The following is a 57,671-nucleotide window of genomic DNA, read 5'->3' as shown; positions in this document are numbered from 1 at the left end:
CTCTACGCGCACAGCAAGGGCGACGCGGACTTCGTGTTCGACGATGAGATCGTCGGCCTCAATGAGACACCGGCGGGCGTCGACGTCGTCTTCGCCCATCGTCGGCCCGAGCGATTCGACATCGTCATCGGCGCCGACGGCGTGCATTCGGCCGTGCGCCGGCTGGCGTTCGGGCCCGAGGGGCGCTTCGTCGAATCGCTCGGCTACCACTACGCGGTGGCGGACTGCTCCGTTCCGCTCGACGGACTGCCGACCGTGCTGCCGAGCGGCCGCGTCGTCGCCTATGGCTTCAACACGCCGGACCGGCTGGTCCTCCTCGGCGGGCAGAAGGCTCCCACCCTGTTCGTCGTGCGCAGCGCGAACGCCGACTACGACCGTCACGACGTCGACTCTCAGCGAGCGTTCCTGGAGTCGGCGTTCGCCGGCAACGGCTGGCGGACCGCCGCGGCGCTCGACGCCGCACGGACCGCACCGGACTTCTATCTCGACGCACTCACCCGCACGACGACCACCTCCTACACGCGCGGTCGCACCGCGCTGGTCGGCGATGCAGGCTACGCGAACACGCTCGGCGGATTCGGCACCGGTCTCGCACTGCTCGGCGCCTACGTCCTCGCCGGTGAACTCGTCGCGGCACGAGGTGATCACACCGAGGCGTTCGCCGCCTACGACCGCCGCATGCAGAAGCCGACGAGGATCGCCCGCAAAGGCAACGCCGGCCCCTTCCTCGCTCCGCCGTCGGCGTTCCGCATCCGGATGCGCGACTGGACGTTCACGAACGGCCTGATGCGCCGATCGATGCTCTGGGTCACGGATGCCTTCGCCACCGACGACAGCATTCCGGAGTACGAGCTGCTCTGAACTGGCACAGCGAGGAGCCCGAACCGGCCGTCGAACGCAAACGAGCCGCAACATCTTTCGATGTCGCGGCTCGTTCTCGCTGTGGGCGAAGGGGGACTTGAACCCCCACGTCCCGAAGGACACTGGCACCTGAAGCCAGCGCGTCTGCCATTCCGCCACTCGCCCGTGGCCGGCCGTTTGCACGACCGTCGTCCGTGTGGACTTGAAAAAGATAGCACGCATGTCGGGGCAAATAAAAAACGATTACACGGGAGGGGCGCTGACCTGCGCAGACGCCGCGCGTACTACCGCCGACCACTGATGTTACTGCTGTGACGAGCGGTACAGGAGTCATTCGGAGATCACCGCGACGGCGGTACGGCCGGTAACATGTTGAGACAAGGTATGCACGCCGACACGCCAACCGACAGAAGGGCACGAGATCCCGTGGGTTTCTTTGACCGGATCGAGCGGAAGCTCGAATCCGCCGTAGACGGCGGTTTCGCCCGTGTCTTCGGCGGCAAGGTCGCACCGCAGGAGATCGAGCACGCTCTGCAGCGGGAGGCCGAGACGTCGGTGGAGGACCTGGGCGACGGCGCAACACTGGTAGCCAACAGCTATGTGTTGACCTTGAGTGCGTCCGATCTCGACGAGGTCTCCACCGAGTACGAACTCAACCGGAAGATCTTCTCCCGCCATTTGGAGGACTTCATCCGGGACAATGGGTGGCAGACTTATGGGTCAGTCGTCGTAGAGTTCGAACCAGCGCCGTCATTGCACACCGGACAGTTCCGCGCTCGTGGCGTCGTCGACCCAGACGTCGCGCCACGGCCCGTGGCACCGCGCCGAGCGCCGGCGGACCAGCAGCAGACCTACAGACCTGACAGTCTCGACCGAGGAGCCCGAGCCATGACCAATCCCCCCGGAAACGATCAGGGCGGCCAGAACTACGGCTACGCCCCGCAGGGTGACCCCAATCACCCGCAGTACGACTACAACCAGCAGGGCGGATACCCGCAGCAGGGACAGGAGCCGCAGGCCTACAGCCAGCAGCCCTACGACCAGCAGCAGCCTCAGTACGACCAGCAGGGCTACGGTCAGCAGCCGCAGTACGGTCAGCCTCCGGCGGACCAGGGCTACGGTCAGCAGCAGTACGACTACAACCAGCAGGGCTATGACCAGCAGGGTTACGGTCAGCAGCCCCAGTACGACCAGGGTCAGCAGGGCTACGCGCAGCCGCAGTACGACCAGGGCGGCTACGACCAGCAGTACGCGCAGCAGCCCCAGTACGACCAGCAGGGCTATGCCCAGCAGCCGTACGACCAGGGCCAGCAGCAGTACGCTCCGCAGGGCTACGACCAGCGGTACGGTCAGCAGCCCCAGTACGACCAGCAGGGCTACGCCGCGCCGGCCTACGGTCAGCCCGCGGGCTACGCGCCGTCGGCCATCACTCTGGTCCTCGAGGACGGCAGCAACCGCACCTTCTCGCTCCGCCAGGGTTCGAACGTGATCGGACGCGGTCAGGACGCACAGTTCCGCCTCCCGGACACCGGCGTCTCGCGTCGCCATGTCGAGATCCGTTGGGACGGCCAGACCGCGATGCTCACCGACCTGAACTCGACCAACGGCACGACCGTCAACGATCTGCAGGTCAGCAGCTGGGAGCTCGCCGACGGCGACCGCATCCGACTCGGCCACTCCGACATCACCGTCCGGTTCCAGTAAACGATTCCGCATAAGATGCTCATCGGGTGACCTCCGGTCACCCGACCGCTGAATGCACTCCGGGGGCACGTCGAACCGGATGCCCGTCTTTGAGGGAGGTGATGGGAGTAGATGCAGGGCATCCTGCTGCAGGTGATCCGATTCGGATTCCTCATCCTGCTCTGGCTTTTCGTGTACGCCATCATCCGTGCGATGCGCTCCGACCTCGCCGCCGCGGGCGGCGGCGCCCGGATGCCGCGCACCTCCGGCCGAGCCGAGCGGAAACAGCGTGCCGCACGATCCCGCGGCACGGCCCGATATCTGGTCGTGACGGCCGGCGCGCTCGCCAACACCCGGATCACGCTCGGCACGCAGCCGGTGCTGATCGGACGGGCTGACGACTCAACCCTCGTCCTCACCGACGACTACGCCTCCGAACGGCACGCGCGCCTCTCGCCCCGGGGCGACGACTGGTACGTCGAAGACCTCGGGTCGACGAACGGGACCTATCTCGACCGTTCCAAGGTGACCACCGCCGTCCGAGCCCCGATCAACACCCCGATCCGGATCGGCAAGACCGTGATTGAGCTACGCCCGTGACCCTTGTGCTGCGCTACATCGCGCGGAGCGACCGCGGACTGGTCCGCTCGAACAACGAAGACTCGGTCTACGCCGGCGCTCGACTGCTGGCGCTGGCCGACGGCATGGGCGGACACGCCGCGGGCGAAGTGGCCAGCCAACTGGTGATCCAGGCGCTGCGTCCCCTCGACAACGACGAGCCCGGCGGCGACCTCCTCGCCGCTCTCGAGCGCGCGACCGCCGACGGCAATCACGCCATCGCCGAGCAGGTAGCCCGACAGCCCGAACTCGACGGGATGGGCACCACCCTGACCGCCATTCTGTTCGCGGGCAGCCGCATCGGCCTGTGCCACGTCGGCGATTCGCGCGGCTATCTGTACCGCGACGGCCGGCTCACTCAGATCACCCGCGACGACACCTTCGTCCAGAGCCTGGTCGACGAGGGCCGCATCACCCCCGAGCAGGCCCACAGCCACCCGCAGCGGTCGCTGATCATGCGTGCGCTCACCGGGCAGGAGGTGGAGCCGACCCTGATCATGCGCGAAGCCCGCGCCGGCGACCGCTACCTGCTCTGCAGCGACGGGTTGTCGGACGTGGTGAGCGAGGAGACGCTCGCCGACACGCTCGGGTCCATCGAGGACCACAAAGCCTGTGCGGACCGCCTGATCGAACTCGCCCTGCGCAGCGGCGGACCCGACAATGTGACGGTCGTGGTGGCCGACGTCGTCGACGACGAGTACGGCGACTCCACGCCCATCGTCGGCGGTGCGGCAGGCGACGACGACGCGGCCGGCTACGTTCCGAATCCGGCGACCGCGGCCGGTCGTGCCGCGGCGCTACGTCCCCCGGCCGCCGCTCCGGCCCGACCCACGATCCATGCGGTCGAGCCCGAACCCGCCAAGAAGTCCAGCTGGCGGTGGCCGGTGCTCATCATCGTGTTGCTGGCGATCATCGGGCTCGCGGTGACCGGTGTCTTCGTCGTGCGGTCGAAGGTCATGGCCAGCACGTTCGTCACGGCCGTCGACGGCAACGTCGAGATCTACTCCGGCAGCCCGGACCCCCTGCTGTTCTTCAACCTGGAGGAGCCGAAGGAGCGGGTCTGCGTCGACGACCTCAGCGTCGACTCCCCGACCGTCAGCTTCCAGGGCGTCGACTCCACCGCGTCGTGCACACCGATGAAGGTCGACGACCTGACCGGCATCGGCCGCAGCGCCGTGACCTCGAACAGCATCAAGAACAATTCGCTCGAGAGCACTCGCGACCGGGTGCGCGGGCTGGAGTTCCTGCCGAAGTGCCCGAAGCCGGAGGCCACCGAACCCACGCCGAAGCCCGGTGAGACCAAGGGCGAGACCGCCCGGCCGGGCGAACCCAGGCCCGAGACGCCCAAGCCCACCGAGGCGCCCCAGCCGGGTACCTCGGCCAAGTCGACCCCGGCTCCGGCTCCGGTCCCGACCGTCGGCGCCGACGGTCATCCCACATGTCGGAGCGACGGATGACGTCGGCCCCTCCCGTTCACGCGCCAGCGGCGCCGGCACCGAAGAGCGCGGGGCGCACCACTGAGCTGTGGCTGCTCTCATTCGCGGTCTTCGTCGTCTTCGCCGCACTGCTCACCGTGCAGGCCGCCCAAGATCAGACGCTCAGCTGGGATCTGGTGAAGTACCTGGCCGCATACGTCGTGCTCTTCGGCGTCGCGCACCTGTCGATCCGCCGGTTCGCCCCGTACGCGGATCCGCTCCTGCTGCCGTGCGTCGCACTGCTGAACGGTCTCGGGCTGGTGATGATCCACCGGCTCGACCTCGGGTCGTCTCGCCACGACGAGGTGGTCAAAGCCGACGAGGTGACGCACAACGCCGATCAACAGCTGCTGTGGCTGGTCCTCGGCATCATCGCGTTCAGTCTGACCCTGATGCTCGTGCGCGACCACCGCACGCTCTCGCGCTACGCGTACACCCTCGGCGTCAGCGGTCTGATCTTCCTGGCGATTCCGGCGATCCTGCCCGCCTCGATGGCCGAGGTCAACGGGTCCCGGAACTGGATCATCCTCCCCGGGTTCAGCATCCAGCCGGGCGAGTTCTCGAAGATCCTCATCATCATCTTCAGCGCGGCCTTCCTGGTGTCGCGGCGAGACCTGTTCACCACGGCGGGCAAGCAGTTCGCCGGAATCGACTTCCCGCGGCTCCGCGATCTCGGTCCACTGCTCGCCGCCTGGCTGATCGCGATCGGTGTCCTGGCGCTGGAGAACGACCTCGGCACCCCCCTGCTGATCTTCGCGACGGTCCTGACGATGCTGTACATCGCGACATCCCGCGTGAGCTGGCTGATGCTCGGCGTCACGCTGTTCGCGCTGGGCGCGACGGTGGCGTACCAACTGTTCGAGCATCTCCGGGTCCGCGTCTCGATCTGGCAGGACCCGTTCGCGCAGTACGACACGTACGGCTACCAGATCGCCCAGAGCCTGTTCGGGTTCGCCACCGGCGGCATGTTCGGCACCGGACTGGGCTCCGGTCGACCGAACATCGTCCCGTTCGCGAACACCGACTTCATCCTGACCTCGTTCGGTGAGGAACTCGGCCTCGCCGGAATCGCCGCGATCCTGATGCTCTATCTGATCGTCACGATCCGCGGACTCCGCGCCGCGATCGCGGTCCGCGACAGCTTCGGCAAGCTCCTGGCCGCCGGCCTCAGCTTCACCATCGTGTTCCAGGTGTTCGTGGTGCTCGGCGGCGTCTCCAAACTGATTCCGCTGACCGGACTGACGACGCCCTTCCTCGCTTACGGCGGCTCGTCGCTGCTGGCGAACTACATCCTGCTCGCACTGCTGATCCGCGTCTCGAACGCCTCGCGCGAGCCGGACGTGCCGAAACCCCGGACGCCCAACTCCGTCGACGCGATGTCCACGCGGGTGGTGCGTAAACAGTGAACCGCCCGATCCAGAAGGTCGCGTTGGCCTGCATCATCATGGTGGTCGCGCTGCTGGCGAACGCCACGTACGTCCAGGTCTTCAAGGCCGACAAGCTCCGCTCCGACACTCGGAACTCGCGTGTCCTCCTCGACGAGTACGCCCGCCAGCGCGGGGTGATCGTCGCCGCGGACGGCACGGTGCTCGCCGAGTCGATCCCGACCGACAACCGGTTCAAGTACCTGCGTCGCTACCCCACCGACCCCAAGGCGTTCTCGCCGGTCACCGGGTATTTCTCGTTCGTCTACCGCGCCGACCGCGGGATCGAGTACGCGGAGGACTCGATCCTGAACGGCAACGACGACCGCCTGTTCACGCAGCGTTTCATGGACATGTTCTCCGGTCGCGACCCGCGCGGCGGCAACGTCGTGACGACGATCGACCCGAATCTGCAGCGCGTGGCCTACCGCGAGCTGACCAACGCGGGCTGCGACGGCCCGTGCCGCGGCGCGGTCGTCGCACTGGAGCCGAGCACGGGCAAGATCCTGGCCATGGCGTCGACGCCGAGCTACGACCCCAACGCGCTCGCCACCCAGGACTTCGGTCAGGCGGAGAAGGCCTGGGAGAAGTACAACGCCGAGGACAATGGGGACCCGATGACCAACCGTGCCATCGACGCCCTGTATCCGCCCGGGTCGACGTTCAAGGTGGTCACCACCGCGACGGCCCTGAAAGCCGGCCTCACGCCCGACGTGCGCCTCACCGCGGCGTCCCAGATCCAGCTGCCCGACAGCACCGCGACGCTCTCCAACGACAGCGGCAGCACCTGCCCGGGCTCGACGAACGGCACGGTGAGCCTGACACAGGCATTCGAGTACTCGTGCAACACCGCGTTCGCGCAGCTGATGACCGAGAAGGTCCCCGGCAACGCATCGGAGGAGTTCACCTCGACGGCCAAGCAGTTCGGCGTCGGCGAGGACCCTCCGGGCATCCCGATGGACGTCGCGAAGTCGACCGTCGGGGACATCGGCAACGACAAGGCCGCCCTCGCTCAGTCGGCCATCGGCCAGCGCGACGTGCGGCTGACCGTGCTCGAGAACGCGGAGATCGCCGCGACCGTCGCCAACGGCGGCGTGCGCATGCGCCCGTACGTGGTCGACAAGCTGCAGACCGCCGACCTGCGCACCATCTCGACCACCGCACCCTCGGCGTTCAACCGTCCGCTGACCGCGGACCAGGCCGACCAGATCACGGACATGATGGTGAAGTCGGAGCAGAACACCGCGAACGCCCAGGCAGGCATCGCATCCAAGACCGGAACCGCCGAACATTCGGACACTTCGGAGGGCGGCGAGACGCCGTACGCGTGGTACATCGCGTTCTCGCCGAGTTCGAACGCGCGAATCGCGGTCGCGGTCATCATTGAAAACGGCAATAGGGGACAGAATTCGTACGGCGGCCTCGCAGCGGCCCCGATCGGACGCGCTGTCATGAACGCTTACGCGGGAGGTGCTCGATGAGCCTGCAGAACGGCACCATCATCGCCGACCGGTACCGACTGGTCCGGTTGATCGCCACGGGTGGCATGGGCCAGGTCTGGGAAGCGCTGGACACGCGCCTCGGCCGCCGGGTGGCGGTCAAGGTGCTCAAGGCCGAGTACTCTAACGACTCCGAGTTCTTGGGCCGATTCCGCACCGAGGCCCAGACGACGGCTCGACTGAACGATCCCGGCATCGCGAACGTCTTCGACTACGGCGAGACGCCGGACCGCAACGGCGGTGACCCGCTGGCCTACCTGGTGATGGAACTGGTCGACGGGGAGCCGCTCAACTCGGTGATCTCCCGGATGGGACAGCTGTCGCTGCCGCACACCCTGGACATGCTCGAGCAGACCGGGCGGGCGCTGCAGGCCGCGCACACCGCGGGCCTCGTGCACCGGGACGTCAAACCCGGCAACATCCTGATCACCCCGACGGGGCAGGTCAAGATCACCGACTTCGGCATCGCGAAGGCGACCGACGCCGCGCCCGTGACCCAGACCGGCATGGTCATGGGCACCGCGCAGTACATCTCGCCCGAGCAGGCGACGGGCGGCGAGGCCACCGCGGCCTCGGACGTGTACTCGCTGGGCGTCGTCGGCTACGAGGCGTTGACCGGGCGGCGGCCGTTCCTCGGCGACGGCGCGATCACGGTCGCGATGAAGCACATCCAGGAACCGCCGCCGGCGCTTCCGCAGTCCATTCCGGCACCGGTGCGCGAGCTGATCGAGATCACCCTCTCGAAGGATCCGGCGCAGCGCTACGCGACGGGCGGCGAGTTCGCCGACGCCGTCGCCGCGGTGCGCGCGGGCAACCGGCCCCCCGTCCCGCGAACCGCTCTCGGTGCCGCGGGCGTCGCCGCGGCTGCCGCGGCCGCCCCGTACTCCTCGACCCGGGCGATGACATCCGCCCAAACGCAGTCTCAGCCGCCCCGCACCGCACCGTCGACCGCCGCCACACCGGTCGACGACGGCGGTTGGAGCACGACGCACAAGGTCCTGACGGCCGTCGCCGCACTGCTGCTGTTGGCCGCGATCGCACTCGTCGCCTACTGGCTCACGTCCAGTCCCCGCACGCCGGTCGCGCCGACGCCGACGCACACCACCACGACGACGGTCGAGGAACCGACCACCACCTACGAGCAGCCGACCCGCACTCGTGAGACGACGACCGAGTCGCCGACGACGACCACCGAGGAGCCCACGACCTCGGAGGAGACCACCACATCGATCGAGGAGACGCCGAGCGAGACCACGCGTCCGCCGCTGTTCCCGCCGATCACGATTCCGGGCCTGCCCGGCGGCGGGGGGTGATCGACGGTGATGGATCCGCATTACCTGTCCGAACGGTACGAGCTCGGCGAGACGCTCGGATTCGGCGGCATGTCGGAGGTCCAGTTCGCCCGCGACCTGTTGCTGCACCGCGACGTCGCCATCAAGGTGCTGCGCGCCGACCTGGCTCGTGATCCCACGTTCTACCTGCGGTTCCGCCGCGAGGCGCAGAACGCGGCGAAGCTCAACCACCCGAGCATCGTGCAGGTCTTCGACACCGGCGAGGCGGACACCGACGAGGGTCCGCTGCCGTTCATCGTCATGGAGTACGTCGAGGGCGAGACCCTGCGCGACGTGCTCCGCTCATCCGGACACATCGCGCAGAAGCAGGCGATGACCTGGATGGCCGACGTCGCGGCCGCCATGGACTTCTCGCACCGCAACAACATCGTGCACCGCGACATGAAGCCGGCGAACGTGATGATCGACCGCACCGGCGCGGTGAAGGTGATGGACTTCGGCATCGCCCGGGCGATGGACGACACGTCGGCGACCATGACGCAGACATCGGCGGTGATGGGCACCGCCCAGTACCTCTCGCCCGAGCAGGCTCGCGGCATCAAGGTCGATCCCCGCAGCGACATCTACTCGATGGGCTGCGTCCTGTTCGAACTCGTCACCGGCGAACCGCCGTTCACCGGCGACTCGCCCATCGCCGTCGCGCATCAGCACGTCCACGAGGACCCGCGGCGCCCGTCGTCGATCCGTCCGGAGATCACACCCGAGCTCGACTCGGTGATCATGAAGGCGATGAGCAAGAACCCGGCCAACCGGTACCAGACCGCGGCCGAGTTCCGAGCCGACCTCATCAAGGTGCTCGCAGGCGGCAAGCCGTCGGCGCCGATGCTGTTGACTGACGAGGAGCAGACCGCCCTCATCGATTCACCGCGTCTGGCCGTCCGCAACGAGTCGTTGCCGAGCCGGGGCGACGGCGGCGACGAAGAGGAACCGCCGAGCGACGGAAATGGCTTCCTGCGTCGACGCCGCGTTCAGGTGACCATCGCGATCGCGGCCGTCATCGTGCTGTTGATCGGCCTGTTCGCGTGGTCGCCGTGGAAGACCACCGCTCCGCTGATCGCCGTACCGAAGGTCGCCGGGCTCGCCGCCGACGCCGCGCAGGCCAATCTCGAACAGGCGGGCTTCACGGTGAAGCAGAGCCAGGAGGCCAGCGCCGACATCGCCAGGGGGCTCGCGACCCGCACCGCACCGGGCGACGATGTGCCGACCCCCAAGGGCTCCGAGGTGACCCTGTACATCTCGTCGGGCCCGCAGCGCCAGCAGATCCCCGACCTGCGCGGCCGGACCGCCGACGAGGCCACGAAGGCCCTCAACGTGCTCGGCTTCAACGATGTGAAGACGCAGGAGGCCGAGTCCACGGTCGCGCTCAAGGACAAGGTGGTCCGCACCAACCCGCGCACCGGGATCCCGGCGGCGGTGAACGCCGCGGTGATCCTGTACATCGGCACCGGACCGAAGGAGGTCACCCTTCCCGACCTGCGCGGACAGACCAGCGATCAGGCTCGCAAGACGCTCGATCAGCTGCAGCTGGAGATGACGACCGTCCAGGTCGACTCCGAACTGCCCGCAGGCCAGGTGGTGAGCACGTCGCCGAATCCCGGAGCCACGGTCGAAGTCGGCAGCACCATTCAGGTGCAGATCTCGCGCGGCAACATGTTCATCGTGCCCGATCTGCGCGGTAAGAGCCTCGAAGACGCGCAGAAGGCCCTCGAGGACGCCGGTTGGCAGCCCAACACCCTCAGCTCGAGTGAGCGCGGTGTGGGGCTGGCGAGCAAGGACGACGGCAAGGTGATCGCCCAGTCGCCGCCCGCCGGCAGCAAGCTGCGCAAGGACGCGACGGTGTCCGTGGTGGTCGGGCGGGCCAGCCTCATTCCGGGCTGAGCTCGCCGCGGGGATGCGGCGCAGTCACCTTCTCCTACACCATGAACCGAATGGGCGGAGGCTTCCTCGGCACCGACCGCACCCTCGCGTACACCGGCGCGGTCTACGACGCGCTCTGCCCCCCGGAGAGTGCCTTCGCCATCTGCGATTCGAGTTCCGCGACCGTGGACTCGGGCACTTCGAGACCGCACACCCGGAGCCAGTTGGCCAGCATGCGGTGACCGCCCTCGGTGAGGACGCTCTCCGGATGGAACTGCACACCGTGGATCGGCAGCTCGCGATGGCGCATCGCCATCACGATGCCCGTGTCGGTGCGACCGATCACCTCGATCTCATCGGGGACGGTCTCCGGCGCGACGGTCAGCGAGTGGTATCGGGTCGCGACGAACGGTTGCGGCAGACCTGCCAGCACGCCGGTTCCGTCGTGGCTGACGAGTGAGGTCTTCCCGTGGAGCAGTTCCGGCGCACGTGTGACCGTCGCTCCGAACGCCTCACCGATGGCCTGGTGCCCGAGGCAGACGCCGAGAATCGGCGTCCCCGCGGCCGCGGCGATCGGGATGATCGGCTCGGTGGCGCCGGCACGATCGGGCGTCCCCGGTCCCGGACTCAGGAGGATTCCGTCGAAATCTGTGACGACCTTCTCCAGGTCTGCAAGCTGCTCATCGTCGTTGCGCCAGACCACGGCTTCCACTCCGAGCTGGCCCAAGTACTGGACCAGGTTGTAGACGAAGCTGTCGTAGTTGTCGATGACGAGGATGCGCACGTCGTCCAGGTTAACGGGTTCCCCACCTGGGCTTCGACTCAGTTACCGTAGACATATGCCTAAGTCAAAAGTCCGGAAGAAGACCGACTACACCATCAATACCGCGAGCCGCACTCCGGTGAAGGTGAAGGCGGGTCCGTCCGGCCTCTGGTACCAGATCGTCATGTTCGGCCTGATGCTGATCGGCCTCGTGTGGCTGATGGTCTACTACCTCGGTGCGTCGACCGCGAAGTACTCCGCACTGGACTGGATGACGAGCCTCGGTCCGTGGAACATGTTGATCGGTTTCGGCTTCATGGTGGTCGGCCTGTTGATGACCATGGGATGGCGCTGACATCCGTTCCGCGACGAAAGACCAGGTCACTGTCCCCTTTGCGGTAATGACATGTGTGTTATTCATCCCCACTGTGGATAATTCCTGTGGATAAGCCCGACTTGGCTGTGCATGAACAATGGGCGACGCCGCTGCCCGCCGCGCTCGCGTTGATCGGAGGCGGGGTTGCCCTCTGCGCCGCGGCAGCAGCGTCGTACACGGAACCGGCCGCGATGGTCTTCATCGGAATCGCCGCCGCCGCGCTGATCGTCTCGGGGGTCGTCTCACTCCTGCGACGACCCCGCCTCGTACTCCTCGACGGCCCGACCCTGCGCGTGAAGACCGTCCGTGGCCTCGTCGACCTCGGCGTCGACGACTTGGAGCGGGTGTCGGTGCTCACGAGTCGGCGGCTCGTCGGACGCAGTCGTCAACTGGTGATCGACCTGCCCGACGACCGCCTGCTGGTATTCGGCCGCTGGGACCTCGGCGAGGAGCCGACGGCGGTCGCCGAGAGACTCCGCGCCGCAGGCCTGCCGGCGTCGGTGGACTGACCGGCCGGGTTCCGCGCGTCAGCCGAGGGCCGACGCGAAACCGATCCCGATCGCGAGGGCGATCACGAACAAGGCGCCGAGGCCGTACCAGCCGACCTTCGTCACTCGGCCGTACGTGCGCTTCTCCGGTGCCAGCACCTTCTCCGGCAGCCAGATGATCGCGGCGGCGCTCGCGGCGCCGAAGACGAACCCGCCGAAGTGGGCCCAGATGGAGATGCCCGGGATGCTGAGCGACAGCACAACGTTCAGCACGATGACCGTGATGAGCGTCGTCGCGGGCAGTTTGAGTCGGATCACCACGATCAGCAGCGCGCCGAGCAGGCCGTAGACGGCGCCCGAGGCGCCCGCGGTCGCGACGTTCTCCGAGCCCAGCGCCATCACGGCGGCGCTGCCGCCGAGCAGCCCGATCAGGTAGACGGCGAGGTAGCGGACCGGACCGAGGACTCGCTCCAGATCGGCACCGATCAGGTACAGCGAGATCATGTTCATCGCGATGTGCACCACCGACCAGTGCAGGAATCCCGACGTCAGGAGTCGCCAGTACTCGTCCTGGAATCCCAGGCCGGTGATCAGCGTGCCCTGCTGCATGATCGTGGAGCGTTGCAGCAGGCTCGCGACGCCGCCCGCCTGCAGCACCACCGCGACGAACGCGAGCAGGTTGATCCCGATCAGCGCGTACGTCACCACCGGCTGACGTCGCGCGGCAGCGGCGTCGACCACCGGCGCGGTCGTCTGGACGCGGGCGGAGGACGTCGCGTCGTTCACGCAGTCGACGCAGTGCTGGCCGACCGACGCGGGGCGTAAGCAGTCCGGACAAGCCGACCGCCCGCAGCGTGTGCAGGACAGCGCTGTCGGGCGGTCGGGATGCCGGTAACAGGTCTGGGTCAAGATCAGCTGAGCTCGACGCTCTCGATCACGACGGCGTCGACCGGACGATCCATGCGGTCGGTCGCGGTGGTGGCGATCGCGTCGACGACCGCCTGCGACGCCGAATCCTTGACCTCACCGAAGATGGTGTGGCGACGGTTCAGGTGCGGGGTCGCGCCGACGGTGATGAAGAACTGCGAGCCGTTGGTGCCCGGGCCGGCGTTCGCCATGGCCAGCAGGTACGGGCGGTCGAACTGGAGCTCCGGGTGGAACTCGTCCTTGAACTGGTAGCCGGGGCCGCCGCGACCGGTGCCGGTCGGGTCGCCGCCCTGGATCATGAAGCCGTTGATGACGCGGTGGAAGACGGCGCCGTCGTAGAACGGACCGCTGGCCTCGCCCTTGGCGTTGGTGGTGGAGTACTCCTTGGAACCGTCTGCCAGGCCGACGAAGTTCTCGACGGTGACCGGCGCGTGGTTCGGGAAGAGTTCGATGACGATGTCGCCGCGATTGGTGTGCAGGGTCGCGGTCTTGTTCTGCTCACTCACAACCTCCATGAAACCACGTCACTCCGACCGACGACCGCCAGTGGCGTGCACCGGGTGCAACCTGGCACGCTGGTGGAATGCCGAACAAACTCCTGGTCGCCGTCGCGTCCACGCTCGTCCTGGTGCTGACCGCCGTCGTGGTGGTCCTCCGCCGGGCGCGAACCGAGCATCCTCCGGTCTCGCCGACCGTCCCCCGCATAGAGGACGTGCGCGGCAGCAGCGCCGACTGACGTCCGACAGGTATTTTGTAGATCGTGACTTCCGACGATTCGCGCGAGCAGAATCCGCAACCCGCTCCCGGGCAGGGTTCGGCGCACCCGTCCCCGCAGGCGGGTCGTCAGCCCGCGCCGTGGGAGAAGGCGCCCTCCGCGCCCAGCACAGCGCCGCCGCCGCGCCCAGCACCGCCGGGACCGCCGCCGCCCATGCCCCCTCGACCGAATCCCGGAACACCCGCCGCCGGCGCCCCGACCAGGCCCGGCACCGCACCGGCACCCGGATCCGTCGCACCGAAGCAGCAACGCGCGCCCGCCGGACCGCCGCCGCCGAGTCGGCCGGGGCCGGCCCAGCCGGGCAAGCCGAACGCCGCGGCGCCGACCTTCCCCGTCCAGCCTCCGACCGGCAAACCGGGTCCGCCGCCACCCGCTGCACCGGTGTCCGGAACGCCGACCGACGGCGCGCGGGGCGAGCCGTCGCTCGCCTACTCGGCCGTCCCCGACCAGGCCGCGAATCGTCCCGCGTCCGGCGGACCGGCTCCCACCGGCCGACCACCGGCGAGCACCCAGCCCTCCTCGAAGAAGGACTCCCAGCCCGTGACTACTGCCTCGGCCTCGCGCGCAACCGCCGGCGGAACCGCTGACGAGATGAACTGGAACGCCGTCATCGCGTTCGTGCTCTCTGCGATCGGCCTGTTGTCACCGGTCGGCATCTGGCTGGGTTACAAGACCCGCCGCACCATCGACAAGACGCATCAGATGGGGCGCGAGTTCGCCACCGGGGCGATCATCATCGGTTGGCTGTGGGTCGCGTTCCTGGTCCTCGGCATCCTGGCTTACCTCTGGATCCTGATCTGACGACCGGCGCGTCTCTGTGGACCTGGCGTCGCCTCACTTGAGGTGCGCGGCGAAGAACTGATCGAACGCAGCCCACTGTGCGGCATCCATGTCGGTGTGTGAGCCGTTGCCGATCACCATCCGGTAGTCCACGCCGTTGAGCGCGAAATCTGCGGCCAGCTTCGCGTGCAGCGGCGACGGGACGGTTGTGTCCAGGGTGTTCAGCAGGAGCAGGATCGGTGCGTCGTATCCGGACACCGGCACCGCCATGTACCGCATGAGCGCAGACGACATCGGCTGCGTGCCGAGCGGCCGCGACAGCAGCGAGCCGAACGCCAGGTTCGGGTCCACCTTCGGTCCGCCGCAGGTCTGGCCCACCTGATCGACCAGCGACTTGCCGAGCGGCGTCAGGTAGGAGTTCACGTTCACCGCCGGATCCGCCTGGCGCAGTCCCGCCAGGATCGCGAGCAGGAAGTTGTAGGTGCCGTTCAGCGGGGCGGGCAACGACGGAATGTACGGTCCCAGAAACGGCATGATCTTCTCGACGTCCGACTCCGGGTCGAGCGACACCGTGCCCCGGAAATCAGTCCGCGGACCGTAGCTCCGTTGCAGATGAGCGGTCGCGAGAGCGGCCTGTCCGCCCTGCGAGTCGCCGGTCACGGCCCATCGATTCGACAGTGACGGCTCCACGCTGCGCGCGGCGCGCAGCATGTCGATGGTGGCGGTCGCTTCGCTGCGGATGTTCAGGTACGGGTGCACGCCGGTGTCGAATCGGCCGAGACCGACGTAGTCGGTCGCGACAACCGCATAACCCGAGTCCACCAGTCGGGTGATGTACCGGTTCGCCTTGGCGTCCGCGCCGCTCTGACCGCCGCATCCCGGACCGTAACCCGAGGTGCCGTGGGTGTAGGCGACCACCGGCCACCCGCCCTTCGGCGCGGTGCCTGCAGGCACGAACAGCGCACCGCTAGTCGGCACCGGCTTCCCCTCCGGATCCTGCGTCCAATAGTCGAGCGCGCGGCCGTTCTCCAGGCCGCGCCATCCGGCGGGACGAGCGACGACGTCGATGACCGATCCGGCCGGAGCCGCCGTCGCGGTGGCCGGTATCAGGGCGAGCCCGGCGAGGAGTACAAGGAACGCGGCCGCGGCCGCCCCGATCCGGGATACCGTCCACCGCGTCGAAGTCATCGTCAACCATCCGTTCCCACAGTCGATCTGCCGATCAAACTCTAGCCGTCGGACGTTCGGCCGATATCCGATTCGGGTCAGTGGCCGGAAGCCGAGCTACGGGCGATCTCGACCCAGCGCGAGAGATCGGCGTCGGCGGCGACCGCCTTCGCGCTGACGGCGACCCAGTTCCGGCCCATCACCCGGTCTCGCCCCATCACGGCCTCGGACACTCCCGGCAGCGACGTCAGCTCGTCGAATCGCTCCTTCGGAATCCGTACCAGCAGATCCCCGGCCCTCCGTGCGCTCACCACGAGCTTCTGGTCGACCATGAACGCCAACCCGCCGAACATCGAGACCTCACGGGTGAAAGCCGCGTCGAAGAGCGCACGCAGTCGATCGACGAGCTCTGCTTGCATCGAGGACGCCATGACCCGCTCCTATCCGGAAGTGCTGCCCGACGCGTTCGCATCCGCGAGCGCTTGCGGCGCACCTCGCATCATCCGCCACGTGTCCTCGCCCGTCCATCAGTCCACGAGGGATCGGAACGTGCAGGCACACTCCTGGGACGGCGTCGTTGCGGCGTGTTCCCCGCGGTGGAATACTTAGCTCTATGGCTAAGTATTCGGAGGAGCTCGACGAGGTGCTCGTCGCACTCGCCGACCCCACCCGTCGCCAAGTGGTCGTCCGACTCGGACGGGGACCCGCCGGCGTCAGTGAATTGGCAGGCACCTTTCCGATGACGATGCCGTCGTTCATGAAGCACGTGCGCACGCTCGAGTCGAGCGGCCTGATTCGCACGGCGAAGACCGGCCGGGTCCGGACCTGCACGCTGAATCGCGAACGCCTGGCGCTGCTCGACGACTGGCTCGCCGAACAGCGCGACATCTGGGAGAACCGCACCGACCGCCTCGAGCGGATCGTCGCCACGACCAAGGAGCAGTCATGACCGCTTTCGACCCCGATCTCGACCTGACCGTGGAGCGCGTCATCCGCGCACCCCGCGACGCCGTCTGGCGCGCATGGACCGATCCCGACCTCCTGGAACAGTGGTGGACCCCGGCACCGACCCGGACCCGCGTCGACCTGCTGGACGTACGCCCCGGCGGCGGCTTCGTCACGCGGATGAGCGACGACGGCGACGTCTACGTGCCGCACAACGACGCGGTGTTCCTCGTCGTCGAGCCGGGCGAACGTCTGGTTTTCAGCAACGCGATCACCAGTCAGTGGCGGCCCGCATCGCCGGCGCCGGTCGCGATGGCCGCCGAGATCTCCTTCGGCGAGCATCCCGACGGCACCGCGTACCGGGCCGTCGTCCGTCACGCGAACCCGGCCGAGCGTGAACGGCACGAGGAACTCGGGTTCTTCGACGGCTGGGGCGCGGTGACTGCGGCGCTCGCGGACCTGGCCGAGCGCACCGCGTCGGGCGTATGACCCAGGCGTCCCCGTGAGGCGAGCTCGTGGACCATGTGTCCACGAGCGCCGCTCACGGGGACGCTCCGGTCACTACCTCAGTTCTTCGCCGCGCTGATGCCCGCTCGTCGTCCGAAGAAGCTGCCGTCGCCTAGTGAAGCGCCCGAGGCGTAGCCGCCCGCGCAGACACCTGCCGTGCATCGTCCGGCGGCGAACAGTCCGGGGATGGGATCACCCGTCACGTGCAGGACCTCGGAATCCACGCTGGTCCGGAGACCGCCCAGGGTGAAGCCGCCGGTGAGGCCCCGCATGTCGATGGCGGCGATCGGGGTGCCGATCGGCTTGACCCATTCGGCCTTCTTTCCGAACAGCGGATCGACCCCCTGCTCGGCGTGGCGGTTGTAGACCTCGACCGTGCTCTGCAGCGCGCCCGCCGGCAGACCCATCTCCGCTTCGAGCTCCTCGACGGTCTCGGCCACCCACGTCGGACGATGCCGCAGCTCCGGAGTGGCGGTGGGGCGCGACGCACCTTCCTCATACGCGGCCTCGTCGATCACCACGAAGCTCTGATTCTGGTTCTCGTACAGCGTCGCCTGCCCGACGCGACCCGGATAGGTGTCCTCGTTGATGTAGCGCTGCCCGCGGCCGTTGACCAGGATTCCGCGGGTGAACAGCTGCGGGTCGCAGAAATAGGCGACCTCCGCGGCATCCATGTGCGCCAGATCGGCGCCGATCGCCTGCGCCATCTGGATCGCGCGGCCGTCGTGCTCCTCGATCGACGCGGCCGGCCGGTTCACCATCTTCGGCGCGAACGACTCGAGCATCTGGTTGTTGTAGGCGAAGCTGCCGGTGGCCAGCACCACGCCGCGACGGGCCCGGACATCGACATCCTTGCCGTACTGCTTGGCGCGCAGGCCGACGACCCGTCCGTCGGCGTCGACGATCAGGGCCTGAACCCGCATGTCGTACTCCGACCGCACCCCGAGTTCGGCTGCCTTGTCGGTCAGCGGCTTCATCAGCATGTAGCCGCCACCCCGTTCCGCCGACTCACGCTTGTTCTGCATCTGCGGGATGTGTCCGCGGGGTGCGGGGCGGATGGTCGTACTGAAGGGCGCGGAGTTCTCGCCGCCGCTGTACTGCAGGCCGTCGTCGGCCGGCGGTTCCCAGCCGGGCTCTCCCCAGAAGCTCATCTTGAACGGCACGCCGCACTCGTCGGCGAGCCAGTGATAGTGGTCGACGCTGCCCTCGCAGTAGACGTCGATCTTGGCGTCGTCGGTGCCGGGTCCCAGCGCGGCCTTCATGAACGCCTTCATGTCGTCGACGGAGTCCTCGAAGCCGCAGGCCTTCTGCACCGGCGTACCGCCGCCCATGTAGATGAACCCGCCGGCCATCGCCGCGGCGCCGCCCCAACCGCCGGTGCGCTCGAGAACGAGCACGTCGGCACCGGACTGCGCCGCGCCGACCGCCGCGGCGGCACCCGCGACACCGAATCCGGCGACGACGACGTCGGCTTCGTAGGCCCATTCCCCCACCTGATCTGCGGGAATGGGACGGATCGGGGCGGCTTCAGACATATGCGGTCCTCTCAGGAGTGTTAGACAGACCACAATCCCGCTGCACAGCGCCGATGCGCTCCCCCTCTTCCCGATCAGTGGAACACTGGCGGGTCGATCGCCGGGAGACACGACATCGAGCACGAATCCTCGGGTCGACGTCGAAGATCGCCGATGCGCCGTCTGCCGGGGCGATCCGGGACAGTGTCGGCGGCGACTGTCCTGCGCGGCACCGGACCTTCACTATCCTGATCCCCATGGTGATGGCAGACCGCGAAGGCGTGAAGACAGCATCCGGACCGAACACCGCCCTGACGGTGGTCGGCCTGGTCGACAACATGCTCAACGGGCTCGCGCGGGTGCCCTTCAGTCAACCGTTCAAGGGGCCTGGCGGAATCCTCGACAACATCGGCCAGTCGGTGACCCGGGCGACGGTCCGATCATTCCTCGGCTACTCCGTCAGCCTGCCCATCGAGGACTTCCGGTCGATGGAGAAGATTCTGGACACGATCTGCGGCGCCGTCCTGCCGCCGGTCGTCGGATACTTCGGCGGCGTGGAGATCGAGGACGACGTCGTCGGTGGCCAGGAAGGCGTCTGGTGCCGGGAGAAGGCCGGGGTGCGGGACCCCGAGTTCGAGCACGAGGCCCTCGACAAAACCATCCTGTACCTGCACGGCGGCGGCTACTTCGGCACCACCCCCAACATGTACCTGATGTTCGCCGCGGCCCTCGTCCGTCTCACCGGATGCCAGGTCTTCATCCCCGACTACCGCATGGCGCCGGAGTTCCCCTTCCCTGCGGCACTGCACGACGCCGCGGACGCGTACCGCGGCCTCATGGAGATGGGGATCCCGGCCGACGACATCATCGTCGCCGGCGACTCGGGCGGCGGCGGTCTCACCACGTCTCTCCTCGTTTACCTGCACGAACAGGAGATGCCGAAACCTCGGGCGGCGGTCCTCTTCTCGCCCGAGATCGACCTCGACCTGTCCCAGGACTCCATCGTGGACAACGCCTCGAACGACGTCCTGCCCTGGAACATCCCGGTCACGTTCTATCTCCGGGGCGTGCAACCGAACGACGAGCACGTCTCCGCGGTCTACAGCCACCCCGATCCGGCGTGGTTTCCTCCCACCTTCGTCTGCTGGGGCGGCGAGGAGATGTTCCGCGACGGGATCCGGGAGTTCGCCGACCGTCTCCGCGAAGGCGGGGTGAACCTGCGCGCGATGGAGGAGCCTGGGATGTTCCACGTCTTCCCGATCCTGATGCCGTGGGCCGAATCCGCGAAGCGGGTGTTCACATCGATCCGAGAGTTGGCGAAGGCGAACCGGGCTGCGGACGTCCGACCGTCGCCGACCGCCGTGCCCGGTCAGGACCCGACGATCCCGACGGAGACCGCCGACACCCTCTGACGCGGCCGGTTCCCCGCGCTCAGCGATGCTTCGACAGCAGGAAGTCGATCAATCGCCGATCGAGTGCCCGGCCGTTGACGGTGACACCGCCGGGACCGGTCCAGTGCTCGGCACCGACGACCTCGGCGTAGTCGACCTCGGTCCGACCGTGCCCGTAGCGCGTGAGCACCGTCCGGTACGGATCCGTCTGCGACGCTGGAACGGTCGTAGACGACCACGGCCGGCTGCCCGCGATGCCGTTGGAGTTCATCGCGGCGGACAGGCCGATCTGCCCGAGCACCGGCGGGGTGACGGAGTCCTTCGTGCCCTGAACGATGAACGTCGGAAGCGGTCGTCCCCGGCGAGCCACGCGGATCGCGAGTCCGGTCGGGTCGGCGAGGTACGGGATGCCTGCACTCGTGGCCACGCCGGCGAACAGTTCCGAGTACAGCGCGGCGACAGTCTGCGTCGTCGCGCCGCCCGCGGAGTGGCCGACGATGTAGACCCGTGCCGGATCGGCGTGCAGATCACGGATCGCGCGCCTCACGATGTCGGCGATGATCGACGGTTCGCCTCGCCCGCGCATCTCGTTGTTCGGGTTCTGCGGTTGCCAGGTTCCCGCGGGGTCGACGCGCAGCGACTGCATGGGCGCCACAACCGAGTACCCGCGCCGGTCGGCTTCCAGCAGCAGCGTGCTGGTGCGACGCAGGTCCTGTGGATCTCCCTCGTCGACCTTGCTCGCCCCGTGGAGCCAGACGAAGAGCGGCCTATTCGGCTGCGCCCTCCGCGGGCTGTACGTCTGGTAGCTGCGCGTACCCGCAGCGTTGGTGAGGCTTCCGGTAGTGATCGTGCCGGAGGCCTGGGCTTCGATCACCCGTGGTGGCGCCGCGGTCGCCGGCGATGCGACTCCGACGGTCACGAGCCCCGCAATGGCCAGTCCGACCGCAAGCATTCTTCCGTGCACAATTGCACCTCTCCCCGTTCGATGACAGTCGCCATCGAACCACGGATGGCGGGAGGTTTCAGGAGTCGGCGCCGCCGGTTCGTCGACCCTGAGAGCACTCCACACTCTTCAACCCGACGCGCGGGCCGCACTGCCTGCATGAAATGCAGGGGCGCACCCGCACCACCGATACCGTCGCACAAAGCAGAAGGCCCGGTAGTCGATACTCGACTACCGGGTCTTCTGTCTGACTGACTGTGGAGCCTAGGAGATTCGAACTCCTGACATCTGCCTTGCAAAGGCAGCGCTCTACCAACTGAGCTAAGGCCCCGTGCCGGGTGACCGGACGGTGAAATTATGGTGGGCCTAGGAGGACTTGAACCTCCGACCTCTTCGTTATCAGCGAAGCGCTCTAACCGCCTGAGCTATAGGCCCTTGACCGAGAATGAAGATTACCCGAACACGGATACATCTCCAAAACGGCTGGTCAGCGAGCTAATCGAGATCAGCGAGCGTGACCTCGACACCACCGACCATGTCGGCGCACACGTTGTAGATGTACGCCGAGATCGTCGACAGAGCTGTGAGAAGGATCGCAGCGACGATGCCGAACAGCGCGCTGAACATGAACACCTGGCCACCACTGATCAGATCCTGGCCGCTGGTGCTGCCGTCGGAGCTGACGAGGGTGCCGAACGAGCTGTTGATCTGATCCCAGATCCCCATTCCGCCCATGATTCCGTACAGAATCGCCACGGCGATCATCCAGATGAAGAAGCCGGCGACGGACAGCACACCGGAGACCTTGAACACCGACCACGGGTCGACGCGCCGGATCTGGACAGCGGCGCGCAACGGCGTACCGACCGAGCGAGCCGGGATGGTCTGGCTCGATGCCCGCGCCAGCGCCTGCTCCTTCGCCTGCTCGGTTTGGTGAATGGAGTCGAGATCTGGCAGCTCGTCCTTCGACGCGAGCGCCTCGCGTGGAATGTTCCGGGTCGCCGATTCGACGAACGGCTCGGGCTTGGCCGGTGCTGCGGGAGCCGCGGGCACGGACGGCTTCGACGCCGGAGCAGTCGAACCGGCCGCGGGCGGCGTGACGGGCTGCTGCGGCGGCTTGGGCGCCGGACCGGAAAGGCCGCCGCCCGGCTGCGGACGATCCTGCTGCGCGTTGACGACGGGCATCGGGCCCGACGACCCAGGCGCGTCCTGTTCCGGACGGGCGGAACCGCCCGAGACCACTCCGCGGGGCGGCGGACCGCCGGCTCGATCGTCGTCGACGTTGCCGGCGGCCTTGGCCAAGTCCCCAGCGGTCAGCCCGGTGGCGGCGGTGTTCTCTCCGCGCTTCCACGGCGGGGTCATTACCCCGCGTTCGACAAACGCGTCGTCCGGCTGATTCGGTGTGCTCACAGGCGATTCCTCACTGAACGGGTGCTACCCAAACCCTAACCGCTCATCCCGGCTAGTTGTCGTCTGCCGCGCCCTCGTCCTCATCGGGCTCGTCCGCGTTACGGGCGATCGCGATCAGGTTGTCGCCGTCGGACAGATTCATCAGGCGCACGCCCTTGGTCTGCCTGCCGGCCTTTCGGACCTGCTTGGCCTTGGTGCGGATGACGCCGCCACCGGAGGTGATGGCGTAGATCTCGCTGTCGATGTCGACGACCAGCGCACCGACGAGGTCGCCGCGCTTCGGATCGTGCTGAATGGTCAGCACGCCCTTGCCGCCGCGGCCCTGCGCGGAGTATTCCTCGATATCGGTCCGCTTGGCGTAACCGCCCGACGTCGCGACCAGCAGGAACGTGTCCGGGCGGACGACGGTGAGGCTGAGCAGCTCGTCGTCGTCGTTGAAGCGCATGCCCTGGACACCCGAGGTCTGACGGCCCATCGGCCGTAGCGTCTCGTCGTCCGCGGTGAAACGGATCGACTGGCCCTTCTTGGAGACCAGCAGCAGATCGTCGTCCGCGCTGCACAGGCGCGCACCGACGAGCTCGTCGTCGCCGCGGAGGTTGATCGCCGCGATGCCGCCCGATCGGTTGGAGTCGAACGCGTCGAGCTTCGACTTCTTCACCAGACCGTTGCGGGTGGCCAGCACCAGGTACGGCGCGTCCTCGTAGCCGGAGATCCGGATGACCTGCGCGATACGCTCCTCCGGCTGGAAGGCCAGCAGGTTCGCGACGTGCTGACCGCGCGCGGTCCGGTTCGCCTCGGGCAGCTCGTACGCCTTGGCGCGGTACACCCGGCCCTTGGTGGTGAAGAACAGCAGCCAGTCGTGCGTGCTGGACACGAAGAAGTGGGCGACGATGTCGTCCTGCTTCAGTCCCGCGCCCTGGACGCCCTTGCCGCCGCGCTTCTGGCTGCGGTAGAGGTCGGTCTTGGTGCGCTTGGCGTAGCCGGTCTCGGTGATCGTGACGACGACGTCCTCGCGGGCGATCAGGTCCTCGTCGGTCACATCGCCCTCGGCGGGGATGATCCTGGTCCGGCGGTCGTCGCCGTACTTGTCGACGACCTCCTTGAGCTCGTCACGGACGATCGCCCGCTGGCGCTCGGGACGCTCGAGGATGTCCTTCAGATCGGCGATCTCGCGCTCGATCTCGGCCAGCTCGTCGATGATCTTCTGGCGCTCGAGAGCCGACAGTCGACGCAGCTGCATCGCCAGGATGGCGTCCGCCTGGATCTCGTCGATGTCGAGCAGATCCATCAGCCCGGTTCGCGCCGCCTCGGTGTTCGCCGACGCGCGGATGAGGGCGATGACCTCGTCGAGGGCGTCGAGCGCCTTGACCAGGCCGCGCAGAATGTGCGCGCGCTCCTCAGCCTTGCGCAGCCGGTACCGGGTGCGTCGGATGATCACGTCGATCTGGTGAGCGACGTAGTAGCGGATCATCTGGTCCAGGCGCAGGGTGCGCGGCACACCGTCGACGATCGACAGCATGTTGGCGCCGAAGTTGGTCTGCAGCTGACTGTGCTTGTACAGGTTGTTCAGCACCACGCGGGCGACGCCGTCACGGCGCAGGGTGATGACGATCCGCAGGCCGGCGCGATCGGAGGACTGATCCTCGATCTTGCTGATGCCCTTGAGTTTGCCGTCGTTGACCTGCTCGGCGATCGAGCTGATCAGGTTGTCGGGGTTCACCTGGTAGGGCAGCTCGGTGACGATGAGCTGGGTGGTGCCCTTGACCTCTTCGATGTCGACCACCGAACGCATCCGGATGCTGCCGCGGCCGGTCATGTAGGCGTCGCGGATGCCCTGGCTGCCGACGATCAGCGCTGCCGTCGGGAAGTCCGGTCCCTTGACGACCTCCATGCACGCCGCGAGCGTGGTCTCCTCGTCGGCCTCCGGGTTCTCCAGCGCCCAGAAGACCGCGTCGGCGACCTCATTCAGGTTGTGCGGTGGAATGTTGGTCGCCATGCCGACCGCGATGCCCCCCGAACCGTTGATGAGCAGATTCGGGATGCGCGACGGCAGCACCGTCGGCTCCTGCGTCTTGCCGTCGTAGTTCGGGACGAAGTCGACGGTCTCCTCGGTGATGTCGCGCAGCATCTCCATGGCCAGCGGGGTGAGCCGCGCCTCGGTGTAACGCATGGCGGCCGCGCCGTCGTTGCCGCGGGAACCGAAGTTGCCCTGACCGTCGATCAGCGGGTAGCGCATCGACCACGGCTGAGCGAGGCGGACGAGCGCATCGTAGATCGAGCTGTCGCCGTGGGGATGGTAGTTACCCATCGTCTCCGACACCGGGCGCGCGGACTTCACGTAACCGCGCTCCGGACGGAAACCCGCATCGAACGACGCATAGAGCAGTCGGCGGTGCACCGGCTTGAGTCCGTCCCGGACCTCGGGCAGCGCGCGACCGACGATGACGCTCATGGCGTAGTCGATGTAGCTGTTCTGCATCTCCTGCCCGAGGTCGACGGGCTCGATGCGGTCACCGCCGTTGTTCTCTGGCAGATCAGTTTCGTCGCTCATGAATCACTTTCCTGCGGCTCACGCCGCGTACTGGCATTCGGTGCGGTCACCGGCGAGCCGGGATCCGCGGAATCGAAGTCGGTGTGGCGGATCAGACGTCGAGGAAGCGGACGTCCTTGGCGTTGCGCGCGATGAACGTGCGTCGTGCGACGACGTCCTCGCCCATCAGGATCGAGAACAGCTCGTCCGCCGCGGCGGCGTCGTCGAGGGTGACCTGCTTGAGGACGCGGACGTCGGGGTCCATCGTGGTCTCCCACAGCTCGCTGGCGTTCATCTCGCCCAGGCCCTTGTAACGCTGGATGCCGTCGTCGGTGTTGATCTTCTTGCCCGCTGCCTTGCCCGCCTCGAGCAGTGCGTCGCGCTCGCGGTCGTTGTAGGCGAACTCCGGCTCCTGGCCCTTCTGCCACTTGAGCTTGTAGAGCGGCGGCATCGCGAGGTAGACGTGCCCCTGCTCGATCAGCGGCCGCATGAAGCGGAACAGCAGCGTGAGCAGCAGCGTCGCGATGTGCTGGCCGTCGACGTCGGCGTCGGCCATCAACACGATCTTGTGGTAGCGCAGCTTGGCGATGTCGAACTCGTCGTGGATGCCGGTGCCGAACGCGGTGATGATCGACTGGACTTCGGCGTTCTTCAGCACCCGGTCGATGCGGGCCTTCTCGACGTTGATGATCTTGCCGCGCAGCGGGAGGATCGCCTGGTACATCGAGTCACGGCCCGACTTGGCCGAGCCGCCTGCGGAGTCGCCCTCCACGATGTAGACCTCGCACTTCGACGGGTCGTTGCTGCGGCAGTCGGCGAGCTTGCCGGGGAGTCCACCGATGTCGGTGGCGGTCTTGCGACGGACGAGCTCCCGAGCGCGGCGAGCGGCGAGGCGCGCCTGCTGTGAGTCCGCGGCCTTCTTGATGATGGTCTTGGCCTCGGCCGGGTTGGCGTCGAACCACATCGCCAGATGCTCGTTACAGGTCTTCTGCACGAAGCTCTTGACCTCGGTGTTACCCAGCTTCGTCTTGGTCTGGCCCTCGAACTGCGGGTCGGCCACCTTCACCGAGATCACGGCGGCGAGACCCTCGCGGATGTCGTCGCCGGAGAGCTTGCCGTCCTTCTCCTTGATCAGCTTCTTGTCGACCGCATATCGATTGACTGTGCTGGTCAAAGCCGCACGGAAGCCCTCTTCATGCGTTCCGCCCTCAGCGGTGTTGATGGTGTTGGCGAAGGTGTGCACCGACTCGGCGTAGCCCTCGTTCCACTGCATCGCGATCTCCACCTCATGGCCCTCGCCCTTCGCGGTGAAACCGACGACCGTCTTGTGGATCGGCGCCTTGCTGCGGCTGTTGAGGTGCTTGATGTAGTCGATCAGCCCGTCCGGGTAGTGGTACGTCCGCGTCTTGACCTTGGCGATGGCCGTAGCCTTCTGCTCCTCGGTCTTGATGCTGGCGTCGCCGTCCTCGGATTCCTCGACCTCGGCTTCGAGAACGGCCTCGTGAACCCGCTCGTCGGTCAGCGTGATGGTGAGGCCCTTGTTCAGGAAGGCCATCTCCTGCAGACGCCGGGCGATCGTCTCGATGTTGTACTCGGTGGTCTCGAAGATCTTCGGATCCGCCCAGAACGAGACACTGGTCCCGGTCCCCGACGCGGCCTCGCCCTCGAGCAGCGGAGTGGGCTCGGCGTTGTTGTAGGTCTGACGCCAGACCGAACCGTTGCGCTTGATCTCCAGGTCGACCTTCGTCGACAGCGCGTTGACGACCGAGATACCGACGCCGTGCAGACCGCCGGACACGGCGTACGAATCGGAGTCGAACTTACCGCCGGCGTGCAGCTGGGTCATGATGACCTCGACCGCGGGGACACCCGTGGCGTGCATGCCGACCGGCATGCCTCGACCGTCGTCGACCACCCTGATTCCGCCGTCTGCCAGCAGCGTCACGTCCACGCGAGTGGCGTAGCCCGCCATCGCCTCGTCGACCGAGTTGTCCACGACCTCCCAGATCAGGTGGTGCAGACCGCGCTCACCGGTGGAGCCGATGTACATGCCGGGACGCTTGCGGACCGCTTCCAGACCCTCGAGGATGCTGATCGAGTCGGCACCGTATTCGCTCGGCTTGGACTTGCCTGACTTCTTTGGTGCGTTACCGCTGGTGTCTGCCACTCCGGTCAGCTCCCATTCGTGTTGGCGACAGTTACCGCCCAGTGTACTTGGTAACGCTTCCAGAACCGCGTTTACCACACCCCAGTAGCAACGGAGAACGACGATCTTCGTCAGAGGCGGGGCCGATCGTGGATCAGTCCGGTTTGAAGCCTCTCGCGTCGAAATCGGGCGGCGAGGACCTCATCCGGCTCAGCCGTAGGTGTCGCGCGGACCGCGACCCGAGATGTGCCGGGGTCCCTTTCGCCACGACGGCGCCTGCGGACCGGTGATCCGCAGACTCGTCACCATGCCGTGGCCGATGACTTTCGCGATCTTCGCGATGATCTGGCTCTGCATGTAGCGGAGCTGCGTCGCCCACGCCGTCGACTCCGCCCGCACGTGCAGCACGGTGCCCTCGAGCCGGGTCGGATCGGCATGCGTGGCGATGTCCTCGCCCACGATCTGCGGCCACATCCCGAACAGAGTGCCCTCCGAGATCCGCGATTCCCAGCCGTGCTGCTGAGCGACCTTGCCGACCATCCGCCCCAGTGGCTGCGGATCCCGGGAATCCGGACCGGACCCTGACCAGCGACGACGCGACCGATCACCGGTACGACGCTTGGTGCGGATCGGTGCGGACCGTCCCATCCCGACCGATTTTCCCTGTGCCTTGGCCAGCGCGCGCGCCTCCTCCAGGGCAGCACGCGCGAGGTCGTACCCGGACATCGCATCCGGCTGCGATGCCGTGGTGTCGTCAGTCATGCCTCGCCCTCCTCCGACGTCTCCGGGAACTCGCCGATCATCTCGTCGGCGGTCGTCACCGAATGCCTGGGCCCATCATCGTCGGTCACTCCGACAGAGATCCGTCTGCCGACGATCGACTCCGGAATGTCATCCGGCACGGCCGCGGTGATCAGCAGCTGGTCGGCGCTCGCCGTGAACTCCGCCAGCAGCCGGCGCCGCGTCACATCCAATTCGGCGAAGACGTCGTCGAGCATGATGATCGGCTCCACCCCGTCGGCGCGGAGCAGTTCCACGCTGCCCAAGCGCAGCGACAACGCGAACGACCAGCTCTCGCCGTGACTCGCGAAGCCTTTCGCCGGCTCATCGCCCAATCCCAGGAAGAGGTCGTCGCGATGCGGTCCCACCAGGCACAATCCGCGGTCGATCTCCTTGCTTCGCAGCTCGACGAGGCGCTGTGCGAGGACATCGCGGATCGCGTCGATCTCCGCGTCGCCACCGGGGCTCGCGTCGACTGACTCTCCCGCGGCGGACCGGTACGAGATGTGGGCCGGCCGCGAGTGGGGGGCGATCGACGAGTATGCGTCAGTGACGAACGGGGCGAGCTGACGCACGACGGCCAGCCGCGACGCGGTGACCTGAGCACCGAGTTCGGCCAGCTGGGCATCCCACACATCGAGGGTGCTGAGCACCGACTCGGCCTGCTCTCCCCCGCGACGCATCGCGGCGCTCGCGGTCTTGAGCAGCGCCGATCGCTGGCGAAGCACGCGGTCGTAGTCGACCTTCGCACCGGCGGCCAGTGGTCGGAGCTGAGCCACGAGTTCATCGATGAACCGCCGACGCTCGCCGGGATCGCCGCGCACCAGCGCCAGGTCCTCCGGCGCGAACAGCACGGCCCGCAGAATCCCGAGAACCTCCCTGGTACGCCGGACCGGGCGCGTGTTGATCGTGGCCTTGTTGGCCCCCTGTGCAGGAATGGTGAGTTCGACCGTCAACTCGCGGCCCTCGTTCTCGACCGTCGCGGTCACCCGTGCCGCGTCGGCCCCTGTTCGCACCAGCGGTGCATCGGAGGAGACGCGATGCGAGCGAAGCGTCGCGACGTAGAACAGCGACTCGAGCAGGTTCGTCTTACCGAAGCCGTTCCGGCCGACGAACACGGTGGTGCCCGGCGACAACGTGAACCGGGCCTGCGGCCACGACCGGAAATCGCGCAGTGTGAGCTCTCGGACGAACAACGAACCGCTACCTCGCCGCTGCCGTCACGCGTCGGGAGTCGACGTCTCGCCGACGCTCTGACCTGCGGCGTCGATCACTGCGTGTCCACCGAACTGATTCCGCAGAGCGGAGACCGCCTTCAAGGCGGGCGACTCGTCCTGCCTGGAGGCGAAGCGAGCGAACAGGGCCGCCGAGATGACGTTGGCAGGCACCGCGTGCTTGATCGCCTCCTCGACGGTCCAGCGGCCTTCGCCCGAATCCGTCGTGTAATCGGAGATCTGAGCGAGTCCCGGATCCGCCTCCAAGGCCCGGACCAGCAGCTCGAGCAGCCACGACCGGACCACCGTGCCCTCAGTCCAGGCGCGAAGGGTGCCGGTGACATCCTCGATGAGCGGCTCGGCCTCGAGCAGTTCATAGCCCTCGGCGTACGCGTGCATGAGGCCGTACTCGACGCCGTTGTGGACCATCTTCGCGTAATGACCTGCGCCGACGGGACCGACGTGGACGAAACTGTCCTCTCGGGCACCGCTCGGCCGCAGAGCGTCGAATACCGGCATCACCGTCGCGACGTCGTCGGCGCTGCCGCCGACCATCAATCCGTAGCCGTTCTCGAGTCCCCAGACACCGCCGGACACTCCGCAGTCCACGAACCCGACACCGTGCACGCCGAGCAGATCCGCATGCGGGCTGTCGTCGGAGTAGTGCGAGTTGCCGCCGTCGACGACGATGTCGCCCTCCGACAGAAGCTCGGCCAGCGCGCTGACCGTCGACCGGGTGATGTCTCCGGCCGGCACCATCAGCCAGACGACGCGCGGTGCGTCCAAACCGCTGACCAGCGATTCGAGGCTGTCGACGTCAGCGACCTCGGGGCGCGGGTCGTACCCGATCACCTCGTGGCCCGCAGCTCTGATCCGGGTGCGCATGTTCGCGCCCATCTTGCCCAGGCCCACGAGTCCGAGCTGCATCGCGACGTCCTCTCGTAGGTGGGTTCTCAGATCGGAAGGTGCAGGTCAGCCCGGGAGCCGCACGGGCATCAGCAGGTAGCTGAACTCGCTGGCCGACGCGGTGTAGGCACCGGACTCGTCGGCTGCGGGCTCGTCGCCGTTCGACGGTCGCAGCACCGCGGGGCGGATCGCGGCCCGGCGCTGTCCGGAACCGTCGGGCTCCGGATTCGTGAAGCCGAACTCGACGGTCTCGGTGCCGATGGCTGCGAGGCCGTCGAGCAGGTAGTGGGGGTTGAACGCGATGATGATCGGCTCGCCGTAGAACTGGACGGGTAGCTCTTCCTCGGCCTTACCCGCCTCGTCGCCGCCCGCGGTGAGCAGGACGGAATCGCTGCTGAAATCGAGCCTGACCTGCGCTCCGCGTTCGGCGACCAGCGACACGCGCTTGATCGATTCGATGAGCGGCGCGCTCTCGACGGTGGCGATCGAGGTGTGATTGGCCGGGAACAGCTGACGGAACTTGGGGAACTCGGCGTCGAGGAGACGCGTGGTGGTCTTCTTCGCGTTGTTCGTGATGCCCAGCATGCCTTCGGAGCCGATCGCATGAACCGCGCCGAAGGCCAGTTCGACGTTGCCGGTCGAGTCGGCGCCCGCCGACTTCGCGGCTTCCGAGAGAGTCTTGGCGGGAACGAGCGCGGCGCCCGAGGCTCCCGCGTCGGCGGGCAACCACTGGAGTTCGCGAACCGCGAGGCGGAATCGATCCGTGGCGGCGAGGACGACCTTGTCGCCCTCGATCTCGACGCGAACACCGGTCAGCATCGGCAGGGTGTCGTCCTTACCAGCGGCGATGGCGACCTGCGAGACGGCCTCAGAGAACAGATCCGCGGGAACCGAGCCGGTGTTCTGCGGGACTTCGGGAAGCTCGGGGTAGTCCTCGACCGGCATCGTCGGGAGCGAGAACTTCGCACTGCCGCAGCTGATGGCGACGCGTGAGCCGTCGATCGTGACGTCGACGGGCTTGTTCGGCAGCGCCTTCGTGATGTCGGCCAACAGGCGACCCGACACGAGTGCCTTGCCGCTCTCGGAGACTTCGGCCGAGATGACCTGGGTCGCCGAGACCTCGTAGTCGAAACCTGCCACTTGCAGGCCGAACTCGTCCGCGGTCAGAACCACGCAACCGAGAACTGGAACCGGAGGTCTGGACGGCAGGCTGCGGGCAACCCACGCGACTGCATCGGCGAACTCGTCACGCACGACACGAAACTTCATCGGTGGTGTAACCCCTTCTCGACATGCCGGCACTGCTGCGGGGTGCATCAGATCCAGCGATGGTTGGTCGCCGAATCCCACTGTAGAGCGCTTCGGCCTCGGATGCGGAACCGGATCGAGAACTCGGGTCCGACTGCGCCGCGGTCGGAGGCGCGAGCGCGGGCGGGCGGTCGTCGTCGGCTGTGTATGCACACAGCTTCTTTTAAAAGATGTTCTTAAAAGAAGAAATCTTCTTAGTAATAGGCGATGTGAGTTCTGTGGGTAACCGGCCGTCTTCGCAGTTCAGCGCCCTCGCGGGCGTGTGGAGGATCGGTGGAGCAGATCGGTGGATGAATCGGCAGGGCTGTGGACGCAGAAATCTCGTCCACCGTCACGCACCACCTGTCCACAGAAATCGGCCTGTTGTCACCAACATCGTCCACAGACGCGCCGTAGGCGCGTCCTGGGACTTCGTGCGGGGTCCACCCCATGGCGAAATCGTGAGAAAAGTTCGGCCGCAGACTCGTATCGAGTCTGCGGCCGAGGTCGAGAGTGGCGTGTGCGGGCGACTCAGCGGTTCGCGCGCTGCTTGATCCGGGCGGTGAGCTCCTGCACCTGGTCGTAGATGTTGCGGTTCTCGTGCATCTCTTTGCGGATCTTCTTATCCGCGTGCATCACCGTCGTGTGGTCGCGGTCGAACGTCTCACCGATCTTCGGCAGCGACAGATCCGTGAGCTCACGGCACAGGTACATCGAGATCTGCCTGGGCAGAGTCAGGGCCCGTACCTTGCTCGGACCGCAGAGATCATCGACCGAGAGGTCGTAGAAGTCCGCGGTGACCGCGACGATGCTCGCCGCGCTGACGTCCATCGGACCGGAGTCCGGGATCAGCGCCTTCAGGACCACTTCGGCCAGCGTCGTGTCAAGCTCGGTGTTGTTGAGCGAGGCGAACGCGGTGACGCGGATCAGCGCGCCCTCGAGCTCACGGATGTTGCGCTCGATCTTGGAGGCGATCAGCTCCAGCACGTCGTCGGGGGCTGCGAGCTTGTCCATCTGCGCCTTCTTGCGAAGGATCGCGATCCGCGTCTCCAGGTCCGGCGGCTGAACGTCGGTGATCAGACCCCATTCGAACCTGGTGCGGAGCCGGTCCTCCAGCGTCGCGAGCTGCTTGGGTGGGCGGTCGGACGAGACGACGATCTGCTTGTTCGCGTTGTGGAGCGTGTTGAAGGTATGGAAGAACTCCTCCTGGATGCCTTCCTTGCCTTCGAGGAACTGGATGTCGTCGATCAGCAGCATGTCGATGTCGCGGTACCTGCGCTTGAAGGCGACGCGGCGGTCGTCGCGCAGGGAGTTGATGAAGTCGTTCGTGAACTCCTCGGTCGACACGTACTTCACCCGCATGCCGGGAAACAGCCGCTGGGAGTAGTGCCCCGCTGCGTGGAGCAGATGGGTCTTGCCCAGGCCGGACTCGCCCCAGATGAACATCGGGTTGTACGCGCGTGCGGGGTTCTCGGCGACGGCGACGGCCGAAGCGTGCGCGAACCGGTTCGACGCGCCGATCACGAAGGTGTCGAACGTGTACTTCGGGTGCAGCGACGTGGTGCCGTTGTCCGGAGCGCTGGTCTCCCGCTGCTCGAAGTAGGTGGACCATTCACGCGGCTCGACCGGTCGGGTCGGTGGGGCGGGCTGCTGATAGTTCAGCGCGGCGAGCTGCTCGTCGGACGGAATCGCCGGGCTCGCCGGATACGTCGGTGTCGGAATGCCGCCGTGGCCGACGTTCGCGGCGTCGTAAGGGGAACCCGTGCCGTACGTATCCGATGTGACCTTTGTTGCACTTGCTGCACTCGGGTGTGGATACGCATCCCCAGTCACTCCAGCACCATCCACGGGCTGGGGAGCGATCTCCTCGGGCTCCGCGACGCGGACCGCGATGTCGACGCTCTGACCCAGATGACGACTCAGTGTGAGACGGACGGCGTCGCGCAGATTGCGTTCGATCTGCTCTTGAACGAGGGGTGTCGGAACCGCCAGTAGGGCGAATCCCTCAGTCATCGTGAGTGGCCGAACCAGAGACAGCCAGGCCTTTTGCTGTCGGGTGAGGGGTTCCGCCTCCGCGGCACCCCCTTCGCTCGACAAATCTGCAACGACCGCGTTCCAGATGTCGGAGAATGACTCCCGGTCGCCGGTCACTGGCTCCCCCTTGATGGTCGAATCGGTTCGTTTCAGACCTTGAGGGTGCCACGAAGGCCCGCCTCCGCGCGAGTTGTCCACAAAGTTGTCCACACCTGTGGATTGATCTGTGAACAAATCCCACAGGTGTAATTAGGCCTCGTCGATCTGTGCAGGTGACCCGTCGTTTGATTTGGTTTCCGGGGGCCAGTACCCTCGAAAGGTCGCCTGTACATGGACTGCGGTAACGCGCGCTCAATTGCGAGCCGGCCTCGGCCGATCCATGAGGGGCCGAAGACCACCTGCAGTACCAACACAAGGAGTTCCCAGTGGCAAAGGGGAAGCGTACTTTCCAGCCGAACAACCGTCGTCGCGCTCGCGTGCACGGCTTCCGTCTGCGTATGCGGACCCGCGCCGGTCGCGCCATCGTGAACGCACGTCGTTCCAAGGGCCGCGCCAAGCTGACCGCCTGAGTCGCGAATCCGGCCCGGGGAATCGGTGTCGGCCGACTCGGCGCGGATTTCGAGGAAGTCCGATTTCACCCGCACACTCTCCAAGGGTGTGCGGGTTTCGGCACGTGATCTGACGGTTCATGTCGCGCCACTCGGCGCGGATTGGCCCGACGAGAGTGCCCTGCGTCCCGACGTCGCGACGAATGGCGGGCCCTGGCTGGGCCTGATCATCTCGAAGAAGGTCGGGAATGCGGTGATCCGTCATCGCACTGCCCGCCGGCTTCGTCATGCCTTCGCCGAGGCGGCCACGACCGGCTTGCCGCCGGAGACGTTCGTCGTGCTCCGAGCGCATCCGGGGATCGTCGACCGGACCAGCACAGACCTCGCTGACGTCCTGCGGACCGCGTTCGGTCATCGCAAGGTCGTCGCGGCGTGCGCGCGTATCGATGCGGAAGCAGCCCATCGATGAGCATCTGGAATCAGCTCTACCGACTGCCGCGGACATGTCTCATCTTCGTGATCGAGCTGTATCGCACCTGGATCTCACCGACGAGGATGCCGACCTGCCGGTTCGAGCCGACATGCAGCGGCTACGCGGTCGAGGCCCTTCAGCGGCACGGCTTCGTCTGGGGTTCCGTTCTCGCCACCTGGCGACTGCTGAAATGCGGTCCGTGGCACAAGCCCGGTTACGACCCGGTCCCCGAACTGGGACCCGTGGAGTGGCTGCGCAGCAAGACTTCAAACAGTGGTGCCACCGCACCAACTTCAGATAGGGGTAAGTGAGCCGTGCTCAACTTCATCTACTACCCGGTGTCCTGGATCATGTGGGTCTGGCACTGGCTGTTCGACAGCGTCATGCCGAACTCGCCCGGCTGGGACGGCATCGCGTGGGCCCTGTCCGTGGTGTTCCTGGTCTTCACTCTTCGCGCCATCCTGTACAAGCCCTTCGTCAAGCAGATCCGCACGACGAAGCAGATGCAGGAAATCAACCCGCAGATGCAGGCGATTCGCAAGAAGTACGCCAACGACCGGGTCAAGATGACCGAGGAGATGCAGAAGCTCCAGAAGGAGCACGGCTTCAATCCCCTCCTCGGCTGTCTGCCGATGTTCATGCAGATCCCAGTCTTCATCGGTCTGTTCCACGTGCTGCGGTCGTTCAACCGGATGGGTGCGGGCACGTCGATGCCGATCGGCGGATCGAGCAGCGGCGGCATGACAGCCGAGCAGACTCGTGAGACCGCCAACTACGCGTTCAGCGCAGATCAGGTCCAGAACTTCCTCGACGCCCGCCTCTTCGGCGTGCCGCTGTCGTCGTACATCACCGAGCCGGTCGAGCAGTTCAAGGCGTTCGTCGAGCCCGGACAGCCGATCGACTTCACCCGCTGGCAGATCGCCGCCGTCGTCATTCCGCTGATGATCGTCGCCTCGATCGCGACGCACATGAACTCCCGCGCCTCGGTCGCTCGCCAGAGCGCGGAGGCCATGGACAACCCACAGACGCGCATCATGAACAAGCTCGCGCTCTACGTGTTCCCGCTCGGCATTCTGGTGACCGGTCCGTTCTTCCCCGTCGCCATCCTCCTGTACTGGGTCAGCAACAACCTCTGGACCTACGGTCAGCAGCACCTCGTCTTCGGCCGCATCGCCCGCGAAGAAGAAGAGGCGAAGCTCGCCAAGGAAGAGCGACTCAAGGCCGCCGCGCCTAAGCCTGGTGCTCGTCCCGACAAGACGAAACGCGAGACCACCGTCGCCGTCGTCGACGGCGAGGTCGAAGACGACTCCGACGGTGACGCGCCGAAGGCGTCCGGTGGCAAGGGGCAGTCGGCGTCCAAGCCCGTGTCCAACAAGCCGTCCCCCGGGCAGAAGCCGTCCAAGCCCGGTGGTGCTCGACAGTCCGGCAGCAAGCGCAACAAGAAGAAGGGTCGGCCCGGCGGCCGTTGACGGCGCCGCGACCCCATCAGACGTTTCCATTAAGTGAGGTAGAACATGACGGACCAGACTGTGTCGACTGACGACACCGACAAGGTCGAGCCCGCGGAGGCCATCGAGCCTGACACCGATCTCGAGGAGATCGACGAAGAGGACCAGCTGGTCGAAGAAGGTGAGATCGCCGGCGATTACCTCGAGCAGCTGCTCGACATCCTCGACTTCGACGGCGACATCGATCTCGACGTCGACGGCGATCGCGCCATCGTCAGCATCGACGGCGGCAAGGATCTGACCAAGCTCGTCGGTCGCAACGGCGAGGTGCTCGACGCGCTGCAGGAGCTGACCCGCCTCGCCGTGCAGCAGTCGACCGGAGACCGCAGCCGGCTGATGCTCGACGTCAGTCGCTGGCGTGCGGATCGCCGCGATCGACTCGCTCGCCTCGGATCCGAGGTCGCCGGGCGGGTACGCGATTCGGGCGAGCGCGAGTCGCTCGACCCGATGACTCCGTTCGAGCGGAAGATCGTTCACGATGCAGTCGCCGCTGTCGACGGCGTCTACAGCGAGAGCGAAGGCGCCGAGCCGAATCGGCGTGTGGTCGTCATCAAGGAGTGACCACTCCCCTCGTGTGAAGGAAGCCCCGGCCTGTCGGTCGGGGCTTCTTTGTGTTCGGACGGGCGGAGAATCATTTCGACACAGTGACTTTACGGCCCCGCAGGCCGACATGGGAGCGGCTGTGCCTTGAAACGATCGCAAAAGTACTTACATCGGTGGGATTCGCTGCCCGGCTGTTGCGCGCAGACGCCGCGGACGTTTCATGTGAAACACCCGACTCACTGGCCGGGCTCCATCGGAGTCGAGCCGTTCGACGGATCTCGCGGGTGCTGTTCTGACGCGACACGATCGAGTCCGCGTTGGACCGAACATTGGAGCACGGTGGCTCGGGTCGTCGCCGCTGGCACTTGCTCGAGATGCGGTCGTCGGCCAAGAGGCCTGTGCCGCCCGATGCGAGTCTTCTGCCGCGGAGACCGAATCGCACCGGCGACGTGGCGTTCGGACGTCGGAGCGGATCGGTCGATCGGAGCGGTCGTGGTACGGCCTCGACTGTAGAGCTGCCTGACCACAGGGTGATCGGGCGCGACTGTTTCACGTGAATCGGCGCGATGTACGACGTGGCCTTCGGATGGCGATAGGTGCGGTCACCGCGGCACTCTGTCTGTCTGGCCTGTGGCCGATCGGAGACTCCTCTGACGTCGAGTATCGATCAGCGCGTGGTGTCCCCACTGGTGGTCAGCGAACGGTTCCTCCTGTGCCTGAGAGCTTGTGCTCAAGCCCGCCCGGCCTTCTCGAGTAGCCGTGGGACTCAATCGGCGTATCGAGTCGGTGCGGTTGCGCCCGACGCGACGACACGACGGTCCACACCAGTCTGGCCGTCCCCCACCCCAGGGTGGTCGACTAGCGCGGCGTATCGAGACCCGCTCGCTGACGATGCAGGTCTTGACACGCCTACCCATTTCGGTCGCCCTGCGCTCCGCCATAGGGCTCGCGAGCTGGTCGATCCGGGTGTGCTCCCCTACAGGAGTCCCTCCACGCTTGCCCTTCGTTTCGTGGACTGCTCGATGACCTTGAGGTCGGTGATCTGCAGGGTATGGGAGCCTGCTTACAGCAAGCGAGAATCGCCGGCGGTGTAGGCGTCTCAATGATCAGCGACGGCGCTGGCCGAGGCACTCGGCGAGCGCGCGTCACGCGCCATTCTTCGAAGCGTTCGGCTTCCCAGGCTTCCCGCACGCTGGTCTCCGCCTCGCCGTGCGAGGGCCGCGGCATGTCGAGTCTCCGGGGCTTTCGACCGACGCGATGGTGCGGAGGTCCGTCCCGGCCTTCCTAAGCCAATCGGCATCTTGAGATTCGTCCTCAGCCCAGGCCCGCCGGTGCCGATGCGAGTCTCGCCGGCAGACGACGCCTCGGCAATGTCGCTCACTCCCGATCGGCCTGAGTTCCGTCGAAGGATGTGCGCGGTGCTGGCCGATCGAGCCCGCAGACACAGTTAGTGTCCCGATGCTGCTCGTCTCTGAACGACCGGGTCTACTCGAGATGCCTGAGAGCCGGCAGGCCGGCGAGGCTTGGGCAGACCCTCCGGCAAAACTCATCGGGCGCAATTGCGACGGCGCGACACACTCTCGTTCGTTCGTGCGCTCCGTCAATCAGCTCGGGACAGCCTACTTGCGAAGTTGATGCTGTCGGTGTGTGGGAGCCGGGTGGTGACTCGTAGGCGTTTCTTGGAGCTCGCTCCTGTGGTGTTCAGACCCGAGTGCTCCCCGAATCGTTGACGCGTTCAGTGGCTCTCGGTGTCTGGCGCCGAGACTCGTGGCGGTCCACGCAGTGAGAACGCAGGCCTGGGCTGCGTGCATGCGGGATTGGCGATCTCGATGCGTTGACGTTGCCGGACGATTGTGCGGCCTGACGTCCCGGTCGCGCGCGGCAGTATTCGATGCCTGATTCCTACGCGGAGCTGAGTATGTACATCCGTCCTGAGTTGCGCTTGCCGAGGGATACGCGGCTCGGTTTCACGTGGAACCGGCGTGAAGTGTCGCTTCTGCAGCGGTCGAGACGGCCGGGATGGGACCACGCGGATGGAGATGACACGCGGCGTTGGTGTGGGGTGCGAGATCGCGGTGCTTCCCAGGGCTCATTGATTCACCGTTCGATCGGCTGGCTGGGCGAGGGTCCGCTCGAAGGTGACCGCTGGACGATCGTGGGCGGGCATGCGCCGCGTGTCGAAACTCGCCGATATCTGTCGCGTCGCCAGGCACGGACGCGGGTGATCCTTACGCCGCGTCGACGGCTGCGAGCGCGAACTATACGAAAGATGGCGCCGGACCTCGCCCCGTAGGGAGGATTGAGTCCGCCGGCATCGGGGCGGTTCCGGGCGTGTAGAGGAGTTCTCGAGCGGATGCTCGGCCTACTCGACGCGCCTGAGGTGCTGGGAGATCGAGCCTGCGCGGACCCAGCGGACCGGAGGCGACATCCGGCGCGCGGATGGCACCGACGATCTTGGGTGCGGCCCGGCCCGGGGTCGAATCCCTGCAGGAGTGACGCCGGAAGCCGATCACACTCCGGCACGACAGCGGAGTCCGCGGGATCGCACTCGACCATTCGTGCCGCACGGAGCCGACGAGTCCTTGTGCCGAAGTGGACACCCTCCCCTCCCCCACTGTTGACGGTGCCCTTCACGGTGGCACGGAACCGCTCGACTTCGAGTACCTCTGTAGTGGTTGCCGTAGCTTCACCGCGATTCGGTTCGGCCGGAGCGGGGGTTCTCGGCAGTCACTGATCCGATGAGAGATCGAACGCATGAATGATGCTCCCTCGACTGAGTCGGGCGGTCGGCCGGCACGGTGCCCGTCGCTCGAATCACGATGTCGCCGCCAGTCGATTGTGAGTCGGCGAACGAGGATCTCCGGTTATCGATCGAAGTGCTGCGCAGTGTAAGTGCTGTCGGGTTTTGCATCGAGATTCGCTGGAGATGCGTGGCGACTACTGAAGGGTCCGGCGGCCGCGAGTGTTGGCTGGGCTCGGTGCACCGTGCTGTCCGGAACGTAAGTTGTTCTTCCGACACATCCTCTGTGGTCGCGCAAGGTGTCGGGCGCACTGTAGCCCCGCTTCAGGGATCACGATGATCACCCGTTGTTTCACATGAAACACCGCGCGAGTCTCGGACGTTCTCTCGGATGTGCCGGATGGCGCCATATGCGGACTCGACGTGGGCGCCGGGTCGGCCTACGCGATGTGAGTCGGAGCGACGTGATGCCGGCGCGATATGCCAGGGCGCTCACTCTCTGCGAAGCAAGGTGGATGGTCGGCCAGCTCGTGCGTCGCTGTAGATTCTGTGCTCCGAGCATGAACCGGGGCAAGGTCGATCCGGTGCTCCGGAAGGCGGGAGGGTCTTCTCCGTCGGTTCCCCGCCTTGCAGAACTCCGTGGGAGCGGTCGGCTTCGTTGAAGGGATTCGCGCGGACAGTCCTCGGCGGTACCCGGGTCGGCGGACGTCGGGGCTGACAGTAAGGGTGCGAATAGCTCGGTGCTGAGTTCACGCTTCGTCGCCGAAGAGTCGGTGTCCGGTGCTGCTGCCGGTCCATCGCGAGAGTCGGGCCTCGTACACGTCTTCCGCTGAGCGGTCGCCTGTTTCACGTGGAACCGTGGCAACGGCTCGACCCGGTGCGACGTTGCCGCAGCGTCATGTGTGGATGGCGACTGAACTGTTGGGGAAAACAGTTCCCTCGGGCGGAGGTGTCGCTGTCGACGACTAAACTGATACCGAAGGTGGCCAACCGGTTCTGCGGGGCCTTTGGGTTTCTACATCGCAGTGGAAGCAGCGCTACTCCCCTACCCCGCGGTGTCGGCGGCGCGACACAGGAGCTGTTCGGATCGCGCGATTCGCGTGCCGGGCGCGGAGGTTTCACGTGGAACGCTGATCCGGGAAGTCGGTGACGGATGGTTTCACGTGGAACACGAAGGGATGAAGTGCATGAGCGAAGATGAGTCCGCAGCCGTAGGAGAACCGACCCCGGAGATCGCATCAGAGGTCTTTGGTGATCGCCTTCCGGTCGCGGAGCGGTATGCCGACATCCTTGTTCAGCAGGGGGTGCTGAGAGGCCTGATCGGGCCACGCGAGTTGCCTCAACTCTGGACCAGGCATCTGTTGAATTGTGCGGTGCTCTCGGAGGTCATCGACGACAGCGAGACGGTGATCGACATCGGCTCCGGAGCAGGTCTCCCAGGGATCCCACTCGCAGTCGCCCGACCCGATCTGGAGATCACGCTGATCGAGCCGCTGCTTCGACGTACGACTTTCCTGGACGAGGTCGTCGAGGGGTTGCACCTCGGCAATGTCACTGTCATTCGTGGCCGCGCAGAGGAGAAGGCGGTGCTGAAGCAGGTTCGCCCGGCGGATGTGGTCACGTCGCGCGCTGTCGCGCCGCTTGAGCGACTCGCCCGCTGGTCTGCGCCTCTGATTCGCGGTGGAGGGCGTCTCGTGGCACTGAAGGGGCAGTCGGCAGCCGACGAGATCGCTCGCGATTGGGAGAAGGTGATGAGGTTCGGTATCCGGGACCTGACTGTCGAACAGTGCGGGACAATGCTTGAGACGCCGACAACGTTGATCGTCGGTCGGCGAAATGAATCGGCGCGGGATGCGCGTGCGGCGCGCAGGGCCGCTCGAAAGAACTGAGGGGAAGGTTCAAGAATTGGTGTCATTTCGCCGCAGGGCGCAGAATGGAAGCACTGACCTAAGGAGTCCAGGGGTGCCCGACCAAGAGCCCAGCGTTTCACGTGAAACTGCGCCGCCATCGCCAGTCCCCAGTTACGACGACACTCCGATAGCAACAGCAGCAGCCCGCGCGAGCCAGGTGCTGACGCCCGGCGGAACAGGCAAGCTCCCCCGCCCCCCGCAGCCGCGTGTCATGACGATTGCGAATCAGAAGGGCGGTGTCGGTAAGACGACATCTGCGGTCAACCTCGCCGCGGGCCTGGCGCTGCACGGACTCGGAGTGCTGGTGATCGACCTCGATCCTCAGGGCAACGCGAGCACCGCTCTCGGGATCGATCACCGCCAGCCGGGCATCGCGTCGGTGTACGAGATGCTTCTCGATGACGTGTCCTTGCGGGATGCGATCCAGAAGTCGCCGGCCAGTGACCGCCTGTACTGCGTGCCGTCGACCCTCGACTTGGCTGGTGCCGAGATCGAACTGGTGTCGGTCGTCGCCCGTGAGAGTCGGCTTCGCAACGCGCTCGATCCGTCGGTATTGGCGGAGCTGGAGATCGACTACGTGCTGATCGACTGCCCTCCGTCGCTCGGTCTGTTGACAGTCAATGCGATGGTTGCTGCTCGCGAGGTGCTGATCCCCATCCAGTGCGAGTACTACGCACTCGAAGGCGTCGGACAGCTGCTTCGCAATATCGAGTTGGTTCAGGCGCACCTCAACCGCGATCTGCACGTCTCAACGATCTTGCTGACGATGTACGACGGCCGCACCAAGCTCGCCGATCAGGTCGCCGCCGAAGTGCGCAATCACTTCGGGGACAAGGTGCTGTCGACCATCATTCCGCGGAGTGTGAAGGTCTCCGAGGCACCAGGATTCGGCATGACGATCATCGAGTACGACCCGGGTTCACGTGGATCAATGAGCTATCTCGATGCGGCTCGTGAACTCGCCGAACGCGGAGCTGCAGGAAAGGGCACGGAATGAGCCAGCGCGACACCCAACGCCGAGGTGGTCTGGGCCGAGGATTGGCGGCATTGATTCCGACGGGGCCGTCCGACGACGACCACGGTGTCAACACCACTCGAATGGGATCGGCGGCAGCCGACGTCGTCATCGGTGGTGGTCCCGCCAAACCGTCGACCGACGGCAAGAGCGCGCCGTCCACCGACCTGCTTGCACCGACGACCGGACAGGAACCGACGGAGTCAGAACGAACTGAGGTCGCAGCGGTCGATGCTGCATCGGCATCGGAAGAGATCGGTGCGGTGTACCGGGAGATCTCGCCTGCCGACATCGAGCCCAATCCGAAGCAGCCGCGCACCGTCTTCGATGAAGAGGCCCTCTTCGAGCTCGAACACTCGATTCGTGAGTTCGGCCTGATGCAACCGATCGTGGTTCGTGAGCTCCCCTCCCCCGGTGCCGGTGGTGCGCACTATCAGCTCATCATGGGTGAGCGGCGGTGGCGTGCGGGCACCAACGTCGGACTCGAGACCATTCCGGCGATCGTCCGGGAGACCCCGGACGGTGATCTGCTCCGCGATGCCCTGCTCGAGAACATTCACCGCGCCCAGTTGAACCCGCTTGAAGAGGCGGCGGCGTACCAACAGCTGCTCGAAGAGTTCGAGGTGACACACGAGGAGTTGGCGACCCGACTGGGACGATCCCGGCCGGTGATCACCAATATGATCCGTCTGCTGAAGCTGCCGATTCCGGTTCAGCGGCGGGTCGCGGCGGGGGTGCTGTCGGCGGGCCACGCCAGGGCGCTGTTGGCGCTCGAGGCTGGGACCGACGCGCAGGAGGCGCTTGCGGCGCGGATCGTCGCTGAAGGTCTGTCCGTGCGGGCGACTGAGGAGGCCGTCACACTGGCCAATCGTGACGGCTTCGAGGAGAAGCCCGAGCAGAAGAAGCGCCGCCCGATTGAAATGCCGGGTCTGCAGGATGTCGCGAACCGTCTGTCCGATCGTCTCGACACCAAGGTGACGGTCAGCCTGGGCAAGAAGAAGGGTCGGGTGTCGATCGAGTTCGGTTCGGTGGACGATCTGGAACGCATCGTCAACGTGATCGCCGAGAACACCGGAAAGTAGGCCGTCGGCAGAGTGCAATCCGATGCATAGTTGATTCGTCACTGTGACAGCGTCGGATTTCCGCAGAAGCGGCGCGGGTGAAGACGTGCTGACAAGGAGGAGGCAGCGGTAATGGGTCTGTCCGTGGTACCGCTCGATCTCGAGAACTTCGAGACGTTGCCGCTGCATTCCCGACGCTGTGTCTTCTGGGAGGTCGACCGTGCCGGCGGATCGCCGGCGATCGACGCGGTGATAGCGGACGCGGGCGGTCGAATCGACGCCGTTGGGCCGGAGAGTGAATTCGACAAGGAGGCCTGGCTGTCCGGACTCATGTTGGAGTGGGGCGTGTGCTGTCAGGTCGCGGTCGAATCGTCGACTGAGCGGGTGGTCGGCGCCGCCTTTTACTCGCCGCCCGGGCGGGTGCCGCGCGCCCAGCACTTCCCCACGGCCCCGGTCGGAGCCGACGCGGTACTGCTGACGACGATCCGTATGGAGCCCGGCTTCGAGAGCGAGGCGAACTCGGTGTTGGACGCGGTCGTCGCCGATCTGGTTCGCCGAGGGGTGCGTGCGGTGGAGGCGTTCGGCTTCAGCGGCGACGACGAGTCGCTGGCGATGGATCTGGTGACGCTCCTGCTAGGGAGCGGATTGGCGGCCGACGTCTGCCGTCGATGCATTCTGCCCACCGACCTCTTGACGAACTTCGGATTCGAAGTGGTCGCCGAGGACCCGTATCTGCCGCGGCTTCGATTGGAGCTCGACGAGGGCCTCGGTTGGAAGAGTCAGGTGGAAAGGGCGCTTCGGAAGCTGGTCGAGAGCCCCGCTCCCCCGGTCCTGGTGGACCCGGTGGGTCAGCCGGTAACCTGTTCTGCCGCAAGCAATTCGGCGAAGGTATAGGTTCCGGTCGGCCGATCGTTCTCACCGAGCAGGTAGAGCCGTTTGACGGCGACAAGGATCGCTTCGGCGATGGTGTCGCGCACGGTCGCGTCGGCCAGATCCGCCGCATCGTGGGGGTTGGTGATGTAGCCGGCCTCGATCACGATCACCGGCATCCGCGTCGACCGGAGGATGTTCCAGGTCCTGGCGTGAGTCCGGCAGTCGAGAAGGTCTGTGCGGGCGACGATCTCCCGCTGAATGTAGCCCGCCAGGTTGCGACCGATTGTCGAGTACGAGCCGTGGGTGTTGCCGAAGTAGAAGGTGGCCAGTCCGCTGGCCTTCTCATTCGGGTAGTGACCGGTGCGCAGAGACAGCATCAGGTCTACGTCTGCGAGGTTCGCGACCCGGACGCGCTCGTCGTCGGTCGGCGTAGTCTTCGCGTCGTGCGACAGGAAGGTCTCCATGCCGGCGGCCGACATCCGGCCTTCGAGCCGAGCAGCGAGATCCCACAGAATCGTGTTCTCCTCACCGACCGGTGTCTCGGACCCCGGATCGATCAGGATCCGCTTGCCGGTCAGCTGAGGACCCGACTTCCGGACGTGCTCCTCCTCGCGGATTGCGTGCGGCGATCCGCCGGTGACCCGAGTACCGAGCCGTTCGAGCGACCGAAGTGTCGACGGGCCGCAGATGCCGTCCGACGACAGTCCGTACTCGGTCTGGTACAGGCAGACGGCACTGTGGGTGCCCTCGCCGAAGACACCGTCGACCAGTCCGTGGTAGTAGCCCAGATTCTGCAGACGAGACTGAAGGGTGGCGACATCGTCGCCGGTCATCGGGGCGGAGAGGCGATACAGCAGGATGCGCGCTCCCAGCCGGTAGGAGGCCTCGCGGAGAGCCGTGTACGTGGCATAGCCGACGAGGCCGTCGACGATCAGTCCGCGCTCCTGCTGGAAGGCGCGGACAGCCCGGTCACAGGCCTGGTCGAAGACTGCCTCGGGTGGAGACCATGGCGTGTGGGTGGTGGAGGGCGGCGTCGACGGAGCGGCGGGCAGCAGTCCCCGAGTGGCCAGAATGGCCCTGATCTCGGCTACCGCAGACCCGTGGTCCCCCAGACGCAACACCTGCATACGCACTTCCCACTCTCTGTGATACCGCCACCCGAATCGGCGCGAAGCTGATCCGAGGCTCGCACCATTCTCTCAGGCAGCGTCGACAGCGACAAATGATCAGATCGTTCTGTGACAATCGGCCCACCCCGGGAAACCGGGCGTGGGCCGATCATCGATGTGTCAGGCGAGGACGTCGGACAGTTCGCGCAGCAGCGCGGCCTTGGGCTTGGCGCCCATGATCGTCTTCACCGGCTTGCCGTCCTGGAACAGCATCATCGTCGGGATGCTCATGATCTGGTACTCGCGTGCGACGTTGGGGTTCTGGTCGACGTCGACCTTCGCGACGGTCAGCTTGTCGCCGTTGTCGCGAGCGAGTTCCTCGAGCACCGGAGCGACCATCTTGCACGGGCCGCACCAGGTGGCCCAGAAGTCGACGAGGACGGGCTTGGACGCGGACGACTCGATGACGTCGCTGGTGAAGCTGGCGTCGGTGACGGCGACGGTGTTCTCAGACATGATTCCTCCTGGATGTCAGCGGACTCGGATGGTCAGCGTGAGGTCGGGTCAGGCGTGGGCTTGATCGGCGAGCCAGCGCTCGGCGTCGATCGCCGCCGAGCAACCACTGCCCGCGGCCGTGATGGCCTGGCGGTAGGTGTGGTCGACGAGATCACCGCAGGCGAAGACGCCGGGGATGTTGGTGTAGGTGGTACGGCCGACGACCTGGACGTAGCCGTCGGTATCGAGCTGCACCTGTCCTTTGACGAGGTCGCTGCGCGGGTCGTGGCCGATCGCGACGAACATGCCGGTCGCGTCGAGGGTGCGGACCTCGCCGGTGACGGTGTCGGTGAGTTCGAGCTCGGTGACGGTGCTCTCGCCCTTGACTGCGGACACGGTCGCGTTGGTGATGAACTCGATCTTGTCGTTGTCCCGAGCACGCTCGAGCATGATCTTCGACGCGCGGAACTCCTCGCGACGGTGGATCAGGGTGACCTTCTTGGCGAACTTGGTCAGGAACGTCGCCTCCTCCATCGCGGAGTCGCCGCCGCCGATGACCACGATGTTCTGGTCGCGGAAGAAGAAGCCGTCACACGTCGCGCATGCGGAGACACCGCGCCCGAGCAGTTCCTGCTCGCCGGGCACGTTCAAGTAGCGGGCGGCCGCGCCCATCGCGAGGATCACGCTGCGGGCGCGGTGGATCTCTCCCCCGACCTCCACCTCTTTGATCTCGCCCTCGAGGCGCAGGGCATCGACCTCTTCCATGCGGAGATCCGCGCCGAAGCGAATCGCCTGTTCACGCATCTCGTCCATCAACTCGGGACCCTGGATGCCCTTCTGGAACCCCGGGAAGTTCTCCACCTCGGTGGTCGTCATCAGCGCACCGCCGAAGGAGATGCCCTCGAACACGAGGGGCGACAGTTCCGCGCGGGCGGCGTAGATCGCCGCCGTGTAGCCGGCCGGTCCCGATCCGACGATGATCACGTCGTGGATCTGGTTCTGGGTGTCGCTCATCAATCCTCCGTTGTCGCGGGCTCCGCACGGCGCGGGCGCATTGTTCGATGGCGTCGCGCGGACGCATCAGTCAACAACAGCCTATGGCCCGATGTTCCCGATGGCACGACCCGGTGAGGCTCAGCTCACTCCGGACGACGGTCCTCGCCGCGGGTCAGGCCGTCGATCACGGAGTCCAATCGTGCGGCCACCGCCTCCGGCATCGGCGGGGCCGGGGTCCGCAACCCCCGCAGATCCTGCTGGACCCGATCGAGTGCGTCGAGGACCTCCTCGGCACGGGGATCTGCGGGCAGTCGACTGCGGACGTGCGACGCGAGCTCGGGATCGAGGGCGTCGGCATGGAGGTCGGCGAGCAACTCCGTCGAGAACGGCGGTTCGGGCGGAGTGAAGTCAGTCGGGTGCTTCGCTGAAGGAACCATGATCTGAGGTCGCCGCCTATCGTCTGTCGTCGCGTTCCACACTACTTAGACGCGCGCGACGGCGAATCGGTTCCGCAGACGAAACTCGGGTGAGTCGAGGCGCGTCGATCAGCACTCGTCTCGGAGGTACTCCAAGACCATCGCCAGCTTCCGGCGGCCGCGAGAACAGCGGCTCTTCACCGTCCCGCATGCGACCCCGAGGATCGCAGCGGCGTCCTTGACCGAGTAGTCGTGGAGATCGACCAGGATCACGGCTTCTCGCTGATCGATCGGCAGGACGTCGAGCGCGCGTCCGATCGAGAGCGAGACGTCGACGTCTGCGGTGTGATCGGTCTCGTCGGCGAGATGCGCCGACTCGAACTCGATCAGCGGCAGGGTCTCGTGATATCGGACCCGTCGAAGTCGGTCGAGGCATGAGTTCAGAACGATCTTGTGGAGCCAGCTGGCGACGGAGGCGTCGGCTCGGTACGACTGCGCCGTGCGATGGATCGAGATCCAGGCATCCTGCAGGGCGTCGGCGGCGTCGTCGTGATTGCCGGTGGTCCGCACCGCGATCGCCCACAGGCGGTTCCGGTGTCGTTCGTACAGCTCACGAAACGCTGCGGCGTCGCCCCCGACGTGCGCGCGAATCAGCTCCGCATCAGTTCTCTGATCGATGATCCCCCGAGTCATGCGACGAGACTAAGCGGCGGCCCCTGTCGGTTTAGGGGTTTTCTTAACTTTGTGGATGGTTGCGGTGCGCCTGTGGATGAATCACTCGAGGAAGTCTTCTTATGCACACTGACGTGTGGTTTTCGGTCCCTCGCGGGTATGCGAGGCCGCCACACTAGGCTGTTCGCATGAGCGACGACAGCCCGCTGGCGACATGGCAGGCCGCCCGATCGATGGGCAAGATGGCGGTCCCCGGTGAACTCCAGCTGACGAGGACGCATGTGATCTTCGAGCCGAAATCGAAACGGGCTGCCGGAGCGCGGTTCTCGGTGCGGCTGTCGTTCGTCGCAGCGGTCGGCACCGCCCCGGGCACCGGAAAGTTCTTCTCCGGCGGCAAGCGCGAACGGCTGTGCGTCACCCTGGGCGACGGCTCGGAGTGGCTGTTCGTGATGGGCGGCCTGGACGATGTGACGCAGCGAATCCGCGAGCGCCTGGGCGGTCAGCGGTAGAGCGACTCGTAGGTCGCGACGAACATCGCGGTCACGACCTCGTGAACGGCGCCGACCTCGAACATCTCGGGTCCGGCCTGCTCGCTGATCGGATCGGTGAGCGCAGTCTGCCAGTCCACCAGTAGTTGGGTGATGGCGCCGACCAGACCGATCGCGGCCAGTTTCTGCTTCGGCGTCGTCGGCTGCCCGCTGCTGGCGAAGCCGGCGATCAGATCCGCCCAGTCGTGAATGGCCCCGAGTCGCAGTTTCTCGATCTCGGGTGCGACGCCGACCACCTCGATGAGAATGACGCGCGCTCGTCGCGGATCGTCGACGAGCGACTGGATGAAACCGCCCAGGGCCTCCTCGGCCAGCGTCGGCATGACTTCGGCGGGAACCGGAGAATCGCCGACGCCGGTCCGGTCCAGAACCTCTGCGGCAGCGACGATCGATGCATTTCGGGCGATATCGACACAATGCTCATAGACGGCCGCGAGGAGATTCACCCGATCCGGGAAGGACTCGTAGAAGTACCGCTGAGTCAGACCCGCTGCGTCACAGATCTTCTTGACCGACACGTTGAGGTAGCCCTCGGTGCCGAACAGCTCCAGACCGGCTTCTACCAGCGCGGATCGTCGCTGCTTCTGTCGCTCCGCGGCGGAGACACCCCCGTATGTACGCCCACCACTGTTCTTGTTCATCAACGGAGATATTACGTTGTGCCGTCTATCCGGGTCGTCTTGGCTTCCGCTATCTGACACAGTATCATGTCAAATGTATCGGACATCGACGGTTCGTCCGTGAGCCCGAAGGGATGGACATGCTGGACTTTCTTCCCGAACCGATGCGGGAACCGACCGTGTTGGCGATCCCGTTCTTCGTCCTGTTGCTCGCATTGGAGACGTATGCCGCGTCCAAGCTGGAGCACGATGAGAACGGATCGGGCCGACCGGCGAAGGGTGCCTACGACGGCCGAGACGCTCGAGCGTCGATCTGGATGGGCGTCGTCTCGATCGGGACCTCTGCTGCATGGAAGTTCGCCGCGCTCTTCGGCTACACCGCCCTGTTCGCGTACGTCGCACCGTGGCAGATGCCGGTCGACGCCTGGTACACCTGGGTGATCGGGTTCGTCGCCCTCGACTTCCTCTTCTACTGGGAGCATCGGATCGCTCACCGCGTCCGCCTGGTGTGGGCCACTCACCAGGCCCATCATTCGAGTGAGTACTTCAACTTCGCCACGGCGCTCCGGCAGAAGTGGAACAACAGCATGGGCATCATCATGTGGGCGCCGCTCCCCCTGCTCGGCTTTCCGCCCGCCGTCGTGTTCGCGGTCTACTCGCTGAATCTGATCTATCAGTTCTGGATCCACACGGAGCGGATCGACAAGATGTGGCGGCCGTTCGAGTTCGTGATGAACACTCCGTCCCATCATCGCGTCCATCACGGCAGCGATCCGGAGTACCTCGACCGCAACTACGGTGGAACGTTCATCGTGTGGGATCGGCTGTTCGGCTCCTTCCAGCCGGAGCTGGCCCGTCCGAACTACGGGCTCACCAAGCCGGTCGGGACGTACAACATCTGGAAGCTGCAGACGCACGAATACGTGAGCATCGGACGCGACGTGCGGTCCGCGTCGTCGATCCGCGCCAAGCTCGGTTACATTTTCGGGCCACCCGGGTGGGCGCCGGCGGAGGAGAAGGTCTCGGTCTGAGACGTCAGGAGACGCTGATCTTCGAGATCACGGCCTGGTAGTCGCCATTCGGGCCGACCGGCAACGACGTCAGCCAGACGATGAAATACGGTGCCGCGGAAGGATTCTGAACCTTCAGGGTGGTCGTCCGCGAGTCGACGGTGCCCCCACCGACCTGCGTGGTCTGAGTGAGTGTCGCCGGGTTCTTCTGCTCGCTGGTGCGCAGTTCGACCGGGAATCCGGGGGTCGACGTGGTGATCGTCACCGAACGCACGGTGTGGTCGCCGCCGGTCGCGAAGAGCAGTCCCATCCCCGTCTTGAGGCCGCCGAACCGCGCACTGCCGCGGTAGGCGTCGGTACGCCACGGCGGCGGGGTGCCGGTCAGCACGTTCTCCAGATTCGGTGAGGACTCGGCAGGCTGCCCCGACACGTCCAGGACGTCCACCGATGTGAGGCTCACCGACGGCTGTGAGGGCGAGGGACTGGGCGGCGGCGCAGACGCCGGCGACGTCGTCTCACTCGGCAGGATCGAGTTGATGTCGGTGTCCTTGCTGCCCGAGCCGCCGAAGACGTTGGTCGCGGCGACGACCACCGCGACGATCAGGAACAGGATGAACAGTCCGGCGCCCGCGAGAAGCGCGGTGTTGCGCTTGCCCGCCTCGCCCTCACCCATCAGCCGTTCCTTGCGCGTACGCGACAACGGCGCCACCGAGACCGGCGCCTCGCGGGACTCGACGCGCGGGATCATGTCCGTCTTCAAGTCGACGACCGTGGCCTGATCCAGGACGTGCTGCACGGTCGCCGCGGTGCGGATACCGCGGTCGCCCTCCAGCGCCCGGGACGCGACCGCGGAGATCTCGAACGGAATCTCCGGTTTGACGAGTCGCGGTGCGATCGGCCTCGAGGGGTTCTCCGGATCGGGGTCGGCCGGTGCGATGCCACCGAGCGGTTCGCCGCCTGCGCCCGTGGCGGTGACGGCACCGGTGGCGCCGTCGAGCGGCCATCGGTTCAGCAGCAGCGCGTACAGGACCGCGCCGAGTCCGCGGACGTCGCCCGCGCGGTCGTCCCCGGGCAGCACAGCCGGGAAGGCCAGGACGGCGTCGCCGTTCGCGCTCACTCGAATCCGATCGGGGTGGTCGATCGACAGAGTGGCGCCGGTGCGGTGGGCGGCTTCGGCCCCGGCGGCGAGCGCACGGACGGCGCGGGCCGCGCCCATCGCCGACGGTGCGGTGGCGGCGACCTCCTTGAGCGACGATCCGTGGATCCACTCCGTGACGATCACGCCCCCGGATGCATTGCGGACGACGTCGAGAACTCGTGCGACACCGGCCGAATGCAGTTGACCGAGCCGCCGGGTGTGGTTCAGGACCGCTCGGGGGCCGTCGTCGTCGTGGTCGCCGGGCCGGACCGGCGGAGCCTTCTGCTCGGGGTCGACGAAGGTCAGTCCGACCTCGCGATCCAGACCGGTGTCCTTGGCTCGCCAGAACTCGAGGCCGCGGGTGCCGCCCTCCTTCTCCAGAAGTCGGTAACGACCGCCCGCGATGGCGGCGCCGGGGACGAGACGTGGTCCGCGCGGCGGACCCATGATGCGAGTCGCCTCGCTGGACGGACCGTCGGCCGGGCCGTTCGGGCGGCTGCCGTCGTTGCCCTTCTGATCCATCGGCGGAACTCCTCGCTGTCGTGGCGGACCGTAGGGCCGGGGCCGTGGACCGGGTGCTCCCACGACCGGGATCACCATGGTCTCGCCGACTGCCCCACCCGACAGCACCGAGTACTCCTGCCACGTCGCGGTTCCTCGGTCGAACCGGCGACGGACATCTACCTGACCAGCGTACGGGACTGAATCGTCCGATGTGATCCGCGGGATCTGGATGGTCATCGTCCGCGAATCATTGTCGGCCGCAGGCGATGCCGGTGCCGGTGCGAGCGCCGGAATGAAGCGTCCGACCAACCGCAGGACGGTATTGCTGATGGTCACCATCTCGGGGATCTTGAGAGCGGTGAGCAGCAGGTAGGTGACGCCGAGGACGATGATCGCGGTGAAGCCGAGGTAGACGACCGAGCCGATCTTGCCCGCCTGGGTGGACATGTCGGAGAGGCCGGTGACATCGGCGACGAACCAGACGGCCAGCGCGACGGCGACCGAGACGCCGATCGCCTGGTACGTGGTGCGGGTGACGTCGGACAGGCGGGTGATCCCGAGCCGCTTGTGCAGGAGCATCTGACCGACGATCGCGCCGACCAGGTAGCCGAGGCCGTTCGAGAGCGACAGCCACCGGATCACCAACTCGGGATCGTCGAAGATGACCGGTCCGAGGTACGACGACGCGACCTTGACCGCGGTTATCCCCACGACCATCAGCGTCGGAGTCCAGGCGTCCTCGCGCGCGTAGAAGACGCGCAACTGGACCAGCGTCATCGCATACGGGATGAGGGTGAAGGCGCCCCACGACAGCACCGAACCCAGCTGGGAGGCGGTGTCGGCGTCGAACTTGCCGAAGTTGAAGATCGCGACGCCGATCGCGGGACCGAAGAAGGTCATGAAGGCGACGGTCGGCACCAGGGCGATCATGGTGAGCCGGGTGGCGAGCGACATGTCGTCGACGACGGCGTCGGTGTCGTCGGCCGCCGCGTTCCGCGAGAGCCGGGGCATGATCGCGGTGAGGATCGTGACGCCCAGGACGCCGTACGGCAGCTGGAGCAGCTGCCAGTGGGTGGCGTACACGGAGATGCCCGACGCCGTCGCGTGCGCCGCGATGCGATAGGTGATGACGAGGCCCACCTGGAGCACCAGCACGTAGGCGACGATCGCGACGGCCATGCCGCCGAACTGCCGCAGTCGTGCGTCGATCCCCCACTCGAGCTTGAGGTGGACGCCGACCTTGCGCAGGAACGGCAGCAGGATCGCCGCCTGCATCACCACGCCGAGCGTGGTGCCGACACCCAGGACCAGCAGCTTCGGCTCCGACATCCGCACCGGGTTCAGCGTCATCTCGCCGGGCATGGCCCAATAGAGGACCAGGGTGGTGATCTGGACGACGTTGTTCAGGACCGGCGCCCACGCACCGGGTTTGAACAGGCCTTTCATGTTAAGGATGGCGATGAAGAGCGCGGACAGGCCGTAGAACAGGATCTCCGGCAGCAGCAGGTACGCGAGCGCGGTGGTGAGTGGGCGGTTCACCTGGCCGTCGCCGACGTTCAGCATGGTCAGCAGCGGTGCCGCGACGATCGCGACGATGCTGGCGAAGCCCAGCAGGACGAGCGTCAACGTGAAGATCCGGTTGATGAAGCCGGCGCCGCCGTCGTCGTCCTCGTTCTCGGCGCGGACCAGGACGGGGATCACGATCGCGGTCAGCACGGCTCCGAGAACCACCTCGGCGATCATGCTGGGGAGCACGTAGGCGGCTTGGAAGGCGGAGGCGACGGCACCGCCGAGCATCGCCAGGACGAGCACGGTCCGCACGAAGCCGGTGATGCGGCTGATCAGCGTCGCGATGGCGATGGAGCCGCCGGTCCGCATGATGCCCGCGTCGGAGTCGTCGGGCTTCACCGTTTCGGGGTCGGCCTTCGCGGCGAGCGGTCCGTCGCCGCGGGAATCACCGGTGCGCTGGTTCGGACGATTGCTCATGCACGCTCCCCGCTGTCGCTCGCTCCGCTGTCGGTCGGCCCGTCGCTGTTCGGTGCGCCGTCGTTCGGTGCGCCGTCCCTGCGCCCAGTCTCCCCCGCCGGGTCGCTCTCGAACACCTCTTCGGCGGCGCGTTCCGCGGCGAGCCGGTACTGATAGCTGAGCGTGGCCTGCTCCAAATCGTCTTCGTCGGGTTCCGGACGATCCTCGTCGGCCGGGTCGGGCTCTCCCCGGAAACGGTGCCACAGTCGACGCGCCGTCAGCAGGATCAGGATGGCCGCCGCGCCGATGGTGATCCAGAACAGGGGTTTGCCGTACGCGTTCGCGTACACCGAGAGCTCGACGGGCGTGCTCAGCGGGACGTCGCTCGAGGTGACCAGCGAGATGTGCACCGTCGCGGGCTCCGAACTGGTCGCATGCGTCGGAATCTGCAGCTGCCTGGTGCCGGCCGCGGGGATCTCGACGGTGCCGACGTCGCCGACCTCGAGCGAGGACGGGGCGTCGATGTCGAGGCGGACCCGGATCGGGAGCGCCAGGGTGTTCCGCACCACGAGCAGCAGCGGACTGCGCTCGGAGGCGAGGGTGTACCGGCCGCTGGGGTCGAGCAGCGAGACGCCCTGCTGCATGTTGGTGAGGGTGGCGCCGACGGCGGTGAGCCGTTCGTCGCGCTGGCCGCGCGCCACCGAGTTGTCGGTGGTCGACGCACTGGACACCGCGCGGAGCAGGTCGTCGCGCAGCGGAGCCATGTACTCGGCGGGCGTGGTGACGGTGTCGGCGTTCCCGACCAGGGCGGCCTGCAGGTGGTCGATCCGGTCGAGGCGCTGGCGGACCGTCTCGCCGTCGGTCTGCGTGATCGGGTACCCGGCGGCGGCATCCGGCTGGATGTCACCGGGGGTCTCCAGCCGGGCGGTCGCGTTCGCGGCGGGCATCTCGTCGATCACCGTGGAGAGCGGGACCGGGCGGGCCGTCCCCGACGACAGCATCAGCGCCGCGGTGTCGCGCAAGGCCTGCGCGTCCTGCACCGTGGGCGACCAGTAGGTGGGCGGCATCACGAACGACGACCGCCCCGTCGTCGGCAGGTCGGCGTCCCCGGACTCGCCGTTCGGCTGGGCCGGCGGCGCGTCGAGCATGGGGAAGGCCAAGGCGGCGGCGGCCGTCTGCCGCCGGCTCACCGCCGACTCGCTCGAGAGATTCGGCTGCTGCCAGTTGGGCATGATCGCCGGGACCACGGGCGTGAGGCCCGCGCCGCCGAGGGCGGCGCTGACCGCGACGTCGTACGACTGCAGTCGGACGCCCTGGCTTCGATAGCGGCCCGACGGGGTGCCCGAGTCGGGTGCCCGGTCGGCGTCGAGCGGGACGAGCGACGTGGATGCGATGGCCGCGGACTGCACGCCGAGCTCGGTCAGCAGGTCGCGGCCGTCGGAGGTCAGGGTGCCGGTCGCGGGCACCGTGAGGCCGCGGACGGTCTTGACGCCCAGCAGGGCGTCGACGGCGTCGTAGGGGCTGAGCACCGCGCGTTTGGCGAGGTCGGCGTCGTTGATGGTTCGGAGCGAGTCCAGGCCGGCCTGCGCGTACGGCAGCGCGGTCACGCACATCCGGCTCGCGACCTGCGTGAGGTCGTGCAGCCAGGACGCGGCCGTGGCCGCTCCCTGGCCGTCGTGGGTCGGAGCTTCGGGGTCCGCCGGATCCTCGGTGATCGCGTAGCCGTCGGCCATCGACTTCACGGTCGAGATCAAGTCGGGGTCGACCGCGAGGCAGACGGAGTCGCGCACCGGGTCGTCGCTCGGTGGACCGCCGGCCGTCGTCGGTGCCTGGTCGCTTGCTGTCCCGTCGACGCCGGCGAGGCTCTCCAGAGCTTGCAATGCCATGCCGAGACGACCGTCGGGCTGCAGGGAGTGTCCGAGGGAGTCGCTGATCAGACGTAGTTTCGAGGTGCCTCCGCCGAGGACCCCGGCGGCCTCCTGCGGTGACGCGGCGAGCGGCCAGATCATGGTGAACGCCGCTGGACTCGTGGTGTTCGGTGCGATGGAGCCGTCGCGGCCGAGCAGTGGCACCCCGGGGGAACCGCTCGCGGGGTCGACATAGTCGCGGGCGCGGGCTCGGTCGGCGGGCAGCGACAGCACCGGCAGCAGCGTCCGCGAGTCGGCGATGGAGACGGTCCCGGAGTCGTGCGGGGTGCCGGTGACGTCGACCATCAGCGGGTACACGCCGCTGGAGGTGAGGCCGAGTCCGCCGGCACCGCTGACGGGCACCGTGATCGCGAAGTCGACCGACTTGCCCGCGCGAAGCGTCCCGGTCACGCGGGTGGTCGAGCTCGTGACGCCGAACTGCGCCGACGGCGACGTCAGCGAACTGCGCAGCTGGTAGGACTCGGTGACCGCGTTGCCGCGCTGCAGCCGGACGTCCACATCGCTGATGGACCGCCCCGCGGTGTTGACGATGCGGCCGCGCACGGTCACCGTGTCACCGCTCGAGCTCGTCACGGTGCTCGGCGTGACCTCGGTGAGTCCGAGGGTGGCGTACGCGGTGGGCGAGGACGGATCGGCACGGGCGATCGGCGCAACGCCGACCGTCAGCCACACCAGCACCGCCACTGCCGACAGCACCAGAACGTGCAATGAACGCCGCGCCGCCCCTGCGTCAGCTCTCACCGGAGGCGGTGCGACGCGGGCGCCGCCGGCGTCGACGAGGTTTCGGCGCTGGCGGCGGCTCGTTGCGTCGCTGATTGCGTGCGGCTGCGGCTTTCTCATAGTCGTTCGGCTCGGTGCGGAGGCAGCTGGCTTCTGACTGCGCCAACCGGTGAGGGTCGCTCTGCAGATCAGCGATCACCGATTCGGCCATCCGCGCCAGACGTCGCTCGTCAGAGTACGTCAGCCGTCGCGGCAGTTCCGTCAACGGCACCCACGCGACGGCGCTGACCTCGTAGTCCGCGTCCGACAGCTCGCCGCCGGTGAATCGCAGGAGATAGTGATGGACGGTCTTGTGGATTCGTCGACCCTCGCTGACGAACCAGTAGTCGATCTTGCCCAGCGGTGCGACGATCGTGCCTTCGATGCCGGTCTCCTCGGCGACCTCCCGCATCGCGGTCTGCTCAGCCGTCTCACCGGTCTCGATATGCCCCTTCGGTAACGACCACATCATCCGTCCGCGTCGGTCGATCCGGCCGATCAGCGCCGCCGACAGTTCACCGAACGGCGCGTCGATGTCCGACAGCACGAGGCCGCCCGCGGACGTCTCGCGCACGGTGTGCAGCCGCGGCCCGTTCTCGGCCTCGGGCTTGCGGCCTGCGCGGCGCTTGGTCCGCGGCATGGACGCGGGCGAATTCGGATTGCTGCGCCGGGCACGGCTGGCGAGGTCGGACGGCTTGGTCCGCCGATCGGTCGCCGACGGTGATCCGGGGTTCTTGGTGCCGCCGCCCTTGCCCGAGGGGCTCTTCGGCTGTCCGGAACCGTTCTTCGGGGGCGGCTTCGACTGGCCGTTCGCCGATGTGGCCTCGTCGGCCTTGCTGTCGGCGGGCTGCTGCCCGCCGCCGCGACCGGACCGTCGGCCTCGACGTCGTCGCCCGCGCCGGTTGTGGCGGGCCCGTGCGGACTGACCGCTCGCGGGCTGCTGGCCACCGCCCTTGGCCGGCGAACCGTTCCGACCCGTCGCAGCGTCAGCCGCCGGACCGTCGGGTTCGACGTCCGGGCGCTGCAACGAGGGGTCAGCGGACACACCCCGATGCTAGCCGCTTGTAACCGCGCGTTAGCCGAACAGGTTGAGCGGGTCGGGAGTCGGTAGTCTGTCATCCCATGACCGACCCTGCGCCACGTGGAGAGATGAGCGCCGCCGAGCGCTCCGAACGGCGTGCCCGCCTGC

The 57,671-nt window shown here is 66.8% G+C and carries 52 protein-coding genes and 3 tRNA genes (2 of these 55 cut by a window edge); 27 read left to right on the top strand and 28 right to left on the bottom strand.

Translation table 11 applies throughout. The annotated features are described in order from the left end of the window. Positions 1-861 carry the 3' portion of an FAD-dependent monooxygenase gene (locus SCNU_RS13260; RefSeq protein ID WP_009679890.1) on the top strand. 321 nt of this gene lie to the left of the window's left edge, so 861 of the gene's 1,182 nt are visible here — the last part of the coding sequence; the start codon falls outside the window, past its left edge; its stop codon occupies positions 859-861. An 82-nt stretch (positions 862-943) separates the two neighbouring features. On the opposite strand, the gene SCNU_RS13255 is transcribed toward SCNU_RS13260, so the two are convergent. Next, positions 944-1,026, bottom strand: a tRNA-Leu gene (locus SCNU_RS13255). A gap of 261 nt (positions 1,027-1,287) precedes the next feature. Between SCNU_RS13255 and SCNU_RS13250 the strand changes: the two genes are divergently transcribed. From SCNU_RS13250 to pknB, 7 genes are all read left to right on the top strand, one after another. Continuing rightward, complete coding sequence (locus tag SCNU_RS13250; RefSeq protein WP_009679889.1) at positions 1,288-2,565, top strand: DUF3662 and FHA domain-containing protein; 1,278 nt, start codon at positions 1,288-1,290, stop codon at positions 2,563-2,565. 111 nt (positions 2,566-2,676) lie between these two features. After that, complete coding sequence (locus SCNU_RS13245) at positions 2,677-3,144, top strand: FHA domain-containing protein FhaB/FipA (protein WP_009679888.1); 468 nt, start codon at positions 2,677-2,679, stop codon at positions 3,142-3,144. Then, on the top strand, positions 3,141-4,619 hold the full coding sequence (locus tag SCNU_RS13240; RefSeq protein ID WP_040518426.1) for a PP2C family protein-serine/threonine phosphatase: 1,479 nt from the start codon (positions 3,141-3,143) through the stop codon (positions 4,617-4,619). Before SCNU_RS13245 ends, SCNU_RS13240 begins: the two co-directional genes overlap by 4 nt. Further along, on the top strand, positions 4,616-6,043 hold the full coding sequence (locus tag SCNU_RS13235) for an FtsW/RodA/SpoVE family cell cycle protein (RefSeq protein WP_085948507.1): 1,428 nt from the start codon (positions 4,616-4,618) through the stop codon (positions 6,041-6,043). Before SCNU_RS13240 ends, SCNU_RS13235 begins: the two co-directional genes overlap by 4 nt. Beyond that, positions 6,040-7,542, top strand: a complete 1,503-nt coding sequence (locus SCNU_RS13230; RefSeq protein WP_009679885.1) for a peptidoglycan D,D-transpeptidase FtsI family protein — start codon at positions 6,040-6,042, stop codon at positions 7,540-7,542. The genes SCNU_RS13235 and SCNU_RS13230 overlap by 4 nt, the downstream gene beginning before the upstream one ends. Beyond that, positions 7,539-8,873, top strand: coding sequence for a serine/threonine-protein kinase (locus SCNU_RS13225; RefSeq protein WP_009679884.1), 1,335 nt, complete (start codon positions 7,539-7,541; stop codon positions 8,871-8,873). The genes SCNU_RS13230 and SCNU_RS13225 overlap by 4 nt, the downstream gene beginning before the upstream one ends. A gap of 9 nt (positions 8,874-8,882) precedes the next feature. Then, positions 8,883-10,790, top strand: a complete 1,908-nt coding sequence (gene pknB / locus SCNU_RS13220; protein ID WP_009679883.1) for a Stk1 family PASTA domain-containing Ser/Thr kinase — start codon at positions 8,883-8,885, stop codon at positions 10,788-10,790. Positions 10,791-10,893: 103 nt separating this feature from the next. On the opposite strand, the gene SCNU_RS13215 is transcribed toward pknB, so the two are convergent. Further along, positions 10,894-11,553, bottom strand: coding sequence for an aminodeoxychorismate/anthranilate synthase component II (locus SCNU_RS13215; protein ID WP_009679881.1), 660 nt, complete (start codon positions 11,551-11,553; stop codon positions 10,894-10,896). Between the two features lie 55 nt (positions 11,554-11,608). On the opposite strand from SCNU_RS13215, the gene crgA reads away from it, so the two are divergent. Together crgA and SCNU_RS13205 are read left to right on the top strand one after the other, a co-directional pair. Further along, positions 11,609-11,887 carry a cell division protein CrgA gene (crgA, locus tag SCNU_RS13210; protein WP_006896808.1) on the top strand — a complete coding sequence of 93 codons (279 nt, stop codon included), beginning with the start codon at positions 11,609-11,611 and terminating at the stop codon, positions 11,885-11,887. Positions 11,888-11,994: 107 nt separating this feature from the next. Beyond that, positions 11,995-12,417, top strand: coding sequence for a PH domain-containing protein (locus SCNU_RS13205; RefSeq protein WP_009679880.1), 423 nt, complete (start codon positions 11,995-11,997; stop codon positions 12,415-12,417). An 18-nt stretch (positions 12,418-12,435) separates the two neighbouring features. On the opposite strand, the gene SCNU_RS13200 is transcribed toward SCNU_RS13205, so the two are convergent. Next, positions 12,436-13,182 carry a rhomboid family intramembrane serine protease gene (locus SCNU_RS13200; protein WP_009679879.1) on the bottom strand — a complete coding sequence of 249 codons (747 nt, stop codon included), beginning with the start codon at positions 13,180-13,182 and terminating at the stop codon, positions 12,436-12,438. Positions 13,183-13,307: 125 nt separating this feature from the next. Next, positions 13,308-13,838, bottom strand: a complete 531-nt coding sequence (locus tag SCNU_RS13195) for a peptidylprolyl isomerase (protein ID WP_085948502.1) — start codon at positions 13,836-13,838, stop codon at positions 13,308-13,310. A gap of 68 nt (positions 13,839-13,906) precedes the next feature. Between SCNU_RS13195 and SCNU_RS20640 the strand changes: the two genes are divergently transcribed. After that, complete coding sequence (locus SCNU_RS20640) at positions 13,907-14,059, top strand: hypothetical protein (RefSeq protein ID WP_009679877.1); 153 nt, start codon at positions 13,907-13,909, stop codon at positions 14,057-14,059. 107 nt (positions 14,060-14,166) lie between these two features. Here SCNU_RS20640 and SCNU_RS13190 read toward each other — a convergent pair whose 3' ends face one another. Next, positions 14,167-14,451 carry a hypothetical protein gene (locus SCNU_RS13190; RefSeq protein WP_009679876.1) on the bottom strand — a complete coding sequence of 95 codons (285 nt, stop codon included), beginning with the start codon at positions 14,449-14,451 and terminating at the stop codon, positions 14,167-14,169. Between the two features lie 28 nt (positions 14,452-14,479). Here SCNU_RS13190 and SCNU_RS20875 point away from each other — a divergent pair, with 28 nt between their 5' ends. Next, entirely contained in the window at positions 14,480-14,899 is a 420-nt protein-coding gene (locus SCNU_RS20875) for a DUF4190 domain-containing protein (RefSeq protein WP_009679875.1), read from the top strand. A 33-nt stretch (positions 14,900-14,932) separates the two neighbouring features. Here SCNU_RS20875 and SCNU_RS13180 read toward each other — a convergent pair whose 3' ends face one another. Together SCNU_RS13180 and SCNU_RS13175 are read right to left on the bottom strand one after the other, a co-directional pair. Continuing rightward, the gene (locus tag SCNU_RS13180) at positions 14,933-16,066 is read right to left on the bottom strand and encodes an alpha/beta hydrolase family protein (RefSeq protein ID WP_009679874.1); all 1,134 of its coding nucleotides are present in this window, start codon (positions 16,064-16,066) and stop codon (positions 14,933-14,935) included. A gap of 77 nt (positions 16,067-16,143) precedes the next feature. Further along, complete coding sequence (locus SCNU_RS13175; RefSeq protein WP_009679873.1) at positions 16,144-16,476, bottom strand: TfoX/Sxy family protein; 333 nt, start codon at positions 16,474-16,476, stop codon at positions 16,144-16,146. A 182-nt stretch (positions 16,477-16,658) separates the two neighbouring features. Between SCNU_RS13175 and SCNU_RS13170 the strand changes: the two genes are divergently transcribed. Both SCNU_RS13170 and SCNU_RS13165 read left to right on the top strand, forming a co-directional pair. Then, a complete protein-coding gene (locus SCNU_RS13170) occupies positions 16,659-16,994 on the top strand; it encodes an ArsR/SmtB family transcription factor (RefSeq protein ID WP_009679872.1) in 336 nt (111 codons plus the stop codon). Next, the gene (locus SCNU_RS13165; protein ID WP_009679871.1) at positions 16,991-17,479 is read left to right on the top strand and encodes an SRPBCC domain-containing protein; all 489 of its coding nucleotides are present in this window, start codon (positions 16,991-16,993) and stop codon (positions 17,477-17,479) included. Before SCNU_RS13170 ends, SCNU_RS13165 begins: the two co-directional genes overlap by 4 nt. 77 nt (positions 17,480-17,556) lie before the next feature. On the opposite strand, the gene SCNU_RS13160 is transcribed toward SCNU_RS13165, so the two are convergent. Then, positions 17,557-19,032 (bottom strand): FAD-dependent oxidoreductase, encoded by a 1,476-nt coding sequence (locus SCNU_RS13160; protein WP_009679870.1) that lies wholly within the window; start codon positions 19,030-19,032, stop codon positions 17,557-17,559. Positions 19,033-19,268: 236 nt separating this feature from the next. Between SCNU_RS13160 and SCNU_RS13155 the strand changes: the two genes are divergently transcribed. Continuing rightward, positions 19,269-20,423, top strand: coding sequence for an alpha/beta hydrolase (locus SCNU_RS13155; protein WP_050792827.1), 1,155 nt, complete (start codon positions 19,269-19,271; stop codon positions 20,421-20,423). Positions 20,424-20,442: 19 nt separating this feature from the next. Here the strand turns inward: SCNU_RS13155 and SCNU_RS13150 are convergent, their stop codons facing one another. The 11 genes from SCNU_RS13150 to dnaA form a co-directional block, all read right to left on the bottom strand. Then, on the bottom strand, positions 20,443-21,354 hold the full coding sequence (locus tag SCNU_RS13150) for a CE1 family esterase (protein ID WP_009679868.1): 912 nt from the start codon (positions 21,352-21,354) through the stop codon (positions 20,443-20,445). A 249-nt stretch (positions 21,355-21,603) separates the two neighbouring features. Next, positions 21,604-21,676, bottom strand: a tRNA-Ala gene (locus SCNU_RS13145). Positions 21,677-21,703: 27 nt separating this feature from the next. Then, a tRNA-Ile gene (locus SCNU_RS13140) sits at positions 21,704-21,780 on the bottom strand. 60 nt (positions 21,781-21,840) lie between these two features. Continuing rightward, positions 21,841-22,755, bottom strand: coding sequence for a DUF3566 domain-containing protein (locus SCNU_RS13135; protein ID WP_040518425.1), 915 nt, complete (start codon positions 22,753-22,755; stop codon positions 21,841-21,843). A 52-nt stretch (positions 22,756-22,807) separates the two neighbouring features. Then, positions 22,808-25,306, bottom strand: a complete 2,499-nt coding sequence (gene gyrA, locus SCNU_RS13130) for a DNA gyrase subunit A (RefSeq protein ID WP_009679866.1) — start codon at positions 25,304-25,306, stop codon at positions 22,808-22,810. A 91-nt stretch (positions 25,307-25,397) separates the two neighbouring features. Further along, the gene (gene gyrB / locus SCNU_RS13125; protein WP_009679865.1) at positions 25,398-27,452 is read right to left on the bottom strand and encodes a DNA topoisomerase (ATP-hydrolyzing) subunit B; all 2,055 of its coding nucleotides are present in this window, start codon (positions 27,450-27,452) and stop codon (positions 25,398-25,400) included. Between the two features lie 189 nt (positions 27,453-27,641). Next, positions 27,642-28,193: a DUF721 family protein gene (locus tag SCNU_RS13120; RefSeq protein WP_009679864.1), complete on the bottom strand. Its 552-nt coding sequence runs from the start codon at positions 28,191-28,193 to the stop codon at positions 27,642-27,644. Next, positions 28,190-29,407, bottom strand: coding sequence for a DNA replication/repair protein RecF (recF, locus tag SCNU_RS13115; protein ID WP_009679863.1), 1,218 nt, complete (start codon positions 29,405-29,407; stop codon positions 28,190-28,192). Before recF ends, SCNU_RS13120 begins: the two co-directional genes overlap by 4 nt. Before the next feature lie 24 nt (positions 29,408-29,431). Next, positions 29,432-30,352 (bottom strand): phosphogluconate dehydrogenase (NAD(+)-dependent, decarboxylating), encoded by a 921-nt coding sequence (gnd, locus tag SCNU_RS13110; RefSeq protein ID WP_009679862.1) that lies wholly within the window; start codon positions 30,350-30,352, stop codon positions 29,432-29,434. A 45-nt stretch (positions 30,353-30,397) separates the two neighbouring features. Continuing rightward, positions 30,398-31,600: a DNA polymerase III subunit beta gene (gene dnaN / locus SCNU_RS13105; protein ID WP_009679861.1), complete on the bottom strand. Its 1,203-nt coding sequence runs from the start codon at positions 31,598-31,600 to the stop codon at positions 30,398-30,400. A gap of 549 nt (positions 31,601-32,149) precedes the next feature. After that, positions 32,150-33,769, bottom strand: coding sequence for a chromosomal replication initiator protein DnaA (gene dnaA, locus SCNU_RS13100; protein WP_009679860.1), 1,620 nt, complete (start codon positions 33,767-33,769; stop codon positions 32,150-32,152). Positions 33,770-34,077: 308 nt separating this feature from the next. Between dnaA and rpmH the strand changes: the two genes are divergently transcribed. The 9 genes from rpmH (at position 34,078) to SCNU_RS13055 (ending at position 44,343) form a co-directional block, all read left to right on the top strand. After that, positions 34,078-34,221, top strand: coding sequence for a 50S ribosomal protein L34 (rpmH, locus tag SCNU_RS13095; protein WP_006896767.1), 144 nt, complete (start codon positions 34,078-34,080; stop codon positions 34,219-34,221). A 25-nt stretch (positions 34,222-34,246) separates the two neighbouring features. Next, positions 34,247-34,669 (top strand): ribonuclease P protein component, encoded by a 423-nt coding sequence (rnpA, locus tag SCNU_RS13090; protein WP_009679859.1) that lies wholly within the window; start codon positions 34,247-34,249, stop codon positions 34,667-34,669. After that, positions 34,666-34,983 (top strand): membrane protein insertion efficiency factor YidD, encoded by a 318-nt coding sequence (gene yidD, locus SCNU_RS13085; protein WP_009679858.1) that lies wholly within the window; start codon positions 34,666-34,668, stop codon positions 34,981-34,983. The genes rnpA and yidD overlap by 4 nt, the downstream gene beginning before the upstream one ends. A 3-nt stretch (positions 34,984-34,986) precedes the next feature. Next, positions 34,987-36,141 (top strand): membrane protein insertase YidC, encoded by a 1,155-nt coding sequence (gene yidC / locus SCNU_RS13080; RefSeq protein ID WP_009679857.1) that lies wholly within the window; start codon positions 34,987-34,989, stop codon positions 36,139-36,141. 45 nt (positions 36,142-36,186) lie between these two features. Continuing rightward, positions 36,187-36,741, top strand: coding sequence for a Jag family protein (locus SCNU_RS13075; RefSeq protein ID WP_009679856.1), 555 nt, complete (start codon positions 36,187-36,189; stop codon positions 36,739-36,741). Between the two features lie 3,900 nt (positions 36,742-40,641). After that, positions 40,642-41,352: a 16S rRNA (guanine(527)-N(7))-methyltransferase RsmG gene (gene rsmG, locus SCNU_RS13070; RefSeq protein ID WP_009679855.1), complete on the top strand. Its 711-nt coding sequence runs from the start codon at positions 40,642-40,644 to the stop codon at positions 41,350-41,352. A 73-nt stretch (positions 41,353-41,425) separates the two neighbouring features. Then, positions 41,426-42,370, top strand: coding sequence for a ParA family protein (locus SCNU_RS13065; protein WP_040518423.1), 945 nt, complete (start codon positions 41,426-41,428; stop codon positions 42,368-42,370). Beyond that, the gene (locus tag SCNU_RS13060; protein WP_040518421.1) at positions 42,367-43,470 is read left to right on the top strand and encodes a ParB/RepB/Spo0J family partition protein; all 1,104 of its coding nucleotides are present in this window, start codon (positions 42,367-42,369) and stop codon (positions 43,468-43,470) included. The genes SCNU_RS13065 and SCNU_RS13060 overlap by 4 nt, the downstream gene beginning before the upstream one ends. Before the next feature lie 111 nt (positions 43,471-43,581). After that, entirely contained in the window at positions 43,582-44,343 is a 762-nt protein-coding gene (locus SCNU_RS13055) for a hypothetical protein (RefSeq protein ID WP_009679852.1), read from the top strand. On the opposite strand, the gene SCNU_RS13050 is transcribed toward SCNU_RS13055, so the two are convergent. The 5 genes from SCNU_RS13050 to sigM form a co-directional block, all read right to left on the bottom strand. Further along, on the bottom strand, positions 44,298-45,449 hold the full coding sequence (locus tag SCNU_RS13050) for an N-acetylmuramoyl-L-alanine amidase (protein ID WP_009679851.1): 1,152 nt from the start codon (positions 45,447-45,449) through the stop codon (positions 44,298-44,300). The two genes, SCNU_RS13055 and SCNU_RS13050, sit on opposite strands and share 46 nt — an antisense overlap. 162 nt (positions 45,450-45,611) lie before the next feature. Beyond that, positions 45,612-45,947 carry a thioredoxin gene (trxA, locus tag SCNU_RS13045; RefSeq protein WP_009679850.1) on the bottom strand — a complete coding sequence of 112 codons (336 nt, stop codon included), beginning with the start codon at positions 45,945-45,947 and terminating at the stop codon, positions 45,612-45,614. 48 nt (positions 45,948-45,995) lie between these two features. Next, positions 45,996-46,940, bottom strand: a complete 945-nt coding sequence (gene trxB / locus SCNU_RS13040) for a thioredoxin-disulfide reductase (RefSeq protein ID WP_009679849.1) — start codon at positions 46,938-46,940, stop codon at positions 45,996-45,998. A 125-nt stretch (positions 46,941-47,065) separates the two neighbouring features. Beyond that, positions 47,066-47,359, bottom strand: a complete 294-nt coding sequence (locus tag SCNU_RS13035) for an anti-sigma factor (RefSeq protein WP_009679848.1) — start codon at positions 47,357-47,359, stop codon at positions 47,066-47,068. 108 nt (positions 47,360-47,467) lie between these two features. Continuing rightward, complete coding sequence (gene sigM, locus SCNU_RS13030; RefSeq protein ID WP_009679847.1) at positions 47,468-48,031, bottom strand: RNA polymerase sigma factor SigM; 564 nt, start codon at positions 48,029-48,031, stop codon at positions 47,468-47,470. Positions 48,032-48,198: 167 nt separating this feature from the next. Between sigM and SCNU_RS13025 the strand changes: the two genes are divergently transcribed. Beyond that, complete coding sequence (locus tag SCNU_RS13025) at positions 48,199-48,519, top strand: hypothetical protein (protein WP_009679846.1); 321 nt, start codon at positions 48,199-48,201, stop codon at positions 48,517-48,519. Here the strand turns inward: SCNU_RS13025 and SCNU_RS13020 are convergent. Then, complete coding sequence (locus SCNU_RS13020; RefSeq protein ID WP_009679845.1) at positions 48,510-49,199, bottom strand: TetR/AcrR family transcriptional regulator; 690 nt, start codon at positions 49,197-49,199, stop codon at positions 48,510-48,512. The genes SCNU_RS13025 and SCNU_RS13020 overlap by 10 nt on opposite strands. A gap of 119 nt (positions 49,200-49,318) precedes the next feature. On the opposite strand from SCNU_RS13020, the gene SCNU_RS13015 reads away from it, so the two are divergent. Then, positions 49,319-50,209 (top strand): sterol desaturase family protein, encoded by an 891-nt coding sequence (locus SCNU_RS13015; RefSeq protein WP_040518437.1) that lies wholly within the window; start codon positions 49,319-49,321, stop codon positions 50,207-50,209. A gap of 4 nt (positions 50,210-50,213) precedes the next feature. Here SCNU_RS13015 and murJ read toward each other — a convergent pair whose 3' ends face one another. The 3 genes from murJ to SCNU_RS13000 are packed head-to-tail and all read right to left on the bottom strand — an operon-like array spanning position 50,214 to position 57,527. Continuing rightward, entirely contained in the window at positions 50,214-53,816 is a 3,603-nt protein-coding gene (murJ, locus tag SCNU_RS13010; protein WP_009679843.1) for a murein biosynthesis integral membrane protein MurJ, read from the bottom strand. Continuing rightward, entirely contained in the window at positions 53,813-56,419 is a 2,607-nt protein-coding gene (locus SCNU_RS13005) for a DUF6049 family protein (protein ID WP_009679842.1), read from the bottom strand. The genes murJ and SCNU_RS13005 overlap by 4 nt, the downstream gene beginning before the upstream one ends. A 34-nt stretch (positions 56,420-56,453) precedes the next feature. Then, positions 56,454-57,527: an NUDIX hydrolase gene (locus tag SCNU_RS13000; RefSeq protein ID WP_009679841.1), complete on the bottom strand. Its 1,074-nt coding sequence runs from the start codon at positions 57,525-57,527 to the stop codon at positions 56,454-56,456. A gap of 104 nt (positions 57,528-57,631) precedes the next feature. Here SCNU_RS13000 and SCNU_RS12995 point away from each other — a divergent pair, with 104 nt between their 5' ends. Next, positions 57,632-57,671, top strand: the 5' end (the start) of a protein-coding gene (locus SCNU_RS12995; RefSeq protein WP_009679840.1) for a CCA tRNA nucleotidyltransferase. Its footprint extends 1,415 nt past the window's final position; 40 of the gene's 1,455 nt are visible here — the first part of the coding sequence; the start codon lies at positions 57,632-57,634; the stop codon falls past the right edge of the window.

The organism is Gordonia neofelifaecis NRRL B-59395 (assembly GCF_000192435.1).
Classification (GTDB): domain Bacteria; phylum Actinomycetota; class Actinomycetes; order Mycobacteriales; family Mycobacteriaceae; genus Gordonia; species Gordonia neofelifaecis.
Note: the sequence above shows the minus strand (reverse complement) of the source record. Positions and strands in the feature narration are given on the sequence as shown.

Coding starts and splice junctions, on each gene's coding strand:
- yidD (WP_009679858.1), top strand. CDS start 34,666: ATGAGCATCTGGAATCAGCTCTACCGACTGCCGCGGACATGTCTCATC.
- SCNU_RS13050 (WP_009679851.1), bottom strand. CDS start 45,449: ATGCAGGTGTTGCGTCTGGGGGACCACGGGTCTGCGGTAGCCGAGATC.
- SCNU_RS13060 (WP_040518421.1), top strand. CDS start 42,367: ATGAGCCAGCGCGACACCCAACGCCGAGGTGGTCTGGGCCGAGGATTG.
- SCNU_RS13235 (WP_085948507.1), top strand. CDS start 4,616: ATGACGTCGGCCCCTCCCGTTCACGCGCCAGCGGCGCCGGCACCGAAG.
- gnd (WP_009679862.1), bottom strand. CDS start 30,352: ATGCAGCTCGGACTCGTGGGCCTGGGCAAGATGGGCGCGAACATGCGC.
- SCNU_RS13025 (WP_009679846.1), top strand. CDS start 48,199: ATGAGCGACGACAGCCCGCTGGCGACATGGCAGGCCGCCCGATCGATG.
- sigM (WP_009679847.1), bottom strand. CDS start 48,031: ATGACTCGGGGGATCATCGATCAGAGAACTGATGCGGAGCTGATTCGC.
- SCNU_RS13160 (WP_009679870.1), bottom strand. CDS start 19,032: ATGTCTGAAGCCGCCCCGATCCGTCCCATTCCCGCAGATCAGGTGGGG.
- SCNU_RS13165 (WP_009679871.1), top strand. CDS start 16,991: ATGACCGCTTTCGACCCCGATCTCGACCTGACCGTGGAGCGCGTCATC.
- gyrA (WP_009679866.1), bottom strand. CDS start 25,306: ATGAGCGACGAAACTGATCTGCCAGAGAACAACGGCGGTGACCGCATC.
- SCNU_RS20640 (WP_009679877.1), top strand. CDS start 13,907: ATGCCGAACAAACTCCTGGTCGCCGTCGCGTCCACGCTCGTCCTGGTG.
- murJ (WP_009679843.1), bottom strand. CDS start 53,816: ATGAGCAATCGTCCGAACCAGCGCACCGGTGATTCCCGCGGCGACGGA.
- SCNU_RS13245 (WP_009679888.1), top strand. CDS start 2,677: ATGCAGGGCATCCTGCTGCAGGTGATCCGATTCGGATTCCTCATCCTG.
- SCNU_RS13225 (WP_009679884.1), top strand. CDS start 7,539: ATGAGCCTGCAGAACGGCACCATCATCGCCGACCGGTACCGACTGGTC.
- trxB (WP_009679849.1), bottom strand. CDS start 46,940: ATGAGCGACACCCAGAACCAGATCCACGACGTGATCATCGTCGGATCG.
- SCNU_RS13155 (WP_050792827.1), top strand. CDS start 19,269: ATGGTGATGGCAGACCGCGAAGGCGTGAAGACAGCATCCGGACCGAAC.
- dnaN (WP_009679861.1), bottom strand. CDS start 31,600: ATGAAGTTTCGTGTCGTGCGTGACGAGTTCGCCGATGCAGTCGCGTGG.
- SCNU_RS13035 (WP_009679848.1), bottom strand. CDS start 47,359: ATGGTTCCTTCAGCGAAGCACCCGACTGACTTCACTCCGCCCGAACCG.
- SCNU_RS13195 (WP_085948502.1), bottom strand. CDS start 13,838: ATGGAGGTTGTGAGTGAGCAGAACAAGACCGCGACCCTGCACACCAAT.
- SCNU_RS13015 (WP_040518437.1), top strand. CDS start 49,319: ATGCTGGACTTTCTTCCCGAACCGATGCGGGAACCGACCGTGTTGGCG.
- SCNU_RS13150 (WP_009679868.1), bottom strand. CDS start 21,354: ATGCTTGCGGTCGGACTGGCCATTGCGGGGCTCGTGACCGTCGGAGTC.
- SCNU_RS13075 (WP_009679856.1), top strand. CDS start 36,187: ATGACGGACCAGACTGTGTCGACTGACGACACCGACAAGGTCGAGCCC.
- SCNU_RS13175 (WP_009679873.1), bottom strand. CDS start 16,476: ATGGCGTCCTCGATGCAAGCAGAGCTCGTCGATCGACTGCGTGCGCTC.
- crgA (WP_006896808.1), top strand. CDS start 11,609: ATGCCTAAGTCAAAAGTCCGGAAGAAGACCGACTACACCATCAATACC.
- pknB (WP_009679883.1), top strand. CDS start 8,883: ATGGATCCGCATTACCTGTCCGAACGGTACGAGCTCGGCGAGACGCTC.
- trxA (WP_009679850.1), bottom strand. CDS start 45,947: ATGTCTGAGAACACCGTCGCCGTCACCGACGCCAGCTTCACCAGCGAC.
- SCNU_RS13055 (WP_009679852.1), top strand. CDS start 43,582: ATGGGTCTGTCCGTGGTACCGCTCGATCTCGAGAACTTCGAGACGTTG.
- SCNU_RS13180 (WP_009679874.1), bottom strand. CDS start 16,066: ATGACTTCGACGCGGTGGACGGTATCCCGGATCGGGGCGGCCGCGGCC.
- SCNU_RS13020 (WP_009679845.1), bottom strand. CDS start 49,199: ATGAACAAGAACAGTGGTGGGCGTACATACGGGGGTGTCTCCGCCGCG.
- SCNU_RS13170 (WP_009679872.1), top strand. CDS start 16,659: ATGGCTAAGTATTCGGAGGAGCTCGACGAGGTGCTCGTCGCACTCGCC.
- SCNU_RS13120 (WP_009679864.1), bottom strand. CDS start 28,193: ATGACTGACGACACCACGGCATCGCAGCCGGATGCGATGTCCGGGTAC.
- rsmG (WP_009679855.1), top strand. CDS start 40,642: ATGAAGTGCATGAGCGAAGATGAGTCCGCAGCCGTAGGAGAACCGACC.